Raw genomic sequence first — 57,671 nt, 5'->3', positions numbered from 1 at the left:
ATTCAGCTTATGTGGCGCCGTCGCTATTTTTGAGACGTCATCATTAAACTTCAGCGCTCCCTGTTTCTTGGCCAGTTCCTTGTAGCTCGCCAGCATCTTGGTGGAATCAATTTTTTCCACGCCATCGGTATCCCATTCCAGCTTCAGTACATCGCGGGCTTGCTTGGCTGGCCAATAACCGGTAGCGATAATCGCCACGCCCTCGCCACCGCGGTCTACCGGTACACGCAAGACTGCCTTCACACCCTTGATGGCTTTTGCCGCCGCGTCGTCAATAGTCTTGACCTTGGCACCAAATACTGGTGGTCGCGCCACTACGGCAGTCAGCATGCCGGGCAGGTGGACATCGATACCAAAATCCTGCGTACCTGTGGATTTGGCTTTGGCATCCAGCCGGCCTGTGGGTTTGCCTATCAGGCGGAAGTTTTTTGGATCTTTCAACGTCACTTTTTCTGGTACTGGTAATTTCATGGCAGCATCTGCCAGCTCGCCATAGCCCAGCTTCTTGCCGCCGGGGCCGATGACATGCCCATTCTCAGTACGCAGGCTGGAGGGATCAACTTTCCATTGTTCTGCTGCTGCCTGTACCAGCATGGCACGGGTGCGGGCACCTAGTTCGCGGTACTGGGTATACGAATGGGCGATGGAGTTCGAGCCACCCGTCAGGTGCATGCCAAATGCGGGGTCAACATAGGCTGGGTGGTTACTGCCATTTACGCTTTTGACCTTGGACCAGTCGGCGTCCAGTTCTTCTGCCAGTATCATGGGCAGGCCGGTTTGCACACCTTGGCCAAATTCCAGGCGGTTGATGGTCACAGTGACCGTGCCATCCTTGGCGATCTGTACGAAAGCGCCCGGTTGCTCAGTCGGCTTCAGGCCTGCAGGGGCTTTGGCGGCAGCATCCTGCGCTGATGCCAGCATGGGATAGCACCCCAGGGAAAAACCGCTGGCCGTTGCCATTTTCAAAAAGCTGCGGCGACTGAGGCCAGCAGATGTTGCTTCCGGTGTAGTGGATTGCAAGAGAGTTTGCAAATGAGATTGCAGATGGCGCGGCAGTTCTATCAAACGATCTTCAAAATGCATGTCTATTCTCCTCAGGCCAGAGTGGATGCAGCATCATGGATGGCAGCACGGATGCGCACATAGGTGCCACAGCGGCAGATATTGCCTGCCATGGCACTATCAATATCTGCATCGCTAGGCTTCTTGTTGGTTTTCAGCAATGCTGTCGCACTCATGATCTGCCCACTCTGACAGTAACCGCATTGCGCGACGTCATGCTTGATCCAGGCAGCTTGCACAGCCTTGCCGACCTTGTCTTGGCTCATGGCCTCGATCGTGGTGATTTTTTGGCCTGCGACGGCAGAAATCGGCGTGACGCAAGAGCGTATTGCCTGGCCATTCAAATGCACAGTACAGGCACCACACAATGCCGCACCGCAGCCAAACTTGGTGCCAGTCAGGCCCAGGGAATCACGCAGCGCCCATAGCACGGGCGTGGATGGGTCAGCATCTACCTGGTGTTCTTTGCTATTGATATTCAGTGCAGTCATGGAATAGTTCTCCATCCGGTGAGGTGGTTGCAGGGGCGGAACAGGAAAAAACGGGGAAAACAGGCTGGACAAGTCTGGAAAACAGACTCATCCATATTTGGTTTACTTAACTACTATAGAATATTTTTAGAGTTTGGGTGCAATAGACGAAAAAACCACGGGAAAGCTGTCTTTTCCGTGGCATTTTTGCTGTTCCAGAGTCAGTGGCGTGGCTTTATTCGTATTTGCGGGCGTCGTCTATAACCTTGCCATCATTCGCCAGGCTGCCTGGTGCAACAAACTGCACGTCACCACGCAATTTGGTGACGTCTCGCAGGCTATCGATGATGGCAGCTTGCAACACAGGGTTGACCGCCGCAGTTTCACAATGCAGGCTCATGACATCATTTGCCATTTCACCAGTCACCACCAGCCTGGCCTTGCTGATTTCAGGGTGACGCTTGACGACCTCTGCAACTTGCGAAGGATGGACAAACATACCCTTGACCTTGGTGGTTTGATCCGCCCGCCCCATCCAGCCCTTGATGCGCTGGTTCGTACGGCCACATGGTGAAATGCCCGGCAGTATCGCTGACATGTCACCCGTACCAAAACGTATCAAGGGATAGTCAGGATTAAAGGAAGTGATGACAACTTCGCCAACTTCACCTTCCGCCACCAGGTCACCTGTGCCAGGACGGACGATCTCCAGTATCAAATCTTCATCCAGTATCATGCCGGGATTGATCTGGCCATCGCTCATGCTCTCATAGGCGATATTGCCTATGTCGGCAGACGCATAGATTTGCAATACATGGGCAACACCATGCTCTTGCAGCCATTTGCGCAAGGACGGTGGCAGGGCTTCTGCACCGACGATGGCGCGCTGTACGCTGGAAATATCGGCACCCATGTCCAGCGCTTTTTCCAGGATGATTTTCAAGAAACTCGGTGTGCCTATGTAGGCGTCAGGCCGCAATTCTGCCATGGCCTGTACCTGCATTTCCGTTTGCCCTATACCAGCCGGGATGACTGCGCAACCTATGCGGGCGGCGGCACTTTCCACCATGAATGCGGCAGGTGTGAAATGGTAGGAAAAACAGTTTTGCAGCAGATGACCAGCACGCAGGCCAACTGCATGCATGGGGCGGGCAAAGCGCCACCAGTCCTGGCCGCGTCCCTCGGGGTCAAAGATGGGGCCAGGCGACATGAAGATATGGCCCATTTGGCGCACAGGCGTAGTATTGAGGCCACCAAAGGGCGGCAAGGCTTTTTGCAAATCCTTGAGATCGGATTTGCGTGTCACCGGCAATTGCGCCAGCGCGCTGCGGCTCTTGATGTCATGCGCAGCCACTCCCTGCAATATCCTGCCCCAGCCTTCTGCAGTTTGGGCGTGGGCAATCAATTGCGGCAGCTTGTTCATCAGCGCTTGTTCGCGGCTTTGTGGATTGCGGGTTTCCAGGGCGTCCAGATAGTCACTCATGAGCATGCTCGATAGTGGGTTGATTTGTGTGCATCTCAAAATGATGGATAGCGATGAGTGATGGCTCAAGCCAGCCAGCGTTTGCGCCTTCTATAAAACTTCATATCCTTGAAACTCTTGCGGCCTGCGCCTGAGACACCAAGATAAAATTCCTTGACGTCTTCATTGCTGCTGAGGTCTTTGGCCTCGCCTTCCATGACGACCCTGCCGTTTTCCAGGATGTAGCCAAAGTCTGCATAGCGAAGGGCGACATTGGTATTTTGCTCGGCCAGCAGGAACGATACTTTCTCTTCGATGTTCAAGCTTTTGACGATTTCAAAAATCTCTTCGACTAGTTGTGGTGCGATACCCATCGATGGTTCATCAAGCAATATCATCGATGGCTTTGCCATCAGGGCGCGGCCTATCGCGCACATCTGCTGTTCACCACCCGAGGTGTAGCCAGCTTGCGAATTACGACGCTCACGCAGGCGCGGGAAGTAGTGATAGACCTTTTCCAGCTCTGCCTTGAGTTCACTGCGTGAAAGGCTGCGCGTGTAGGCACCCGTCAATAGATTTTCTTCTACAGTCAGATGTGCAAAACAATGGCGGCCTTCCATGACTTGCGACAGCCCACGTTTGACCAGTTCATTTGGCGTCAGGTGATCAACACGCTGCCCGCGGAAAGTAATATCGCCCTTCGTGATATCGCCGCGCTCGTTTCTCAGTAGCGTCGATATCGCCTTCAGCGTGGTTGATTTGCCCGCGCCATTGGCACCCAGCAAGGCAACGATTTTTCCTTGTGGCACTTGCAGGGAAATACCCTTCAATACCAGGATCACGTGATCGTAGATGACTTCGATATTGTTGACACTGAGATAGGCGATGTCGGTAGTTGCAGCTGTATTTGCTGCCGTTGCCGTTTCTGCCGTGATGCTATGAACGCTCATGATCTTGATCTGCAATGATTTGTACAAAAGGGGCGGAGGCACAGGCTGGCCTCCGCTAATTACTGCTTATCGCTTACTTCAAACAGGCCGGCGTGATTTTTTTCTCAGCCGCATATTTGTTGGAAGATTCTTCCAGCATCGCGCGCGTCAAAGCCTTGTCACCAGTGACCCAGTTAGGCGTGATGGCTTTCCATTTGTCGCCTGTCCATTGTTGCACCTTGACAGCGCCGGAACCTTCATGATCTTCACAAGAAGTTTTCACAGGCGGGAACATGCCCATCGCACCCAGCGTTTTTTGACGAGCTTCATCAACATTCAGGTTTTCAAAGCCCCAGCGGATTTGCTCGGAAGTCATGAGCTTGCCTTTGCCGTATTTCTCCTGCGCTTTCAGGATGGCTTCTGTCCACAAGATTGCAGCAGTCACACCACGCATGTGATAAACAGAACCGATGCGGGATTTGTCGCCCAGATTGCCCTTGCCAGCGGCATACACCTTGCTGCGGATTTCATCAAGCACTGGGTAATTGCCTGGTGTGTTGAAAGTCATCGCGGTATAGCCTTTTGCTGCATCGCCAGCCGGGATCGCATCTTCTTCTGAACCCGCCCACCAGACACCCAGCATTTTTTCACGCGAATAACCATTGCGCTGTGCGGTCTTGATCGCCACCGCATTCATGACACCCCAGCCCCACAGGATCACATAATCAGGGTTGGCCTGGCGGATTTGCAGCCATTGCGATTGCTGTTCATTGCCGGGGTGGGCAACCGGGATCTTGATGAGCTCGAACCCATATTGCTTGGCTTGTGCTTCAAATACCGGGATAGGTTCTTTCCCGAAAGCAGAATCATGGTAAAGATGGACGATCTTCTTGCCCTTGAGCTTGTCCAGGCCGCCGGATTTATCACCCAGGTATTTGGTCATCGCCGCAGCCTGGTTCCAGTAGCTGGTGATCAGTGGGAAGACATAAGGGAAGACCTTGCCATTGGCCGCATCAGAACGGCCATAACCCAGCGTCGTCAAAGGAATCTTGTCTTCAGCGACACGATCGAGAATACCGTAGGCGATACCAGTAGATAATGGCTCTATCAGCGATGCGCCACCCTGGTTTTTCTTCAGGCGTTCATAACACTCTACACCGCGCGAAGCATTGTATTCTGTCTCGCATTCTTCCCAGGAAATCTTGATCCCATTCAAGCCGCCTTTGGCATTCACCAGATTGAAGTAATCGATGGCACCACCGTAAAAGCCTGATCCGCCAGCCGCATAGGGGCCAACGCGATAAGACAGGACGGGAATGAATTGATCATTCGCCTGGGCTGCATTGACGGCGCCCAGGATTGCCGAAGCCATGAGCAGGGATTTAAGCAGTTTCATATTGTCTCCTAGTGGTTTTGGATGGGTATTGCCTGATGCTTTTCTACCTTTTTTGTCAAAGGCGAAGCATCTTTATTATGAACTCTCTTTTACTTTTGATACTAGTCTTGTTATTGCCACTCAATGCGGGAAAGGCCAGAGTCGCAATTTTTCCTTGGTGATTTGCCACAATCTTGCCAGGCCATGTGGTTCAACGATGAGGAAGAATATAATCAAGGCGCCAAATACCATCAGCTCAAGGTTCGATGCCACGTTGGTCGGCAAGGACAGACCATGGGCAATCAGGTTCAGGACGATGGGCAGCAGGATGATGAAAGCCGAACCAAGGAAAGAGCCGAGTATGGAACCAACACCACCTATAATGATCATGAACAGGATGCGGAAAGACAGGTCAAGGTTATAGGCTTCCGGTTCTACCGTACCCAGATAGGCATAGGCATACAGGGCACCGGCAATACCGCAGTAAAACGAGGACACCGCAAAGGCCAGCAACTTGGTGCGCATGAGGCGGAAACCAATGACTTCTGCCGCTACGTCCATGTCACGCACCGCCATCCATGAGCGGCCTACGTTTGATCTCACCATATTCTTGGCCAGCAATGCCATGACGCAAACTACGGTCAGTGTCAGTAAATACTTTTTGACTGGAGTATTGATACTCATACCCATGATCACCATTTCTTGCGCAGTGATGACGCCGGAAGAACTGTAGTTGGTGAACCACTGTATCTTGGTCAGGCACCACACCACGAAAAATTGGGTTGCCAGCGTCGCTGCTGCCAGGTAAAAACCACGTATGCGCAGCGAGGGCAAACCAAAGGCGATGCCCACCATGGCTGCCGACAAACCACCCAGTACAAAGGCCAGCAAGACAGGGATGCCGGGGATGCGCAATACAAAATTGTAGGAAGCAAAAGCACCTACTGCCATGAATGCTGCTGAACCCAGCGACAATTGTCCGGCATATCCAGTCAGGATATTCAAGCCCAGTGCTGCCAGGGAAAATATCAGGAAGGGAATGAAGATGGCTGAAAACGCATAATCGGTTGCCAGCCCCGGTACGGCAACAAATGCCGCGATCAGGACGATGGCAATACCGATACGGTCTTGTCGTATCGGGAATATCTGGTTATCTGCCTGATAGCTTGTTTTAAACTGACCTGCTTCACGGTAGAACATGGTGTTCCTCTACTCTGCTAATTACGTTTGATTATTAGGACTTACGCTAAACCGCCCCAGCTGCGTTGCAGCTCCTGCATTTAGCAAGATTCGGTACTAAAGTACTGTCTTCGTCGCTACGCCTTGCTGGGACAATTTTGCGTAAGTCCTTATTGGGCTGACCTGCGGGATATCAAATCCTGCGTATGATTTTTTCACCAAACAAACCTTCGGGCCTGACCAGCAGGAACAGCAGTGCCAGCACATATGGGAACCAGCCCTCTATGCCACCACCCACCAATGGGCCTATATACACTTCTGCCAGTTTTTCAGATGCACCGATAATCAGGCCTCCAACAATCGCGCCAGGTACAGAAGTGAAACCGCCCAGTATCAATACCGGCAAGGCTTTCAAGGCGACGAAGGTCAGTGCAAACTGCACACCATTACGTGCACCCCAGAGCAGGCCAGCGACCAGGGCGACGAAGCCAGCCACCGCCCAGACTATGCCCCATATCTGTTGCAGCGGAATACCAACAGCCAGCGCCGCCTGATGATCATCTGCTACCGCACGCAAGGCACGGCCTATCTTGGTTTTGGAAAACAGCAGAGCCAGGCCAGTCACCAGCAGTGCACAAATCAAGGCAGCAATTACATCGAATTGCGACACAAGAATATTGAATTTTTCCATCAAATATTCTATGGGTACATCGTCGATAGGCAGTGTCAGTTTGTGTGGTTGCGAACCCCACAGCAACTGCGCCAGACCTTCGATAAAAAAGGTCAGTCCGATGGTGGCCATGAACAAGGTGATCTCAGGCTGGTTAACCAGCGGGCGCAATACTACCCGCTCGATTGCCAGGCCCAGTGCCACCATCACCAGCATGGTCAGCGGTATCGCCAGCCACAGGGACATTTCAAATTTCTCGGTCAGGCCTACGCAGGTCAGGGCTGCAAAAAACACCATCGCACCTTGCGCAAAATTGAAGACACCCGAAGCCTTGTAAATCAGCACGAAACCCAGCGCTACCAGCGCATACATGACACCGGACAACAAGCCACCGATAAACACTTCAAAGAAAAAACTGATATTCATTTCTAGCTCTCAGCTTACGTTAAGCAAACACTTAAGACCTCTCAACACAGAGACACGGAGACACAGAGGAAAAACATGAGAACTTCTCACATTCAATTTTTGATTTTCTCTGTGCTTTTCTCGGTGTCTCTGTGCCTCTGTGGTTAATGGTTTTAAAATTCTCTAATGCGCCACACCAAGGTAAGCATTAATCACTTCCTGATTCGCCAGCACCTCGGCAGGCGTACCGTCACCGATTTTCTTGCCGTAATCAAGCACGACCACGCGGTCAGAAATATCCATGACCACGCCCATATCATGTTCAATCAAAACGATGGTGGTACCCAGCTGGTCATTGACATCGAGGATGAAGCGGCTCATGTCCTGTTTTTCTTCCACGTTCATGCCAGCCATGGGTTCATCCAGCAATAAAATCTCAGGCTCGGCTGCCAGTGCCCGGCCCAGTTCCACGCGCTTTTGCAAGCCATAGGAAAGACGGCCTACCGGTATTTTGCGTATGTGCTGGATTTCCAGGAAGTCGATAATTTCTTCCACCTTTTCACGGTGGGCGATTTCTTCTTTTTGTGCGGGGCCCCAGTACAAGGCTTGCATGAGGAAATTGCTTTTCATTTTCAGGTTGCGACCCGTCATGATGTTGTCGAGTACGCTCATGCCCTTGAACAGGGCGATGTTCTGGAAAGTCCTGGCGATACCGCTTTTTGCCGCCGCATAGGTATTCATGTCCTTGCGGTGCTGGCCACGGTAAGTGATGTCGCCTTGCTGCGGGCGATATACACCATTGATGACATTCAGCATCGAACTCTTACCAGCACCGTTAGGGCCTATGATGGCGCGTATTTCATGTTCTCTGACGTTGAAGGAAATATTCGTCAGGGCTTTGACACCCCCAAAAGCGAGCGAGATGTTTTGCAAGTCCAGGATGACTTCACCGATTTTTCTGTTATCTGCCATTTATATATTCCTTATGCAGCCAGCTTTTGGGCAGAAAATGTTTTGACATCGCTGATATGCAAATCGGCACTGACCTTGCCCTGGCGGCCATCCTCAAACTTGACCAGGGTCTCTATGAATTGCGAACGCTTGTCTGAATACAGGGCTTCTATCAACACGGCATATTTTTCGGCAATGAACTTGCGCCTGACCTTGCGGGTACGCGTCAGCTCATCATCATCGGGATCGAGTTCTTTGTGCAGCACCAGGAAGCGGTGTATCTGTGTACCTGCCATCAAGTCTTCACTGGCAAGGTCTGCATTCACTTTTTCTATGCACGACAGTATCAGTTGATAAGTCTCGGCCTTGGCCGCCAGATCGGTGTAGCCAGAATAAGCAACGCCGCGTCTTTCTGACCAGTTGCCGACAGCCTCCATATCGATATTGATGAAGGCACACACGGTGTCGCGTTCATGGCCAAAGGCCACGGCTTCCTTGATGAAGGGGAAGAACTTGAGTTTGTTTTCTATGTAGTTGGGCGCGAAGATATGCCCCTGGTTCATCTTGCCTACATCGGCTGCCCGGTCGATGATTTTGAGGTGACCATCCTGGTCAAAGATGCCCGCATCACCGGTATGGAAGTAACCTTGCTCATCCATGACTTCTGCCGTTGCATCAGGGCGCTTGTAGTAGCCCGTCAGCATGGCATCTGACCTGACCAGCACTTCCCCATTTGGAGCGAGTTTGACTTCAACGCCAGGTGCCGCTTCGCCTACACTGTCAAACTTGATTTTCCCATCGGGCTGCAGGCAGACATAGGCGCAGGTTTCGGTCGAGCCATATAATTGCTTGAGGTTGACACCGATGGAGCGATAGAAGCGGAACAGGTCCGGGCCGATCGCGGCACCGGCCGTGTAGGCAACACGCACGCGTGACAGACCCAGTACGTTTTTCAGCGGTCCATAAATCAGCAGATTGCCTAGTGCATATTGCAACCTGTCCATGCCGCTGACAGCTTTGCCGTCAAGGATGTCAGAACCAACACGGCGCGCCAGTTCCATGAAATGGGCAAACAGTTTGCGTTTGATGCTGCCCGCATCTTCCATGCGTATCATGACTGTCGTCAGCATGTTTTCAAACACGCGCGGTGGGGCGAAATAATATGTGGGACCAACTTCACGTAAATCCGTCAGGACGGTTTCACTGGATTCTGGGCAATTCACGGTAAACCCAGCGGCCATGGCCTGGGCAAACGAAAATAAATGGTCGCCCACCCATGCCATGGGCAGGTAAGACAGGATATCCTCGTCTGCAGTGAGTTCGTCAAATTCCATGCCGCCCATTGCCGCTGTCATGAAAGAGCGGTGAGACTGGCAAACTCCCTTGGGCTTGCCGGTGGTGCCTGAAGTGTACAGCATGACAGCAGTGTCGTCAGGTTGACCCAGTTCTACTTCTCTCATGAAAAAATCAGGATGGGTCATATCGAAAGCACGGCCCAGTTCCTGCAAGGCGGCATAGGAAGTCAGTTCTGGCTGGTGATAATGGCGCATGCCACGGTCATCATCAAAGGTGATATGTTGTATGCCAGCATACTGCTGTTTGATCTCCAGCAGCTTATCAACCTGTTCCTGATCTTCGACGACGGCAAAGACAATTTCGGCATTTTCCAGCACATAGGCCATGTCGGCAGCCGGTGCGTCCTGATATAAAGGTACAGGTATGCCCCCCAGGCATTGAGCCGCAGCCATGGCCCAGTACAGGCGTGGGCGGTTGTCGCCGATGATGGCCAGATTCATGCCGCGCTTGAAGCCCTGTGCAGCCAGACCACAGGCAAGGGCGCGCACCTCTGCATTGACTTGCTGCCAGTTCCAGGTTTGCCAGATACCCAGGTCTTTTTCACGGAAGGCCGGATGTTGCGGCCGTGTTTTTCCGTGCTGCAATAACAACCTGGGAAAAGTCGAATTCGCTGCTTCTTTTTGATTCATGTCTCCACCAGCCTATTGTTTTAGGGCTTACTTCATGTGAGTGTCCTGATGCGTCCTTACTGCTTGCTTACGATATCCAGGCAGGGGGACTTTTACGGTAGGTATTGTAGTGGCATGCTGAAATGAGTCGCCTTTGAGTGCCTGCAGTCTTCGCTGCAATCGGCAACTCGCTTACAATGTCTCCGTAATTCTTTTTGTTGAAGCGATAGTAGACCCTTCGGGGGCCAGTGGTTGTCATTCGACTGACAATCTGAAAAAATGAAGCAATTATCTGTGGTGCGTTGCACAAATATGACAAAGAAAATCAGCGACCCTAAAGAACGCTTTGCCAAGTCCATGTGGGCCAGCATGCTCGCACCTGAGCACATGCAAAAGCTGGAAGATGAAGTCGTCGAGCGTTTCATTCCCGCAGGCGGTTACGTATGCCGCAAAGGCGATCCAGTGGAACACTGGATGGGCGTTATTGAAGGCTTCCTGAAGATGAGCAGTATCTCGCCCGATGGCAAGACGGTGACCTTCAGTTGCATGCTTGCGGGCGGCTGGTTTGGTGAAGGCTCGCTGCTGAAGACCGAGCCGCGCCGTTATGACGTGGTGGCCCTGCGGGATACCCGTGTCGCCTATATGCCACGTGCTACCTTCACCTACTTGCTGGATAACAGCATCCCGTTTAACCGCTTTCTCCTGCATCAGTTGAACGAGCGACTGGGCTTGTTCATATCCCTGGTTGAGTATGATCGCATGCTGGACCCCGACACCCGTGTCGCCCGTTGTCTGGCAGCCATGTTCAATCCCTATCTGAATCCTGGTAGCAGCATGCAAATTCAGATATCGCAAGAAGAAATAGGTTACATCTCCAGCGTATCGCGCCAACGTGCCAACCAGGCTTTGCAATTGCTGGAAAAGAAAAACCTGCTGAGCGTGGACTACGGCGGCATTACCATCCTTGACCTGGATGGTTTGCGCCGCTTCCCTGAAGAGTGAAGTATGAAGACCCTGAATATCATTGGTGCCGGTAAAGTTGGCAAGGTACTGGCAAAAAACTTCCAGCGCAAGCAGCAGTTTGCCATACAGCATGTGTTGAATCGTACGCCGGCTAGTGCCAGCAATGCTGTGGCCTGGGTTGGAGCAGGGCAGGCAGTGAATGGCATCTCGCAATTGCAGCCCGCCGATGTCACCATGTTGAGCGTCAGTGACGACCAGATTGCCAGCATCTGCCAGCAACTGGCAGATGCTGGCTTACTGAAAGTGGGCAGCGTCATTTTTCATTGTAGTGGTGCCAAGGCATCGACAGAGTTGCGAGCCGCCAGATTGGCAGGCGCAGTTGTTGCCAGTGTCCATCCAGTGCGTAGTTTTGCCAATGTTGATCTGCTGGCTGAGCAATTTGCTGGCACTATTTGCAGCGTGGAGGGTGATGAGGCCGCACTTACATTATTAGTGCCTGCCTTGCAAGCCATAGGAGCAGAAACCGTGATCATCAATGCTGACAATAAACTGCTGTATCACGCCGGTTCTGTATTCGCCAGCAATTATCTGGTGACCCTGATGGAAGTTGCCCTGCGTACTTATCAGGCGGCGGGCATACCTGCAGAGATCGCGCAAAAGATGGCTGCGCCATTGGCAAGGCAGACGCTGGAAAATGTCTTTAACCTGGGAACGCAAGCCGCATTGACAGGGCCGATTGCCCGTGGCGACATGCAGACAGTCGCCTTACAGCAAACCAGGCTCAACGACTGGGATCAGCAGGCAGGGGACTTGTATCAGGCATTTACGCAGCCGACCATAGACCTGGCGGCTCGCCATCACTCAGAAAAATAAACGCTGTTACGGCCATTTTCCTTGGCTTGATACATCGCCAGGTCGGCACGCTCAAATACGCTGGCTTCACTTTCCTTGTCCTTGCATTCAGCAACACCCATGCTGACGGTGATCGACAATCGGGTGCGCGTCAGGTCGGTAGTGCGCGAGAAGTCATTGTTGGCAATGGTATTGCGCAGGTTTTCGGCGATCGAGGTGGCTTTTTCCAGTGTGCAGTTTTTCAACAAGATCAGAAATTCTTCGCCACCCCAGCGGCAAATGATGTCGCTTTCACGCAGTGAACGTTTGGAGATCAGGGCGATTTCCTTGAGCACATGGTCGCCCACCAGATGGCCTTGCTTGTCGTTGACTTTCTTGAAGAAATCGATATCCAGCAAGACGACACACATGGGCTGGCGCGAGCGTTCGCTATCGAGCAGGGCTTGCTGGAAAACGAAATCAAAAGCCTGGCGGTTCAGCAAATTGGTCAGGGTGTCGGTAGAGGCTGATTTTTCAAGGCGCTTTTGATAGCGTCTGACTGTCAGCAATAAAATCGTCAGTATGATCAGGGTAATGCCTGCACTGATGGCGATATTGATGAAGAAGATATTTTGCAAAGGCTTGATCTCTGTCCCCATTTCCTGCTCTACCAGTAGATGCCAGCCCAGTTCAGGGATGAAGCGTGCATTCACGAGTATGGTTTCATTCCCGTTCTTGTATTCGAGGTGCTGGGATTCGCTTTTGCGATTGGCCAGGATTTGCGGCGCCAGACTGCCCAGACCCGGCAAAGTACTCAGGTTGTTGCGTATCTTTTTCATATTATTGCCAGCCAGGGCAATATTACCCTTTTGGTCAACAAAAAAGATATTCCTGTGAAAACGCGTTTGATAACTGTCTATCAGGGTTTTCATGGTGTCCAGCGTCATGCCTATCCCAGTGGCGCCGATGAATTTGCCGGAGTAATCGAGTATGCGGTAGTTGATAAAGATGGTCATGGTGTCGCGGTTGGCCATGTCAGCATCAACATTGGTTTCATACTCGCTTTTGAGACCGCGGACGCGGAAGAACCATTGATCACGTGGTTCCGTATTGCTGATGGTTTTCAGGACGCCATCGGCATGATAATAATTATGGCTTTGGTCTGACACCATGAAGCTGGAAATCGCATTGTTTTTTTGCTTGATTTCCTTCAGGTACTTGATGATCTGGTCTTTGTCCTCTTCGCCATTGATGATCCAGTCACGCAAAAAAGTGTCATGTGCCATTTGCGAAGACACAAAGACCGGGCGCAAAATGTCCTTTTGAATTTCAGAATAAACGTTGTCACCAGTGATGGGCAGGGTTTGCTCGGAGATGCCTTGTTGTATGGCATCACGGGAAACCACAAAAGATGCCACGGTCGTGGAAACAAAACCTGCAATCAGGATCAGGGATAGCCAGACCAGCAGACCGTATTTTTTTAACATTTTTTGCATGAATGATAGACGGAGCATGAGCGTGAGGTTTGCCGCAAGATAATACTATAAACCCATACCAATTCTGGTCAATTTCTAGGCAAACTACTGTGTCTTGCTCAGGTTTTGAGCACAATCAGGCGATATTCACGTAGTTTTATGCGGAGAGCAGTCTTTTGAAGATTTGTTGTTATTTTAATTAACAGACGGGAATAAGAGAATGCCGCTATACGCGGCATTTAAGAGATTAGCTGAAATGAGGTCTTAAGGGCGTGGCGTCAAAGACACATGGATACGCAGGCGTGAGCCAGGGTTATATGGCATGACCGAAGTATAAGTTCGGTTATGGTACTCATATGTCACAGCATAGCCATTGGTACGGCTTTCCCAGCTATCGATATTACGGCACTGACGCACAGGGCGGCTTTCATAGGAGGGCTGGTCATTATAATGATTGCCGTTATTGCCATTGTTTTCAACGCGATCACCAACGATTGCGCCAGTTACAGCACCTACGGCAGCGGCGGCGATACGACCATTGCCGCCACCGACCTGGCTACCCAGCAAACCACCAGCCAGGCCACCTATGATGGCACCGCCATTGCTGCGTTCTGCCTGTTGCTGGCGTGGATAATTGCGCTGGCTGGTTTCATATTCGGTGCGGCACTCCTGGCGTGGCACATTGACCTGCTCAACTTGCGGGGTAACGCTGATGACGCGGGCATAATCATCAAAGTCGGCAGCCTGGGCTGCAGGAACAAGGGCACTTGCAGAAAATGCCAGTAAGGATGCAGCCATGGAGAATTTTGTGAATGTCATTTTTTTACCTCTTTCGATTTGGATCATGTGATCAACATTGCCGTGCCTCTGAGTTTGCCAAAATGGCAAAAATGGGCATCTGGGTTCTGGTAATTGTCTATATATCCTGTGATAGTCTCTTGCTAGTGTGTATATAACGCTTGGGCCTCGAAAATAGAAGACATGAAAATGTAAGTGTCTGTTTCAATGTACTTTTGGTATTGTATTCTTGTACTTTACACCGTTGGCCTCATGTATAGCGCTCGCATGCCCCTCAAATACCCTCTACTGGAGAATTTATGCACTTGCAATGGACATCCTGGTTAACCCTTGCCGTACTCTGCATGTATTTCTGGAATGTAATGGTAGTAGGACGTTTGCGGGTGAAACTTCAGGTCAAGGCTCCGGCCATGGATGGACCTCCAGAATTTTTACGGGCCATGCGGGTGCAGGCAAATACCGTAGAGCAAATGGTCTTCTTTTTTCCAGCGCTATGGTTGTGCGCCATCTGGAGCGGTGATATACCGGCAGCTTTATTGGGGGTAGTATGGTTGCTTGGGCGCATTATGTATGCTTTGGCCTATCTGCAAGATGCCAGTAAGCGCTCCATGGGTTTCCTGGTTTCTACCCTGGCGGCAATAGCCTTGCTGCTGGGCGCAGTGATAGGTTTGAGTGGGGTATTGAAATGAAGTCTAAATCATTGACCAGCCTGGCCAGTCAGGCATTATCGCCATCCATCTATGCTTCTTACATCCTCATGGGCATAGCCCTGTTGATGGTGTTGAAGGCAGGCTTGCTGCTTGCCCTGTTTTCTGGCTTGCTGGTATTTTCCATCATTCATGTGCTGGCACCGGCAATCGCCCTGCGTTTCAGGCATAAGCAACCACGCATGATCGCCGTTGTAATTTTATCAATATTATTGATAACTGGTCTGATATTGAGTGGTTGGGCCATCCATGCCTTTTTGCGTAGCGATGCCGGGAATTTGCATAGTCTGTTACAGAAACTGGCAGACATCATAGAAACTTCACGTCATCAATTACCTGAGTGGGTGAGTACTAACTTGCCGGAGGATGTTGAAGCCCTCAGACTGATGATGACACACTGGCTACGTGAACATGCTGGTGAAGCCAAGCAACTGGTGCCAGAAGCAGGTCATCTGATCGTCCACTTATTGCTGGGCATGATCATAGGCGCCATGATTGCCCTCAGGGATGTCAGTGGCGACAGCAATCACAAGCCCTTTGCTGCCGCCATGCAACACAGGATCAGCAATCTGGGTCAGATTTTTCATAAAATCGTGTTTGCCCAAGTGCAAATATCCTTGATCAATACCGTATTTACTGCAATTTACCTGGCTGCTATCCTGCCTATGGCTGGTATACACTTGCCTTTGATTAAGACCATGATTGCCATTACCTTCCTGGCGGGTTTGATACCGGTAGCGGGCAATATTATTTCCAATACCGTTATCGTGATTGTGGCCTTGTCACAATCTCTGAACGTGGCGATTGCTTCGCTGGTATTCATGATCGTCATCCATAAAGCAGAATATTTCCTGAATGCGCGCATTATTGGTGCGCAAGTGAATGCCAGGGCTTGGGAATTGCTGACTGCTATCCTGGTCATGGAAACCCTGTTTGGCGTTCCTGGTGTGGTTGCGGCCCCGGTGTTTTATGCTTATATCAAGAAAGAGCTGCGTGACCGCGGTCTGGTTTAATGAAGCATCGCAATGAATTTTCTATCCTAAAAAGGCTTAAACATGATTCTGGAGTTAGCAGATATACGCATACACGCAGGCAAACAAGACGAATTTGATGTTGCCATACAGCGTGGGCTTGACGAAGTGATACGCCATGCCAAGGGCTTCCTTGGTTTCAAGGTACAAAAGGGAATTGAGTCGCCAGAGCGCTATCTGCTCATGATTTACTGGGCAACTTTGGAGAACCATACAGTAGACTTTCGTGAGTCTGCAGCATTTGCCGATTGGCGCGCCATCGTCGGCCCCTATTTTGCCAGCGCCCCTGTAGTTGAACATTTTGATCTTTTAGCCAGGTCTGAGTGATTTTTTTGTATAGCCTGGGATAATTCCGACTTGATTACCGGCGTTTCATCCCAAGCTTATCAAGTCATGATTTGCCTGTGGCGCTGAGGTCGGCGTTCAATTTTGGCAACAGCTTGCTCTCCAAAAGGTCATTATGGTTCCGCATCTCGTCACCGCTCTCAACGGCCCCCTGCTCGATCTTGAAAAAAAGATATTAGAAGCGACACCTGCGATCGAACGCTGGTTTCGTCTTGAATGGCAGGAACACACTCCGCCATTTTATTGCTCAGTTGACCTGCGTAATGCCGGTTTCAAGCTGGCTCCTGTCGATACCAATTTATTCCCCGGTGGTTTTAATAACCTGGCATCAGAAATGCTGCCATTGGCGGTACAAGCAGCCATGGCGGCGATAGAAAAGTATTGCCCGGATGCTAAAAATCTCTTGGTCATCCCTGAGAGTCATACCCGCAATGTGTTTTACCTGCAAAACATTGCCCGCATGATGCAGATTTTCCGCCAGACCGGTTTGAATGTGCGCCTGGGTTCGCTGTCAGCGGATATTACTGAACCAACACCTATCGATCTGCCGGATGGCAGTCAGTTGATACTGGAGCCGCTGGAGCGCTCTGCCAATGGTCGCCGCCTGGGCCTGAAAAACTTCGACCCTTGCACTATCTTGCTCAACAATGATTTGTCGGCAGGCATACCTGCGATACTTGAAGAACTCAATGAGCAGACTTTGCTGCCGCCTCTGCATGCAGGCTGGGCTTTACGCCGCAAGAGCAATCATTTCCACGCCTATGATGAAGTGGTCAAGAAATTCGCCAAGATGGTGGATATCGACCCCTGGATGCTGAATCCTTTCTTTATCAAGTGCAAGGATGTAAATTTCCATGACCGCAGCGGTGAAGATACGCTGGTAGCGGCGGTGGACACTGTACTCGCCAAAATACGCAAAAAATACAAGGAATACGGCATCAAGGAAAAACCCTTTGTCATCGTCAAGGCCGATGCAGGGACTTATGGCATGGGCATCATGACCGTGCACGATTCCAGCGAAGTGCGTGACCTTAACCGCAAGCAGCGCAACAAGATGTCGGTCGTCAAGGATGGCATGGAAGTCAGGGATGTCATTGTGCAGGAAGGTGTCTACACCTTTGAGCAAATCAATGAATCCGTGGCTGAGCCTGTGGTGTACATGATAGACCGCTATGTGGTCGGTGGTTTCTACCGCGTGCATGAAGACCGTGGCGTCGATGAAAACCTCAACGCCCCTGGCATGCATTTCGTGCCGCTGGCCTTTGCACAGCAACATGCGGTGCCGGACATGAAGGCAAAACCGGGTACGGCAGCGCCAAATCGTTTTTACATGTATGGTGTAGTTGCGCGTCTGGCATTGCTGGCGGCATCACTGGAGCTGGAAAAAACTGATCCTAATCCTGAGGTTTATTGAACTCCATTGATTTCTATTTAGCTAAGAAGATTGAGCATAACCATGAAAATCGCTTTTCTGACCGATCCACTGTCGCAATTCAAGACGTACAAGGATTCCACTTACGCCATGATGGTCGAGGCAGACAAGCGTGGATATGCCATTTATGCCTTTGGCCCGGAAGACATGGCGCTGGAAAGCGGCAAGGTGATTGCCAATATCTGCCGCATCACCCTGACTGGTGATAGCCAGGACTGGTTCCGGCTGTCAGAGCCAGAGTCATTGCCGTTGAGTGCTTTTGACGCCGTCCTGCAGCGCAAAGATCCGCCATTTGATATGGAATATATCTACGCGACTTATCTGCTGGAACTGGCAGAGCAGCAGGGCGCCAGGGTATTCAATAAACCGGCAGCGATCCGCAATCATAATGAAAAGCTCAGCATTGCCCAGTTCAGCCAGTTCACTGCGCCTACGCTGGTGACGCGGGATGAGCAACGTATCCGCGCTTTCCATAAAGAACATCAGGACATCATCCTCAAGCCCCTGGATGGCATGGGTGGCACAGGTATTTTCCGCATCCGTGACGATGGCATGAACCTGGGTTCTGTCATCGAGACCTTGACCGTCAATGGTAGCCGTACCATTATGGTACAGCGTTATATCCCTGAAATCGTTCATGGTGATAAAAGGATATTGCTGATAGGTGGCAAGGTTGTGCCCTTTGCGCTGGCGCGTATCCCGCAAAATGGTGAAGTCAGAGGCAACCTGGCGGCGGGTGGTCTGGGCGTGGCGCAGGAATTATCGGCCCGCGATCTTGAGATTGCACAGACTTTGGCACCTGAACTTTATCAAAGAGGTCTGTTGCTGGTAGGATTAGACGTTATTGGCGAGAACTTGACAGAAGTCAATGTGACCAGCCCTACCTGTTTCCAGGAAATTACCCAACAAAAAGGCTTCAATGTTGCTGCCATGTTCATTGATGCCCTGGAAGCCGCGATTTCGGCTTAAATAAATGGAAGACGGTGAGCCCTGCGCTGGCCGTCGCTAGAGAGTTATAGAACGATGGTTGGCATACTTTTAATGACGCATGCACCCTTGGGAACTGCCTTTATGCAGGCTGCAGCCCATGTTTTCCGTGGCATGCCCGAACGCTTTGAAGCAATAGATGTCATCGCCGACCAGAATATTGATGAAGTCAACCGCCTCGCACGTGAAGCCGTGCAGCGTCTGGACGATGGTTCCGGTGTGCTGGTGATCACCGATGTCATGGGGGGAACGCCCTCGAATTGCTGCAGGCAACTGGGTGACCCGGACCGCGTGGCGATCATTGCCGGCATCAGCCTGCCCATGTTGTTGCGGGCAATAACTTATCGTAGTGATGTACTTGATGTCGTGGTGGAGATGGCCCTGGCCGGCGGCCAGAATGGTGCGATCAGACTCGACAATCGTGTGCGTTTATCACCAGGTTAACTATGAAAGAAAGTGAAGCATGATCCAACAAGAAATTGAAATCATCAACAAGCTGGGTTTGCATGCACGCGCATCGGCAAAGTTTACGCAAACAGCCAGCAAATTCAAGGCTGAAGTATGGCTGACCCGCAATAGCCGCCGTGTGAATGGCAAGTCCATCATGGGTGTCATGATGCTGGCAGCAGGCAAGGGCAGCAAAGTTTTGCTGGAGACTGATGGTGTTGATGAGCAAGCCTGTTTTGATGCCATCCAGGCGCTGATCAACGACAAGTTTGGCGAAGGGGAATAAGCCCTGACTGGCGATGTCTGGTTTGCGAGGATTTGCAAGACGATTTCATGATCGAAACAAATGGCAACATATTTGTGATTGTTGTTTTGAGTCCTATCGCTTACCGTGTCCTACTTTGATTGAATCGACGAAAATATGTATACAAGCTTGCATATTGTCTTATGCTTGGCGATACATCAGTATAAATAAGACAGGGCGGCATAAACATAGCGCCCGGAGATAAAGTATTTTGGGGGATACAGCATGGCATCTTTTACACTGCAAGGCATCCCCGTTTCACGCGGCATCGCGATCGGACGCGCCCATCTACTGCGTCCCGCAGCGCTGGATGTGCAGCATTATCTGGTAGGACAAGAGCAGGTCGAAGCCGAAGTGCAAAGACTGCAGTTAGCCATCGTTCAGGTACACAAAGAATTGCAAGCCATCTGGTCAGATTTGCCGATTGATGCGCCGACCGAGCTTGGCGCATTTATCGACGTACATGTACTGATCTTGTCCGACCCCATGATCTCAGAGGCACCACTCGATATCATACGCACCCGTCATTACAATGCCGAATGGGCACTGGTCAGCCAGATCGATGAATTGTCCGCTCAGTTCGATGAAATTGAAGATGATTACCTGCGCGAACGCAAGGCTGATATCCAGCAGGTGGCAGAGCGCGTACTCAAAGTCTTGACAGGCACTGCCGGTAGTGCGGTGCGTTCGGACGGTATTGACGAACGCAATGCCAATATGATCGTCGTCGCCAGGGATATTTCACCCGCCGACATGATGCAGTTCCGCGATGTTGCCTTTACCGGTTTTGTGACCGATGAAGGTGGGCAAAATTCCCACACCGCCATCGTTTCGCGCAGCCTGGGCATACCGGCAGTCGTAGGTATGGGCAATGCGTCACGACTTATCGATCAGGACGACTGGCTCATTATCGACAGTGACGCTGGTGTCGTCATTGTTGCCCCTAGCACCCTGGTGCTGGAACAATATCGTGAACGTCAGGCATTACTGGCCAAGGCCAGGAAAAAACTCCACAAGCTCAAAAAGACGCCTGCAATCACGCAAGACGGTGTCGAAATTACCTTGCTGGCAAATATAGAACTGCCACAAGATGCCGCTCACGCGCTGGAAGCAGGTGCCAGCGGGGTAGGCCTGTTCCGTTCAGAATTCCTGTTCATGGAAAGCAGCGGCCAGCAACACAAGTTGCCGACCGAAGAAGAACAGTTTGATGCTTACCGCACTGCAGTGCTGGGCATGAAGGGCAGGCCAGTCACAATACGCACGCTGGATGTGGGTGCAGACAAGCCGCTGGACACGACAGAACACAATATTCTCAATCCGGCACTGGGTTTGCGCGCTATCCGCTATTGCCTGGCAGAGCCACAATTATTCCTGACGCAATTGCGCGCCATCCTGCGTGCTTCGGCTTTTGGCAAGGTCAAGATACTGATACCGATGATGGCCCATGGTTTCGAGATAGACCAGACCCTGGCCATGATAGAACAGGCCAAGAGTGAGCTACGTAAGGAAGGCAAGGACTTTGATGCAGAGATTGCCATCGGCGCCATGATAGAAATCCCGGCGGCAGCCTTGTCATTGCCCATGTTTGTCAAGAAACTCGATTTCCTGTCTGTTGGCACCAATGACCTGATTCAATACACCCTGGCAATCGACAGGGCAGACCATGAAGTTGCCCATTTGTACGATGATTTACACCCCGCTATTTTGCAGCTCTTGCAAATGATCATTACCGCTGGCGACAGGGCAGGCATACCGGTCTCCATCTGCGGCGGCATGGCCGGGGATATCCGGCTGACACGCCTGCTGGCGGGTATGGGTTTCCGTGAATTGTCCATGCCGGCAGCGTTGTTGCCAGAAATTAAACAAGAGATACTGAACACCCGGCTTGATGCCTTGCAGGGCCATGTGAAAAAAATCCTGCGCAGCTATGATTCAACAACGATCAGGGAAACCCTGGCTGCCATGGGGGCGCTGTCGCCAACACTCCATTAAAATGGTGGCTGTTGCGGCACTGGAGTTTGACCTCGGTGCCAGACTTGGTTTATCCTTCACCTATTGCGCCGATTTGAGAATCAGCTTGCGGGCGCGGTTCGGAAAACATCCCGAATGATAAATACGGCTAAAGCGAGCTTGAATGCAGCTTTCCACTTCCCACATTCAGCCCACCTTTTAGCCTTCCTGAGTTTTTTGATAATGGGTTAAGTCCCTATGGAAGAGTGTATGTCATCCTCACCTGGATCAGTTGGCATCGTGACGCCACAAGCGTTTCAATTCGATGAGCCCTTGGCCTTGCAAAACGGTACCTCGATTGCAGGCTACACCCTGATGGTGGAAACCTATGGTAGCCTGAATGCAGACAAGTCCAATGCAGTCCTGATTTGCCATGCCCTCAATGCCTCTCACCATGTGGCTGGCGTGTATGCTGACCAGCCCAAGAATCTGGGCTGGTGGGACAATATGGTCGGGCCGGGCAAACCCGTCGATACCAATCTATTTTTTGTCATCGGCGTGAATAACCTGGGTTCCTGTTTTGGCTCCACAGGCCCCATGCATACCAACCCCGCGACTGGCAAACCGTATGGTGCTGACTTCCCGGTAGTGACAGTGGAAGACTGGGTCAATGCGCAAGCCAGGCTGGCAGACCGTCTTGGCATACAACAATTTGCGGCAGTCATGGGGGGCTCACTTGGTGGCATGCAGGCGCTGGCCTGGAGCATTTTGTATCCGGATCGCTTGCGTCATTGTGTGGTAGTGGCCTCTACTCCCAAATTGTCAGCACAAAATATTGCCTTCAATGATGTGGCGCGCCAGGCGATTTTGACGGATCCCGATTTTCATGGCGGTGATTTTTATGCCCACGGCGTAGTACCGCGCCGTGGCTTGCGGGTAGCGCGCATGATAGGCCACATCACCTATTTGTCTGACGATGATATGGCAGAAAAATTTGGCCGTGATCTGAAAGGCGGCGACTATCAGTTTGGTTATGGCGTGGATTTTGAAATTGAATCCTACCTGCGCTATCAGGGGGATAAATTCTCGGATTATTTCGATGCGAATACTTATTTGCTGATCACCAAGGCCCTCGATTATTTTGACCCAGCCCGCCATACTGGCGGCGATCTCTCCAAAGCACTGGCGCACACCAGGGCCAAGTTTTTGCTCGCTTCTTTCACGACTGACTGGCGCTTTTCACCTGAGCGCAGCCGCGAAATTGTCAAGGCCCTGGTCAGCAATAAAAGGACAGTCAGTTACGCAGAAATCGATGCACCGCATGGCCATGATGCCTTCTTGCTGGATGACTCGCGTTACCTGAATCTGATTGCAGCCTATTACCGGCGTATAGATGCAGAATTGCAGGCCGAATTGTTGGGAGCAGCAGCATGAATTTTGCCGAATTAAAAGTTTTGCGACCAGACCTTGCTTTCATCGCCCATTGGATCAAGCCGCAAGCACAAGTGCTGGATGTCGGCTGTGGTGATGGCGTCATGCTTGATTATCTACAAAGCGACAAGCAATGTAGTGGATACGGCATAGAAATCGCCGACGACAAGGTACTCGCCTGCGCCACACGTGGCGTGAATGTCATACAGCAGGATATGGAAAACGGGCTGGGCATGTTTGAAGATAATGCCTTTGATACCGTCATGTGCCTGTCCTCATTGCAGATGATGAAGCATGTCGAACCCTTGTTGCGTGACATCGCCAGGGTAGGGCAGGAGGCGATAGTTTCTTTCCCCAATTTTGGTTACTGGCCTCACCGTACTGCCTTGTTGCGCGGCAAGATGCCAGTCTCAAAATCCCTGCCCTATGAATGGTATGACACACCTAACGTACGCTGTGCGACGATTTATGATTTCTCCGACCTGGCCAATGAAGTGGGTCTGAATGTGCTTGAATGCGTCGCTCTGCATGAAGGCAAGCCAGTGACCTGGTTACCCAATTTACGTGGCAGCCTGGCAGTTTTCCGCTTGCGAAAAAAATAGGCTGCCATTCGTTCAGGTGTTTAGTGTTGAGCAGGGCAGGAAGTTTGCGCGCCTAAGTTTGTGGGAGCAGGATTTCCTGGCGTTGTCGTTCGATTTTTTTCCTAGTGCAATAGACGGTTCTTCCCAAAGCCGTTCACAATGAGAAAGATAAAGATGCCTATCTCTCCTAGGCCAATTCGCTTTGAAAAGAAATGGGTGAAAGTGACTTTCATGGCATTCAAGCTGATATTTGCCTGAACCATAGCCGCAAAAATAAATTGTATGCTGGTAAATCATGCGCAGCGCTGCTACGCCGCGCAGGAAATCGATGCACTGAAAGCGCCTGGTTGAGGGCTGATTGGGGAGTGGATTCGTGGAGCTTGTTTTCATATTTGCAATATGTATCTTGCCCCCAGCCACTCGTTGCCAGAGCGTGAATAGGATAAGTAGAGGTATATGAATTTACTTTCCAGAAATATTTAAATATTTACAATAGCTGCAGAAATACTTGCGTGAGTGATCGAAAGAAACCTGGAAACGGGATGACAAGGCCAGCCTTAAATTTTTAAATGAGGCTGGGTCTTTAAAAAAATGTCGATGGCTCCCATTTGCGCTTATCATTCTGCGTATCTTCTTGTCCTGCATTAGCCATGAAACTGAGCCACACCGCACTTGTATTTACCAGCCTGTTTGCACTGGGCGCGCCTGCTTACGCACAAAACAATGCGCAACAGGAAGGTGTCAAGGTAGGTGACATGTCCATCATGCGCAAATTGGCACCAACTGGCGCGCTCGAAGGCCAGGCCGCTACGCAATATGCACAGACCATGCGGGCAGCAGAACAAAAAAATGCCCTGGGCCCAGCCAATCATCCTCAAGTCATACGCCTGCGCGCAATCGCTGACAAATTGATCCCGCATGCCCTGAAATGGAACGAGCGTGCAAGGCAGTGGAAATGGGAAGTTAACCTGATAGGCTCCAAACAAGTGAATGCCTACTGCATGCCCGGTGGCAAGATCGCTTTTTACTCCGGTATCCTTGATACCCTGAAACTCACCGATGATGAAGTAGCCATGATCATGGGCCATGAAATTGCCCATGCACTGCGTGAGCATGGTGCAGAACGTGCCGGTAAGGCTGTCGCTGCCAATATAGGTGTCAAACTGGTGGAATTGTGGGCAGGTGCAAAAGGCTATGATCCCAATCTGGCCGGTGGCCTGGCTGGTGGTGCTGCCAAATTTGGCATGCTGGCATTTTCCCGTTCAGATGAAACCGAAGCAGACATCGTTGGCCTCGACATTGCCGCCAGAGCTGGCTATGACCCACGCGCCGGTGTCGCCCTGTGGCAGAAAATGGGTATGCTGAACAAAAGCGCCCCTCCACAATGGCTGTCCACACACCCCGCAGGCACTACCCGCATCGCAGAAATTCGCAACCACTTCCCTGAAGTGATGCCACTCTACGCCCAAGCAAAAGGCGTCAGCTTGAGCGCACTTCCGCCATACCAAACCAATGTCAACGGGATTGCTCCCATTGTATATTCGGCAAAATAAGCTAATTTCAATTCAAAAATAGTATGTTTTTGGCAATTTGTCGCGCAATTGTGACAGAATATTGTAGTGAAAACCACTTTGTCATCATCCTTTAATAATTGGATGGGACACTCTGCAAGTTCAAAATTTTATGTGTTAGACTATTTTCACATATCAAAATATCTGATCGACAGACATTTGCCCCGGCAAATTGCTCAAGGTTAAAGATGTCACTAGGAGATAGACGCACTGTAAAAAGGTCCGTCTGTTTTTTGTTTAGAAATAGCAATCGATTGCGTCATTTGAAATAGTATGTTTCCAAAGAAAGCAATCGTTTGCGCAGGCAAATAGTGATAAACGCTATTTCTAATGTGACATGTCATCGCAGGTGTTTGTTGTGGAATTACAACCAGTTACAAAAAAATGCCAAAAATATTGGCAAAAAAGATGCTGTGAAGGACATGTCATCACGCAGTTGCGGTGGCTTGAGATGATAAACGGGGTTTTGCACTAATTTTTATTTCCATTTGTAAAATGATTCGGGAGCTTCAATGAAACAATTAAATAAATCGTCTGCATTTCCATCGCGTTTGTCGATGGTTGCTGTGGCATGTCAACTGGCATGCCTGAGTATGTCTACTGCCTATGCACAACAGGCAGAATCCACTGAGCCTACAGATGCAAACCGCGTCACCATCACTGGCAAAAAAGTCGGTATGGGTTTGATGGTGCAAGAAAATGCACCAAAAGCACGTAGTACCATCACAGCTGAAGAATTGGCCAAGCAGCGTCCTACAGGCAATGCTTATGAAGCGCTGGAATTAATGCCTGCAGTGAATAGTTTCAATCACGATGCAACGGGTTTGTTCGGTGGTGGCTTGACACTGCGCGGTTTTAATAGTGACCAGATCGGTGCCACGATCAATGGCGTGCCTGTGAATGATTCCGGTAATTTTGCTGTCTATCCGCAAGAATTCGTTGATCAGGAAAATACCTGTACTCAATTTGTGACTCAAGGGTCAACGGACGTAGACTCTCCGCAAATTGGTGCTACCGGTGGTAACTTTGGTATTACTACTTGCGATCCAGCAAAAGAAAAGCGAGTTCGCGTTGCACAGACTATCGGTGGTCTGAATATGTCCAAGACCTACGTTCGTTATGATACAGGTCTTTGGTCTGACGGACGTTCCCGCTTTTTCATTTCCGCATCGCACGCACAAGCCGACAAATGGAAGGGCGAAGGCGGCGCAGACCGTAATCACGTAGATATCGGGTTCCGTACCGATTTCGATAAATTTAATTCGATCAACGGTACTATTCTGTACAACCGTGCGATCAATCAAAATATCAGTTCCTTCAATTTGGCAGACCTGGCCAAGTTTGGCTATAACTATGACTACGCTACCAAATTTGTTGGTCATGTGAAGCCAACCAAGGGCAAGGCTGACAGTGATGTCAATTCCGCATTTGGTGATGCTTATTATCAGTTGACCAAAAATCCTTTTGAAAACGTCATCGCCTCTGCGACAGGCAAGTTCAGATTGGGTGAAAATACCGACATCAAGGTCACACCCTATTACTGGTATGGCTATGGCACTGGCGGTAATCAGCAAAAATTGCAAGCAGAAAATGCTTTCCTTGATCGCGCATCTGGCAGAAACATTGCCGGCGTAGATTTGAACGGTGATGGCGATACGCTGGACCGTGTGATCGTTGCAAACAGCAGTGTTACCAGAACAAACCGTCCTGGTGTGACTGCGCAGGTGATTCATAACATCGACAATCACCAGTTGTTGGCTGGTTTCTGGTACGAACGCGCTTCACATGAGCAGTTTGGTACGATGGTAAAAGTTGATGACAATGGTAATGCCAACGATATCTGGTTGAAAGAAGGCCGTATTACACGTCCAGATGGAACGCCTTATCAATCTCGTGACCAAAAAACAATTAGTACTGGTTATCAATTCTTTGCGCAAGACACCATTAGTCTGATGAACGACAAGTTGTCTATCAATATTGGTATACGTGCACCAACCATGAAGCGTGATTTCACAAGCTACGCCAGTGAAGCTGCACCAGTCGGTTACAACCTGCAAAAAACGTATTCAGAAATATTGCCGCAATTGGGAGCTCGCTACCAAATAGATAACAATAACCAAGTGTTTGCAAGTTTGGCCAAGAATATGAAGGCTCCGCCAAATTTCGTGTACGAAAGATTGCAATTGGTAAATGGCAAGCCTGTATTACCAGTGGATGTCAAAGCTGAAACTGCATTTAATCTGGATATTGGTTATCGTCATCAAAGCGATAAACTGACAGCGCAAGCAACAGTCTATTATGTGGACTTCCGTGATCGCCAGGCAACAGCCTATGATCCGGTTACCAACACAAATAGCCTTAGCAACGTAGGTAATGTAAAAACCAAAGGTTTTGAAGTAGAGCTGGGCAATACACCAGTTAATGGTTGGTCATTCTATGGTTCCGCTGGTTATGCCAAGAGTGAAATCAAAGATAATCTGGTTTTCAACAAAACCACCATTCTGCCAACAGCAGGAAAAAGTATTCCTGGTACGCCAGAATGGAAACTGGGTTTGAGTGCACAATATGAAACAGGTGCATGGTATGCGCGATTGAAAGCGAAATATACCAGCTCACAGCAAGCGACTTTGGTGAATGATGAAGAAGTGCCGGCTTATACGTTGATTGGTCTGGATGCTGGCTATCAATTTGCAAACACTAGCTGGTTCAAAAAACCTACATTGCGTTTTAGCATAAGCAATATTTTCAATGAAAAATATCGCAACTCTAATTCTCAATCGAAAGTGAATGCAGCAGCAGGTGTCTTCTATTACATGGGTGCGCCACGTTTGGCGTCGATGACTTTGCAAGCGGACTTTTAAGACTCTCGCAAATTTATTGATGTGAAATTGTCAAAAAAATAGCAGTAGTATTCTGGGCCTGCAACAGTGAATTTGTTGCAGGCCTATTTACTTCACGAATGAACAAATGTATGCATACGCCAAAAACTCTAGCAGTAATTGTTTCGACGTTCTTATTGGTTTCTTGTGCCTCACAGCAGGTACAAAACAAAACCAATACCACTGAAATCACTATCTTCAGTATTAATGATTTCCATGGCAACTTGCAGGCAGATCAACCTGTGCCGTATGTCGCGACAAAAGTGGATGGTGCTGACCCTTCCAAGCGTGTCACTGTCCCGGCGGGTGGCTATGCGTATTTGACGACCAAGCTTAAAGAGCGTCGCACGGCTGTTGGTGCCAGCATCTTGGTTGGTGCCGGTGATTTGATAGGCGCATCACCCATGGGTTCTGCCTTGATGAAGGATGAGCCTGTCATCGAAGCCTTGAATCGCCTGGATCTGTCGGCGACGGCTGTTGGCAACCACGAGTTTGATAATGGTACGGCAGACCTGATGCGTAAAATCAAAGGTGAGTGCCCCACGACTGGCTGCACCTATGCGGATTTCAAGGGGGCAAAATTCTCTTACCTCGGCGCGAATATCCATGAAGTCGGCAGCAACAAACCGTGGCTGACGCCGTATGTGATACGCCAGGTGGGTGATGTCAAGATAGGTTTTATTGGTGCCGTGACTGCTGATGTACCTAATCTGGTTGCTGGGGATGCGGTCAAGCATTTGCGCTTTGAAGATGAAGCGACTGCCATCAATCGTTACGTGCCTGAATTGCAAAAACAGGGTGTTGCCGCGATCGTGGTGTTGATACATGAGGGCGCCATCTACAAAGGGGCGGAAACTGATCCCAGCTATCGTTGCGAAGGTTTGCAGGGGCCTATCATCGACATCACAAAAAAACTCGACAAGGCTGTCAGCCTCATCGTTTCCGGTCATTCACACCAAGGTTATACCTGCAAGATAGATGGCAAACTGGTTGTGCAGGGACGTAGTTATGGTTCCTTCCTGACAGAATCAACCCTGACGATAGACCGCAAGACCAATCAGGTAGTCAACACCGCCGCTGTCAATCATTTGATAGACCAGCATGCATTGCAGGCCGACCCAGCAGCCAAGCAACTGGTGGATCAGGTCGCCGCGCAAACCGCAGGCTTGCGCCAGCGCCCTATCGTCAACCTGAGCGCTCCCTTGTCACGCAATAGCGAAGCGGGTGTGTTTGATAGCGCCCTCGGTAACATCATCGCTGATTCGCAACTGCATCATGGACAGCATGCCGGCGGTGCCGACGTTGCTTTCATGAATGCAGGTGGCATACGCAGTGACCTGCCATCCGGCAAGGCCAGCGGCCCGGTAGCGGTTTCTTATGGTGACCTGTATGCGGTGCAACCCTTTGGCAATAATCTGGTGCGCGTCAAACTGACCGGTGCCAACATCCTGACTTTGCTGCAACAGCAGTGGCTGGGCCGTGAAGTGAATGAACCCAAGAAACTGTTCGTCTCCCACACACTCAGCTATAGCTATGACCCGCATGCCGCGATCAACGAGCGGGTTAAGGATGTGAAAATCAAGGGCAAGCCGCTGGACTTGAACCAGCAATACAACGTGATCGTGAACAGCTTTATTGCCGATGGTGGTGATGGTTTTGCGGTTTTGAAGCAAGCTAAAGACAAGGAGCTGATAGGCCGTGACCTGGAAGCTTTTGAGTCGTATGTGCGCGAGCAGGGTAGCAAATTGACGGAAGTCAAACGTGACCGTGTGAAGCGTTTGCCAGACTGATCTGGACATGAAAAAAGCCCGTCAATCGTACTGACGGGCTTTTTTAATTCAGGGAAAAAAGTACTAAAGACACTACAGCCTATTTGTATTCGATGATCAGCGGTGCGTGATCAGAGAAACGTGCTTCCTTGTAGATCGCAGCAGTATGCGCCAGTTTGCCTATGCCGCTGGTGGCGACGTGGTAGTCGATACGCCAACCCACATTGTTCGCCCAGGCCTGGCCGCGGTTACTCCACCAGGTATAGGCTTCGCCCGTGGTTTCCGGGTGCAGGTGGCGGTATACATCCAGCCAGCCCTGTTCATCAAACAGGCGCGTCATCCAGGCGCGTTCTTCAGGCAAGAAACCGGAATTCTTTTGATTGCTCTTCCAGTTTTTCAAATCGATTTCTTTGTGTGCGATATTCCAGTCGCCGCAGATGATGATTTCCCTGCCTTCGGCAATCAACTGTTGCAGATGGGGGTAAAACATTTCCATGAAACGGAACTTGGCTTCCTGCCGTTCAGGCGAGGATGAGCCTGAAGGGCAGTACAGGGAAATCACGGTTAACTTGCCAAAATCACAGCGCACATAGCGGCCTTCGGCGTCGAATTCCGGGCAACCAAAACCTATTTTGACGGCATCCGGTTCTATCTTGCTATACACGCCTACGCCGGAGTAGCCTTTCTTCTCGGCATAGTGAAAATGACCATGATATTTGTGCGGATTCAGGAAATCCGGTGTCATGTCTGCCTCCTGGGCTTTCAACTCTTGCACGCAGACGACATCAGGGTTTTCCTTTTGCATCCATTCAAAAAAGCCTTTTTTGGCGGCAGAACGTATGCCATTCAGATTCGCGGAGATGATTTTTGTCATGATTTTTTTGCGGAAAGAGTCAAAAACTCCTACCAGCATAGCAGATATACAAAAGCTTGATTAAGTTTGCCGGGGCTGGCAAGGCGCTTGGTTTATACTTGCGTTCTTTTTAGATCTCATCCCTATTGATGGAGTGAGTTCTAGTGTCTGAATCATTTTCTTGATACATCATGAACGAAAAGCAATTGCGTGCAGAACTTGATGCTGTGTACTCCAGTAGCTCCTGGAAGATGACTGCGCCTTTCAGGTATGTAACAAGAACAATATCTTCCCTGAAAAATACCAGATTCAGCCTGCGCAGCTTGCCGGGGCGAATGGTGCGCCGGGTGGTGGCGATTCCTGCCATCAAGAATCTGGCACTAAGAATATTGAAATATTTCCCAGGTATAGAGCGCAGGGTGAGAAAGGGTTTGCAACCCCGCCTGGCTCCCCAGGTGGTTTCTGCTGGCAAACAGGCTTATACGCAGTCCAGGAGAGCCACAGATGCGCGCCTCTCCGCAAAAGCACAAATCATATTCGACAAGCTCCAGACAGAAATAATTCGCCAGCAATAAACAGGTTACCAGATGCGTATTCTCATTGATTTACAAGCTTGCCAGTCAACTGGCAGTCGTCATCGCGGCATAGGCAGATATTCGCTGGCCCTGGCGCAGGCGATGGCAAGCAATGCTGGCAACCATGAAGTGCACTTGCTATTGAATAGCCTGTTTGCCGATAGCCTGGAGCCAGTCAGGCAAGCCTTCGGCCATTTGATCGCACCACAGCACATTCATTACTGGAAAAGCCCAGGGCCAGTCAGCGAACTCGATCACCGCAACCGCTGGCGTACCCGTGCCGGTGAACTGGTGCGTGAGCAGGCACTGGCAGAATGGCGGCCCGATATTGTCCACGTCAGCAGCCTGTTTGAAGGCCTGACCGATGATGCACTGAGCAGCGTGGGATTGAATGGCGAGTATCAGCCAACTGCCGTGACGTTGTATGATTTGATCCCTCTCATCAATGCCAAGCCTTATCTTGAAAACGAACAGGTCAAGGCATGGTATCTGAGAAAAATTCAGGCACTCAAGCGTGCCGATTTGTTGCTGGCCATTTCGGCATCCTCAAGGCGCGAGGGCCTGGAATGTCTGCACTTGCCACCTGAACGCATCGTGAATATTTCCTCGGCAGTCGATGACAGATTTTATGTGCAAGACCCTGATCCTGTGGTCTTACAGGAAATCAAAAATCGCTTTGGTTTGCAACGTCCCTACGTGATGTATACCGGGGGTATCGACTTGCGAAAAAATGTCGAAGCATTGATACGCTCTTTCGCCAAACTGCCAGGCGATGTACGTAAAAATTATCAACTGGCGATTGTTTGCAGTGTGCAGGATGCTGATCGCGTGCGCTTGCAAAAACTGGCGGCGGATGCTGGCCTGGCCAGCAATGACGTGATCCTGACCGGCTATGTCGCTGATGAAGATTTGCCATTGCTGTATCACGCTTGCACATTGTTTGTCTTCCCGTCCTGGCATGAGGGTTTTGGCTTACCTGCGCTGGAAGCCATGTCTTGCGGCGCGCCGGTGATTGCTTCCAATACAAGCAGTCTGCCTGAAGTGATAGGTCGTGAAGATGCCTTGTTCAATCCTTACGATGAGCAAGCCATTACCGGAAAGATGCTAAGCGCTCTGACAGACGAAAACTATTTGCAGAGTTTGCGTGAACATGGAGTGCAGCAGGCGAAGAAATTCTCCTGGGATGCATCGGCAAAAACTGCCATCAGCGCATTCGAGGCGCAGCATGAATATCAGTGCAGCAAGCAGGCGGTGTTCGTCAGCCAGTTGCAAGACCAGATCAAGCCGCGCCTGGCGTATTTCTCGCCTTTGCCACCTGAGCGTTCTGGCATCGCTGATTTCAGCGCCGAACTCTTGCCTGAACTGGCTGTGTATTACGACATAGAATTGATCGTCGACCAGCAAGAAATTGGTGACCCCTGGCTGGCGGCCAATTTTCCTGTGCGCTCATGGCAATGGTTTGAACAGCATGCAGACCGCTATCAGCGCGTCTTGTATAACCTCGGCAATTCCACTTACCACACCTATATGCTGGATATGCTGGCGCGCTATCCCGGCATCGTGGTCTTGCACGATTTCTTCCTCAGCGGTTTGCTGGCGCATCTGGACATGACGGCGGAACGTCCGCAAATTTGGGCGCAGGCACTGTATGAATCGCATGGTCTGCAAGCTTTGCTGGAAACCAAAAATACCGAAGACCTGAGCCAGATTATCTGGAAGTATCCTTGTAATTATCAGATGCTGGACGCGGCCCAGGCTGTCATCGTGCATTCTGAATTTTCCATGAAGCTGGCAAGACAATGGTATGGAGAAAATGCGACGCAGAACTGGACCCGTATCCCCCATATGCGTAAGCTGCCTTACCAGTCAGAACGCAGCGCAGCACGCCAGCGTCTGGGCCTGGGTGACGATGATTTTCTGATGTGTTCCTTTGGCCTCATGGGCCCCACCAAGCTGAATCATCTGGTGCTGGAAGCCTGGCTGCAATCAGCGATGGCAAAAGATAGTCATTGTCATCTGGTCTTTGTCGGCAAAAATGATGGCGGCAAATACGGCATGCAACTGCTGCAGGATATCAAGGACCGTGGCCTGGCTGATCGCATTACCATTACTGGTTTTGCCGATCCTGAATTGTTCCAGACCTATTTGCATGCTGCCGATGCAGGCGTGCAATTACGCGGCCTCTCGCGTGGCGAATCTTCATATACCGTGCTTGATTGCATGGCCTATGGCATACCAACGATCATCAATGGCAATGGCGCCATGGCAGAATTGCCAGCCGATGCCCTGGTCAAGCTGGCTGATGAGGTAGATGTTGCCACCCTGCTGACCAGCATGGTGGAACTCAGGTCTAATCCTCTACTAAGAAAAGAGCTGGGTGCCAGGGCTGTTGAGTATATGCATGAGTATCACGTGGCGCACAAGGTAGGGCGGCAGTATTTTGATTTTGTCGAGCTGGCGCATAGAAATGCACCTGCCAGCCGCTTTGAGCGAAGCTTGAACCGGATTGCCACGCTGGATGGCCCGGTGGCTGAGGCGGACTTGATGTCACTGGCCAGGAATATGGTGTCCAACCAGGCCAAGCCTGCTTGCGCCCGCGCCCTGTTTGATATTGATGCCCTGAAAGCTGCTTTGCCGGAGCAGGCATTGACGCTGATGCTGAAGCAGTTGATTATGACTACACCGACATACTGGCGTTGTGAGCTGCTGAAGTCAGACAATAAGTCAGTGCTACGCTACGCCAATGAACTTGCCTGTCAATTGCTGGAGTTGCCATCTTTATCAAATCCTGACGAAGCGATTGATTTGCATCCTGCTGATGTGTATATCAAGGTGCTGGCTGCATCTGAGACACAGTCCAGCGGAACAGACAAAGGCAATTCCGCGGTCGGGCAGTTGATGCTTGAAATGGGGATACCGGTACTGGAAATTAGTCTTGATCCTGCGCGTATCAAGGCGCTTGCTACCGGCAGTATGAATATTGATGAATTGGCAAGGGGCTGGTGGCAGACAATTCTCACACAATAGGCATTTTATAGCATGTTATGCTTGGTTAAGCATGGCGCGTCATTATTTCATAATTAATGTTAAGGCAAGTATATGTCAAGTAATCTGAGGCAGGAATTTATACATTTTGCAGTTGATGCCGGTGTGCTGAAATTTGGCAGCTTTGTCACCAAGGCAGGACGCACTTCCCCCTATTTTTTTAATGCTGGTCTGTTCAATGACGGTGCCAATCTAGGTCGCATTGCCGACTTTTATGCACAAACCCTGATTGATTCCGGCATTGAGTTTGATATGCTGTTTGGCCCGGCTTACAAGGGTATTACCCTGGCGTCGGCCACTGCGGTGGCGCTGGCCCGCAAGGGGCGCAATGTGCCTTTTGCCTATAACCGCAAGGAAGCCAAGGACCATGGCGAAGGCGGCAGCATTGTTGGTGCCAAATTGGCTGGCAAGGTCGTCATCATTGACGATGTAATCTCGGCTGGTACTTCTGTGCGTGAGTCAGTAGAAATGATACGGGCAGCAGGTGCCACACCTTGTGCGGTATTGATTGCACTGGACCGCATGGAGCGTTCTGGCAAGGACGATGCCCTGTCTGCACATTCTGCTGCTCAAGAGGTAGGCCTGGCCTATGACATGCCGGTGGCGGCAATTGCCAATCTAAATGATTTATTTGATTACCTGTCAATAGCAGAGGCAGGCGAACAATTGTCTCAATATAAAGATGCTGTTGAGCAATATCGTCAGCGCTATGGGGCGGTATAGCCTGGAATAGGGCACAAATGGCAATACCCTGAATGGTATTGCCCAGCTCTGTACAGGGAGAACTGATACTGAGGCACTGAGGTGGAGGTAAGCTATTGTAAAAAACCTATCTTTTACAAGCGCTTTCATTATTTTTCCGCAGTGCGGCGAGCACTCATTGTATACTGTTCAACTGTAGACAGATTGTGACCGCTGTCACAGATAAATTCGAACTGGCGGTCCAATATCTGGTTAAAAGAAGAATTTTGAATGTTCGCCGTGGCGAAGAGGTTTTCTTGAATGAGTAAAAAAGCGTTAATCACTGGTATTACTGGTCAGGACGGAGCCTATCTGGCTCAATTGCTATTGGAAAAAGGCTATACCGTCTACGGCACTTATCGCCGTACCAGTTCAGTCAATTTTTGGCGCATAGAAGAGTTGGGTATAGATACTCACCCGGCATTGCACCTCGTCGAATATGATCTAACCGACTTGTCGGCCAGCATACGCCTGTTGCAAACGACTGGTGTGACTGAAGTATACAATCTGGCAGCACAAAGTTTTGTTGGCGTATCGTTTGAACAGCCACTGACGACAACAGAAATTACTGGTATCGGTGCACTGAATTTGCTCGAAGCGATACGTATCGTGAATACGGAAATTCGTTTTTATCAGGCATCGACGTCAGAAATGTTTGGCAAAGTGCAAGCTGTGCCACAGATAGAGTCGACCCCATTTTATCCGCGCAGCCCGTATGGCGTGGCCAAATTGTATGCCCACTGGATGACGATCAATTATCGTGAATCCTATGGCATCTTTGGCTGTAGCGGCATCTTGTTCAATCATGAATCGCCATTGCGTGGCCGTGAATTCGTGACGCGCAAAATAACTGACTCCGTCGCCAAGATCAAGCTCGGCAAACTCGATGTGCTGGAACTTGGCAATATGGATGCCAAGCGCGACTGGGGCTTTGCCAAGGAATATGTAGAGGGCATGTGGCGTATGCTGCAAGCCGACAAACCAGATACTTTTGTATTGGCGACCAACCGCACAGAAACCGTACGTGACTTTGTCACCATGGCTTTCAAGGCTGCCGACATACAATTGCAATGGTCGGGCGAAGGTGAGAATGAGACTGCGACCTGCGCAAAAACCGGCAAATTGCTGGTACGCGTGAATCCTAAATTCTATCGTCCTGCGGAAGTTGAGCTGTTGATCGGTGATCCGGCAAAGGCAAAAAATGTGCTGGGATGGGAACCAAAGACAACGCTGGAAGAACTGTGCCAGATGATGGTCGATGCCGATTTGCGCCGTAATGAGAATGGCGCATCGTTCTGAAATGTCGACTACTCCACGTGCCCTGATAACAGGTATTAAAGGTTTTACAGGGCGTTATCTGGCGCAGGAATTGAGCAGGGCCGGATACCAGGTGTTCGGCACTACGCATGGCACGGAAACCCAAAACCAGGGGCACTATGCAGTAGACCTGTGCGACAAACAAGCTTTACGCGTGGCGATTCAAGAGATACAACCAGATGTCGTCGCGCACCTGGCTGCCATCTCCTCGGTCGTGCATGGTGATGTTGATGAAATTTATCGCGTGAATATCGTCGGAACGCGCAATTTGCTGGAAGCACTGGCAGCGCTGGACAAGAAACCACGCGCCGTGCTGGTAGCAAGCAGTGCCAATATTTATGGCAATTCCGCGTCTGAAGTGCTGGCCGAGAGCGAACCAGCCATGCCTGCCAACGACTATGCCGTCAGCAAACTGGCGATGGAACATGTGGCGCGCTTGTGGATGGATAAACTGCCCATCATCGTGACACGGCCTTTTAATTACACTGGGGTTGGTCAGACTGAAAATTTCCTGCTGCCGAAAATCATCAATCACTACCGTCGTCAGGCCAGCGAAATCGAACTGGGCAATCTTGATGTGGCCAGGGATTTTTCTGATGTCCGCAATGTCGCCGTGGCGTATGCCCGTTTGCTGGAAAAAGCACCTGCTGGCGAAACATTCAATATCTGCTCCGGCGCGGCTTACAGCTTGCGTGAAGTCATGCAAATGGCCAGTGAACTGGCTGGCTATGAAATCAAGGTCCGCGTCAACCCGGCCTTTGTGCGAGCCAATGATGTGCATAAACTCATGGGTAATGGCCACCGATTGCAGGCGTGCATAGGCGACCTGCCGCAAATCGCCTTGCGCGACACACTGGCGTGGATGCTGCGACATGAGGCCACTGCATGAACATTGTGCTGTCAATAGAAGCGATCAACCAGCCGCTGGCTGGTATAGGTCGCTATGCCTGGGAGCTGGCGACACGCTTGCCAGCACAGGCAAATATTGACTCGGTACGATATCTGTCAGATGGATTCTGGCGCACTTTGCCAGATTATGATTTGTCTGGTTCGCGTGATTATTCCGCCCTAAGCCTCAAGTCTTTTGAACCTGTGCGTTTCAGTTACAAGGCAAAGCTACGCCAGCAACTGGGTCGCATGCGTTTTTTTTCGCAATGGTATGGCAAGCTCATGCCCGTGTTGGCAGGAAAACGCCTGAACAGTTTGTCAAACGCGATTTTTCATAGCCCCAATTATTTTGTCCCCAAAAGCAATTTGCCCAGCCTGGTGACCTTGCATGATCTTTCCATTTATCGTTATCCGCAGTGGCATCCCAAGACCAGGATAGAACGTGCCCTGGCTTCCATTCCGCAATCAGTAGAGCGTGCCAATCTGGTCTTGACCGATTCGCTGGCAACGCGCCTGGAAGTCATGGAGCATTTCAAGCTGGGGCCGGAAAAGGTAGTTGCCATTCCCCTTGGTGTGGATGACTTGTTTCATCCTTACAGCGCCGAAGAAACCGCACCGGTCTTGCAGCAAATCGGCTTGCAGCCAAACGGCTATAGCTTTTTTGTCTCTACCATAGAACCGCGCAAGAATCTTGGCAATTTACTGGCGGCTTACCGTGCCTTGCCTGTGGAGATACGCCAGCGCTGGCCGCTGGTGCTGGCTGGTGGCGCCGGCTGGCAAAGCGATGATATCCATGATGAGATTGCCAAAGGGCAGAGCGAGGGCTGGCTGAAATATCTGGGCTTTATTGATCAGCACTGGCTTCCGCTTTTGTATGCTGGTTGCCGTTTGTTTACTTACCCATCCTGGTATGAAGGCTTTGGCCTGCCGATTGCCGAGGCCATGGCCAGCGGCGTTCCGGTGTTGACATCCAATTGCTCGTCCATGCCTGAAGTGGCAGGCGGTGCCGCCATGCTGGTTGAGCCAGGCGATGTGGACAGCATCCGTGAGGGTTTGCAAAAGGCGCTGCAAGATGAAGACTGGCGGGCCACTGCCATTGCGCGTGGTTTGCAAAGAGCAGCAGAGTTGAGCTGGGAAGCCTGTGTGCATAACACAGTCGCCGCTTATCGCATGGTTCAGACCGGATAAGGGCGCGTACAGTGAAAGTCCTGCATTTCTACCGCACTTATTACCCCGACACCTTTGGTGGCGTTGAGCAAGTCATCCGTCAGATGGCGGTGGGTACGACACGTCTGGGTGTGGAAAATGAAGTGTTGACGCTGACCCGTGATACCGACCGCCCGCTGATAGAATTTGAAGGGCACAAGGTACACCGGGCGCATTTGAATTTTGAAATTGCTTCTACCGGCTTTTCCTGGTCAGCACTTTCACGCTTGGTCGAGCTGGCCAAACAGGCAGATGTGGTGCATTACCATTTCCCCTGGCCATTCATGGACATCGCCCATTTCCTTGGACGCGTCAAGACACCCAGCGTGGTGACTTACCATTCGGATATCGTCAGGCAAAAATATCTGTTGAAACTGTATGCACCGCTCAAGCATCAGTTTTTGCGCGACGTTAACCGCATCGTTGCCACCTCCCCCAATTACCTGGCGACCAGCCCTACACTGGGTTTATACAAGGACAAGACCGAGGTCATTACCTATGGTCTGGACAATAGTATTTATCCTGTTCCTTCAGCAGAGTTGCTGGACAAGTGGCGTCAGAAAGTGGGAGAAAATTTCTTCCTGTTCGTCGGCATGCTGCGTTATTACAAGGGTTTGCATATCCTGCTGGAAGCTGCCGCTGGCACCAATATCCCTATCGTCATCGTGGGTGATGGGCCGGAAGAAATCGAATTGAAACGCCAGGCAGAAAAGCTGCAATTGAAGAATGTCCATTTTCTCGGTGCCTTGCCAGAGCCGGACAAGGTCGCCTTGCTGACTTTGTGTTTTGCACTGGCTTTCCCTTCGCATCTGCGTTCCGAGGCATTTGGTATTTCCTTGCTGGAAGGTGCCATGTATGGCAAGCCCATGATATCGAGTGAAATAGGCACAGGGACGACGTATATCAATGTTGCGGGCCAGACGGGCCTTGTCGTGCCACCGAGTGATCCGGCTGCCTTCAGGCAGGCTATGGAGTACCTGCTGGCACATCCACAAGAAGCGGCTGAGATGGGCAAGAATGCCCGCCAGCGTTACCTGGATTTATTCACTGCCGAAAAAATGGCTGGCCACTATGCCCGCCTGTATCAGGAAGTGATCGACGAAGATCAGCGAAAACATCAGCGCAAATAGGTCTGCGCTTGTCCATCTCTTCGGGTTGTTTTAGCCTGCCTGCAATTTCCTGATTTCAAATTCACCCCTTAGCCAGTTGCTGCCGATGAACTCGGGGTGATCTACATTGATGACATCAAACACCAGCAGGTTATCTGACCACTCATAGTTTTCTTCGAGATGGGTCTGTGCCTTGGTCAGGGCGGTCGTGACAGAGTAAGAGCCAGGACCAAATGGACATTCGAAGGGCAAGATAAACTCGATGACGTCGCCCTTGCGCAATCCATTTTGCACTTGTTTGGTATACCAGGTATTGCTACCCCAGATGATGCTGCCCTGTTTGTCACGCAGCATCAGCCCCAGCACCAGTTCAGGAATATCTTCACGCAGCAGCACTTCTGCCACCAGCTTGATTTTTTGGCCCACATGCGCTGCCGCCAGCACCTGATCGCTGGCCTGGTCGCGCAAGCTCAGCTTGCTCACAGTTGCCATGCCAGTGCCAGAGCGGGTCTGTAACCAACCCTGTTCATTACGGTGCTGTTCTATGCGGAATTTTTCGTTTTCCTTGCGGGCTATCATGGCATTATAAAAATCCACGACCTCGTCAGGCGCGCCTTGCTTGAGCACGCTGCCCTTGTCGATCAGGATGACATGGTCACACAGGCTGCGCACTTCTCCCATGCCATGGGTGACCAGGATGATGGAAGTACCTTGTTCCTTGAACTGGCGTATGCGGTCAAAGCTGCGGTGCTGGAAGTAGCTGTCGCCAACAGACAGGATTTCATCAACGATGAGCACATCGGGGCGCACGGCAGTGGCAACCGCAAAGGCTAGGCGCGCCTGCATGCCGCTGGAATACACCCGCAAGGGCTGGTCAAAAAACGCACCAATTTCGGCAAAACTTTCGATGCCTGGCATGAGCTGATCGAGCTGCTCGCCACTCAAGCCCATCAGGCCGCCCGCCATGTAGGCATTTTGCCTGCCCGAGAATTCTGGGTTGAAACCCAATCCCAGTTCCAGCATGGCGCTGACGCGGCCAACAACAGAAATATGACCGGTGGTAGGCCTGACTGTGCCCGTGATCATTTTTAGCAAGGTGCTTTTTCCTGCGCCATTCTGACCTATGATGGCGACCGCCTGACCAGCTGGCACATTGAAACTGATGTCACGGTTTGCCCAATATTCATAGGCTGGTTTTACTGGTAATCCTGCCCAGTACATCAGACGTGACAACAAGCCGCTGAACTTGGTGTAGCACTTCCCGACACCGTTCACGCTTAAGACAATTTGACTCATAATGCATCCACCAGGTCTGCGCTGGCACGCCGGAAAATCCAGAAAGAGAATAAGAACAAGCCTGATGAAATCAGGGTGGGGATAAGCAAGTCAGCCAGAGCCGGGAATTGCCCGTACAACAGCGCATTCTGGTAAATCTTGACCATAGGCGTCATGGGATTCAACTTGAGTACCGCGATGAAACGCGGGGGCATATTGTCCATCAGGTAAACCACAGGGGTGAACCAGAACCAGAGTTGCAAGACTATGCCCATGACCTGGCCAACATCCCTGGAAAATACATTCAGCAAGCCAAGTATGATGCCCAGGCCAAATGCCAGCAAGACAATCAGCAACATGCCGAATGGCAGGGCCAGCCAGGCGATGGTTGGCATATGACCAAAGAACAGGAAAACCACGGCAATCGCTGCCAGCAACAGCAAGTGATTGATGAGTGCGCTGCCGCCGACAATCAGGGGCAGGCACAATCTCGGGAAAGAAATCTTTTTCAGGGTATTTGAATAATCAATAAACACGGTAGTGCAGCGGTTCATGATTTCAGCAAACAGGCCCCAGGCCGACATGCCCGCCATCAGGTAAATCGCGTAGGCAGACTTGTTTTCTATATTCGGTATTTTGGTGACCAATACCTCAGACAAGACGATGGCGAAGATCGTGGCTTGTGCCAGGGGATTCAAAATCATCCATAAGGCACCCAGTTTGCTGCGGGCAAAACGGCCAGAGAACTCGGCCTTGATGGACGATACAATAAAATGGCGGTAATGCCAAAGTGAAATGAGTACAGCTTTCAAAACTTGCTTTCTTTGCGGCGATCAGCCTGCGACACGACCATAGATATCATCAAAACGGACGATGTCGTCTTCGCCGAGATAGGCGCCGGATTGTACTTCGATTAATTCCAGATCAGTCTGCCCCGGGTTTTCCAGCCTGTGCTTGACGCCCAGCGGGATGTAGGTGGATTGGTTTGCCACCAGGGTCATCACCTCTTCACCGCGGGTGACCAATGCAGTGCCACTTACCACGATCCAGTGCTCGGCCCGATGATTGTGCATTTGCATGGACAGGCGGCCACCCGGCTTGACGACAATGCGCTTGACCTGGAAATGTTCACCACTATCAACCGAGTCGTAGTGTCCCCAAGGGCGGTAGACTTTGCGATGGTTATCGGTCTGAGTATAGTTTTCATCTTTCAGGCGGGTCACGACACGCTTGATGTTTTGGGTATTGGCCTTGTTGGTGACCAGCACGGCGTCTGGTGTCTCAACAACGATCACATCTTCCAGCCCCAGGCAGGCAACCAGACGGCTGTCAGAGATGACGAGACAATTGCGCGAATCTTCCAGCAAGACGTCGCCATGGACGGTATTGCCGTTGGCATCTTTCTCTGAGACTTGCCAGACCGCATCCCAGGCACCAACGTCCGACCAGCCAGCGTTGAAAGGGACAACATAGCCAGTGATATTCAAATCCTTGTCACGGGCCAGTTTTTCCATGACCGCATAATCTATCGAATCGGACGGACATGACAGGAATGCTTCCTTGTCAACTCGGACGAAATCGCAGTCTATGCTGGCTTTGTCCATGGCTTGCTGACAGGCCGCGAACATGGCAGGGTGGAAATGCGCTATGGCTTTTAACCAGGTGCTGGCACGCATCATGAAAATACCGCTATTCCACAGGTGGCGTCCGCCATCAAGGTATTGCTGGGCTACTTCAAGTACCGGTTTTTCGACAAAGGCTTGCAATTCGAGCACTGCAGCGCCTGGCAAGGCTTCACCTGTCTGTATGTAGCCGTAACCAGTTTCTGGCCTGTCGGGGACTATGCCAAAGGTGACCATGGCCCCTTCTACGGCCTGTTGCAGGCCCTGCTGTATGGCCAGATGGAAGCCCTGCTTGTCATTGATCACATGATCTGCTGGCATGACCAGCAACACGGCATCTTCGGCGTTGCTGACGGCAGACAGGGCCGCCAGTGTCAGGGCAGGGGCAGTATTTCGGCCGGTGGGCTCCAGCAGCAAGTTGCAATCGGTAAAACCAGCGACGCGCAATTGTTCTGCTGTGATGAAACGGTATTCTTCATTACAGACCACGATCATTTTCTGGGCAACGCCTATGCTTCCTGAAAAATCGCGTACACGTGTCGCAGTCGCCTGCAGCATGGTTTCTTCACCTATCAGGGCAAGCAATTGTTTCGGGTGTTTTTCACGCGATAGCGGCCACAACCGGGTTCCGGAACCCCCGGAGAGAATGACGGGCTGTAATAACATGGATAACTTTCTTCTTTTTGCCCTCAGGGCAGATTTTATAAAATATAAATAGAATTGTAATATCTAATCAGGAAACTCTGACAGGAGCGGCTTCAGTGTAGACAAGGACTGAATAGGCTACACTAGAAAACCTGGCTGGCTGGACCCCTGACGCATCTGGCCGCATCTGGCACCTATAAATTCACATGATGGCGCGGGAACGGAGTTTCATGGAAACGAGCTGGCTACATAAATTCGTCGCAGTTTACATCATCATTTATACTTCAAACCCTTTTAGCGGTCTAAAAACTGATAATTTGCCGCCAATTATGAATAAAACTACCGAATTATATGGCGATAAAAAATAAATCCCAGTCCGAAGCACAGCAACTGGCTGACAAGGCCAGCCTGATACAGCGCAGCAGGCGGAATGCCGTCCCGCAGAAATTAGTTCCCGAACAAGAGAATTTGCCAGCGGATAATGCAATTGAAACAATATCACTCCAGGAAACCATGCCAGAGAAGCACAATGCTGAGGAAAATAATGGTCTGGCCGTACCAGTAAACAGCAGTCAGCCAGCAACGCCAGTCGGTCTAAGGCAAAAAATCCGCCGCATCCCTGGCCTGGGTTATGCCCTGGCCTGGTGTAATGCCTTGCTGCGCTTGCCGCGCACCCGGTTTCAAACGGAAGTGGATATTGCCAAACTGCAAAGTCAGATTGATGAATTGAACCGGCAACTGGTCAGCCAGGTTCATCATCATCAAGAGCTGAAACAACGTTTCGCCCAATTTGAGTCGCTGAAACTACAGCAACGCATGGACCAGTTCGATGCGCTGGATGTAGGTAACCGCCTGATGCAGTTTGACCGCTTGCACATTGCACGTCAGTTGCGCTCAGTGAATTTGATGATGCGTGCGGGTCTGCAAACTGCCAGTGTGCAGAATACTGGTGCAGTACCAGCAATCGCAGTAGAAGTAAAAGACGTGAATAGCAGTGAGATGTCTGACCTGACACCAGTCAGAAAAGTAGCGGCAGCAGAATTGTCAGCATCTGATTTTGATCAGGACCAGTTTTATCTGGAATTTGAAGCTTTATTCCGCGGTTCGCGTGAAGATATCAAGCAGCGTTTGCAAGTGTATTTACCTTATCTGTCGCATATCAGCAGTCAGCCCAAAGAAGAACGCAAAATGGTCATCGACGTAGGTTGTGGCCGCGGTGAATGGCTGGACTTGCTGGATGAACAAGGCATACCTGCCATGGGTGTGGACATGAATATCTCCATGGTAAATGCTTGCCTGGACCAGGGTTTCCTGGTGTGCCACGCCGATGCGATTGCCTATCTGCGTGAGCAGCCTGCTGGCAGCATAGGTGCAGTGACAGGCTTCCAGATCATAGAGCATTTACCGTTTGAACAATTGATCGCCTTGTTTGATGCCGCTCACCATGCGCTATGCCCTGGTGGCGTGATTATTTTTGAAACCCCGAATCCGGAAAATCTCAAAGTAGGGTCTTGTAACTTCTATTTCGATCCTACCCATTTGCATCCTATCGTCCCGCAAGTGGCAGAGTTCATGGCAAGGCAGCGCGGTTTTTCTCATGCAGAGATTTTGCGCCTGCATCCTTATCCTGATGATCATATGCTGGCTGGTGGCAGTGAGGTCGAAGCACTGCTCAACAAGGAATTATTCGGTCCTCAGGATTACGCAGTCATAGGTCGTAAATAAGATGCAGATACATCAATTCAGTCCCTCCTGCGGCAAGGGTGATGGCGTCAGTAATGGCATGTTTTTTACCCGCGGCCTGCTGCGGGAAATGGGATACACATCGCATATTTATTGCGATCTGGTGCAAGACGAAGTGCGTGATGAAGTGCTGTCCATCAGCGAATTGCAACTCTCCAGTGAGGATATCTTGCTGGTACATCACAGCCTGGGTTACGAAAATTCAGCCTGGTTGAAAGATATCAAGGCACGCAAGGTACTGGTCTATCACAATATTACCCCACCACAGTTTTTGCCTGACAATGGCTTGCCTGAACTGAGTATTCTGGGGCGTCAGCAATTGGGCTTATGGGCTCAGGATTTCCAGGCGGCCATAGGTGATTCGGAATTGAATAGTTCTGAACTGCGCGCCGCCAATTATGCGAATGTCGTGACTATTCCCTTGCTGGTGGATGTGACGCGCTGGCAGCAGCATGCGTATAACACCAGCCTGATGAACAGTTTGCGCGGCGCGCATAATATATTATTTGTCGGGCGTTTATGTGAGCATAAACATCAGTTGCAACTGCTGGAGATGTTCAATGAAGTGCGACATTTCTCCAGCCAGCCGGTACGGCTAATACTCGCGGGGGGCGTGACCAGCCTGCCGTATCAGGAAGAAGTGCGCGCACGCATCACGACCATGCAACTCGATGGGCAAGTGCTGATGACAGGCAAAATTTCTGAAGAGGATTTGCTGGCCCTGTACCGTAGTGCCGATGCCTATGTCAGCCTGAGTGAGCACGAAGGTTTTGGCATGCCGCTGATAGAAGCCATGCTGCATGATGTCCCTGTGATTGCGCGTGCCACTGCAGGCGTGACCGACACCATGGGTAAAGCCGGTATTTTGCTGGATGCCAATGTCGGTCCGGCACAGTGTGCTGCCCATGTGCAGATGGTATTGACTGAACCTGCCTTGCGTCGCAGCCTCATCACCGGGCAGCGAGAAAATATCCAGCGTTTTTCACGTGTACAAATCAAGGAAAATCTGCAGGCATTCTTGCAGACGCTGGGCGTGCCCATGCCGTCCGGGCAGGTAAATGCCATTGAGCAGTCTCCGTCATTGTGGCAGATCGAAGGCCCCTTTGATTCCAGCTATAGCCTGGCAATCGTGAACCGTGAATTGGCGCGCGCACTGTCATCGCAACAAGAGTCATCTGATATGCAACTGGGTTTGCGTAGTCGCGAGGGGCATGGCGATTTTCCCGCGTCTACAGAATTTTTGGCAGCAAATCCCGATATCGCGGCCATGCAAGATATCAGCAAAAACAGCTTCGTCATGCCTGATGTGGCTTTGCGCAATTGTTACCCACCAACGCTGGATGATATGCAGGCCAGGGTCAGGGTAGTCAATTCTTATGGCTGGGAAGAAACTGGTTTTCCGCAGGAATTTGTTAATGAATTCAATCGTAAGCTGGACCTGGTACTGGTGGTCTCGCGTTTTGTCGGCAAGGTCTTACGTGACAATGGTGTGCGGGTGCCGATAGCAGCAGTTGGCAATGGCGTTGATCATCTGCTGAGAATGACTGCTGCACCTGTTCCGTCGGAATTATTGGATGGCTTGAAATCCTATCGCTTTCTACATGTTTCTTCCTGTTTTCCGCGCAAGGGGCCGGATGCCTTGCTAGTAGCATATGGGCAGGCATTCAGGGATAGCAATGATGTCAGCCTGGTCATCAAGACTTTCCCCAATCCGCATAATGAGGTGGCTGAACAGCTCGCAGCCTTGCAGGCTGCAGACCCGCATTTCCCCCATGTGCAAGTCATCATGGACGATTACAGCCAAGCACAAATGCGCGGTTTGTACGAGGTATGCCATGCCGTTGTCGCACCAAGCCGTGGTGAAGGTTTTGGCTTGCCAGTGGCCGAAGCCATGCTGCTCAAATTGCCGGTGATTGCCACGGCCTGGAGCGGGCAAATGGATTTCTGTAATGAGAGCAGAGTATGGTTATGTGACTACCATTTCGCCAAATCGACTTCGCATTTCAGTGCCGTGCATTCAGCCTGGGCTGACCCTGATGTTGATCATTTGAGCGACCTGATGAAGGAAGTATATGCCAGCCCGGCTGATGTGATCGCAGCCAAAACAACGGCGGCGCACGCGTATATTTCGGCAAATTATGCCTGGTCTGCTGTCGCTACCAGATCGCGGCAAGCCATTGCTGCGCTTGAGCAGCAGCCCCTACTGCGCAAGGAGCCACGCATAGGCTGGATCAGCACCTGGAATGCGCGTTGTGGTGTGGCTTCCTATTCAGCTTTTTTGACGGCTGGTATCCCTGCTGACAGGATAGTTTATCTGAGCAGTCACGTCCCAGAGAGAACCGCGCGTGATGCAGATAATGTCATCCGTGCCTGGGACTCCAGCATGGATGAGGACCTGGAATATGTCCACCTGGCCATACAGGAACAGCAGCTGGATGCCATTGTCATTCAATATAACTTCGGTTTCTTTTCACTGACTGCATTGGCCGATCTGATTTGTCGCGTGAAAGATGCCGGTAAAGCTGTGTATGTTTTCTTTCACTCCACAGCAGATGTGCAGCGTGATGAAGGCTTGATTTCTCTCAAGGCGATCGCCAGCCAGTTGCGACTGGCTGACCGCTTGTACGTGCATGGTATTGATGACATGAACCGGCTCAAGGGATATGGCGTGCATGAAAACCTGCTGTTTTTCCCACAGGGTTTGATGCCTACCCTGGATGATGCTGTTGCCAGAGTCGATGCCCGTCACTTGCAAGGGAAAACCGTGATCGCCACCTATGGTTTCCTGCTGCCGCACAAGGGTATCCAGGCATTGATCAAGGCTTTTGCTCTATTGCGCGAGCAGGAGGGCGGTGAGCAATATCATTTATTGCTGGTGACTTCGCTTTACCCTGTGGGTTTGTCGGAAGGCGAATATCATTTGTGCCGCCGTCTCATGTATGAATCGAACCTGGATGCACATGTGACTTTCCTAGCTGATTACCTGACGGATGAAGTCAGCCAGTCCTGGTTGCAGCAAGCTGATTTGATTGTCTATCCATATCAAAAGACCCAGGAGTCGTCCAGCGCTGCCGTGCGCATGGGTCTGGCATCTGGTCGCCCGGTGGCAGTCACGCCACTGTCAATTTTTGATGATGTGAAAGATGCGGTACATGTCTTGCCAGGCACGGGGCCAGCAGAAATCGCCGAAGGTATTGCAGCAATCTTGAGCGACCCGCAAAAGATGAAGGCGAAGGCATTACAGGCGAAAACCTGGACTGCGACCAGACAATGGCCAGCCCTGTCTCGACGATTATTGAATACGATAGACGGTATCGCGAATGCGTTGGATATTGAAATTGGTCGCTTGTAGAAAATAAGCAGACTCAAAGAAAACGGCGGATCTCATTCCGCCGTTTTTTATTGTTTGTCACAAGCAGTTTTTTCGCGGGCTTGCAGCAGGGCGATCAGTTTTGCTGTGTGTTTTTCTCTGGCCCAGTCTTGCAGGTGGTGGTCGGTATCGAAAAACCAGCTTTCTTCGTACATGAAATCCCTCGGTTTTCCCAGATATTCCAGACCTAGTTTGTTGATACGCGCTGGCAAGCCGGTATAAAAAATCTGGTCTTCCACATCGCTATCGTATTTTGCATGGTGCAGTAATACGGTGGGCATGGCGATGACGCAGATGTTATTGGCTTTGGCCCATTGCGCATAGTTTTCCATTAGCTTCCAGCCACCAGTTTCTGTCGCAGCCCTGTGGCCGTAGTCCCAGGCTTTGGCGACTTTTAGCGCGGCTATATCACCTGCGCTGCGCTCTGCGGGACTGGAGTGGGTCTGGTCGCCGCGAGCATCCAAATGATGAGCGCCATAGGTGCCACTGGTCACCGGACTATCTGGAAGATGGCGCAATCCATGCAGCCAGCGTTCTGGCCCCAGCCCGGCGGCATACTGCAATTGCTGCAAGCGTGTCAGGCTGCGCCAGTAATCAAGGTCCCTTGCCATGACATAGTCGATGACTTGTGAATTAGCTTTGCCAGCATCAAGATAGAGCGCATATTCCATGGGCATGAGTATGATGTCACCGGGACGGGCGACGCGGCGCGATACATCCAGTATATAAGGCAAGCCCAGACCCGCATTCACAGCAAGATTAATGACCGGCTTTTGCCAGAAATTTTCCAGCATGCCGGAATCTATGCCAAACATGGCATTCGAACCCGCGACGACCAGTACACGCGGTGTGTTGACTGCTTGTGCGGCGTGAACCTTGTGCTGATAAGCATCGTAGACCCAGCGTGAACTGGCTGTAGCTGCACCGAGCTGGTATTTGATGCCGACTACCCACAGTATGCTGAGTATCAGGAAACTGCCAGTCATGGTGAGCAAGAATTTTTTCATGTTCTCGCTCGCTCAGAAATTAAAATACAAAAATTCTGTGGCTGGCCTGACGGCCATCCATTTCAACGCGAACCACAGGCATACGCCGGCGATAATGCCGAGTGCCATCTGCCTTCGTTCACTGAGCTGGCTGACTGCGACATTCGGGCTGGGGTCGTATTTCAATAGCTGCGTCGTATTCGGCAAAAACCAGACGATGGCCATGCCTATACTTATCCACAGCCAGCCTGCATCTACTGAGGTACTCAGCAGGGCTTCTGCCACGTGAGCGATATTTTGCCAGGGCAGGGTAGGCAGACGCGTGCCTGAGTCTGGCTGCAGCAGGGCTGCATACATATGACCTGCACTAGCCATATCCGGTGCCCTGAACAATACCCAGGCAAAAGCGACCAGGATAAAGGTCACTACGATGCTGAGGGCTGCGGGTAGTTTATTCCATACTGCACGCAATGTAGCGTTGCCTTGTAAAACATAGTGCCAGAAATGATTGAGCAGCAACATGCTGCCATGCAGGGCTCCCCACAAAAAGAAGTTCCAGCCTGCGCCATGCCATATGCCCGCCAATAACATCGTCAGCCAGAGATTGCGGTAGCGTTTGAACTGCCCGTGGCGATTGCCACCCAAAGGAATATACAAGTAGTCGCGCAAAAAACTCGACAATGTCATGTGCCAGCGTCGCCAGAAATCGATGATGGAAGTTGCTTTGTAAGGCGAGAAGAAATTGACTGGCAGCTTAAAACCAAACATCAATGCCAGGCCTATGGCCATGTCCGAATAGGCTGAAAAATCAAAATACAATTGCAGGCTGTAGGCCAGCATGGCTTGCCAGGCCGCTTCGCCACCAGGTGTGGTGTGTCTGGCCAACTCAAATACCGGGCTGGCATAGCGTGCCATGCTGTCTGCCAGTATGGCTTTTTTGAACAAGCCCAATGCCAGAAATGCAGCACCCGTAATCAGCGCTTCCTGTTGCCCGAAAAGTGGATTTTCATCTACCCTGGTTTGTGCAATCAGGGGCTTGTGGTGGACGATGGGGCCAGCGATCAGTTGCGGGAAAAAGGAGACAAAAAACAGATAGTCGAGGGCATTGTGTCGGTGGACATCACCACGCCTGCAATCTACCAGATAAGCGATTTTCTGGAAGGTCACAAAGGAAATGGCCAGCGGCAAAACCACAGGGTCTATGGGGGGAGCGGCATGAAAAACGGCAAACAAATTTGCCAGCAGGAAGTAAGTGTATTTGAAGCCACAGAGCACCAGTAAATTGAAACCTATGCCAGCTTTCATCCAGCGGCTGGCCAGGTTATCGTTTTGCTGTTGCCTCGCCTGTAGTATGCGACCACCCAGCCAGAAATTGGTACTGATGGAGCCTAAAAGCACGGCTAGATAGCGCACATCCCAGACTGCATAAAAGATCAGGGAGGCCAGTACCAGCCAGCCCAGTGCCAGTCTTAGTCCGCCTGTTTTTTTACACAGCCACCACACTGCCAGGGTAATGGGCAGGAAAAGAAACAGGAATTCAAAAGAATTAAATAACATCGTGAGCTAGTAAGCTGGTGAATTGGCTAGTGCAGTATCAGGCCTTGCCCTGATTCAGCTTGCGCCCAGTGCCAGTTTTTGCAGTTCGTCGGGTTTGCGTATAATGAGGCGGTGCAAGTCTTTCTCGACTATGCCCTGTTGCGCAAGATGCAAGAGCGCTCGGGTAACAGTTTCCCGGCTGGTGTTGATCATCATGGCGATGTCCTGATGAGTAGGCAGGTTCTCTATGACTTCCAGATTGCCTGGCATGGTTTTTTTAAACAGGGCAATGAAAGCATAGATGCGCCGGGATGTATTACTGATGCTCAGCAAGGCACGGAATTCTGAATCGCGCTGAATTTTTTCTGCCAGATGGCGCAACATCATATTGGCCATGGCAGGCGAATGGGAAAAAAGATGCATGGCTGTGGCACTTGGTAAAAAGCCGACCAGTACATTACTCAAAGCGACCACCGAGGCAGAGCGTGGCGTGCCATTGATGATGGCTATTTCACCAAAGAAGTCACCCTCCTTGAGCATGCGCAAACCAATCGCACGGCCGTCTTCAGTTACATCAACAACTTGCAATTGCCCTGACAACAAGAACAGCAGGCTGTCGCCGATACCGCCCTTTTGCAATACCACATCGCGCTTGTTGAAGTGACGCACGCGCATGTCGGCCTTGACCTTGTTCATGTCTTCATCGCTGAGGCCCATCAACAGGGGGATATTGCGCAAGTTGACCGTGATCTGGTTAACTTTAACCTGTACTTTGGTTTGAATCGGAATATTTAATTGCAGTTGTCCAGGCGTGAGTGGTGGAGACTCCGCGCTCGGTGCCTTGTTGTGGATCACAGCAACTTCATTATTTGATACCGTCATTGGTCAATCCAATTTTGAAGACTGGCCTTTGCGCTTCTGTGCGCAGCAACTGGTCATTCGTTCTCAATATATTCTGTGTCAGCGTTAATGACAGATGGTGACAGCGGGTCATCAATTCAAATTGCGGGCATATTCATCGCTCGTCAACTTGTGTTCAGATTTTGCTTATTCTACCGGGCTCTCATTTTCCTCATGTTGTTTGCTGTAATTCATGCTGCATGAGTATGCATGGAATAAAAGAGGACGGCAGGAACTTGAACCATGCTCTCTATCCCTGACTTAGAAATTTTGCCATTGCCAGCTTAACTGCAGGGTTTTGCTATTGTATTGAAGGATGGATATATTTTCCTTGTTATTTGTGGCGCGAAACTCCAGTTGCAGGGCCTGGTTGTTTGTCACATACCAGTTCATGGCAGCTTTTAAGGTCTGTATACGCTGTCGTCTTGCCACATCAATCAGGTTGGGTGAGTAAATTCCCTCACTTTGCCAAAGTTGCTGGCTCCAGCCCAATTCCAGTTCACTGCGCTGGGATAGCTGGCGTCTCAGTGTCAAATTACCATAATAGCCGTCTCTATGACCACCCAGGCGATTTGCATGGGCGCGGTCTGCCAGATAGGCGACACCAGCTTGTAGCTGGAATTTCTCAGCTTCATAGTTTGCCAGGCCACGCAATTCCCATGTGTGACCATCAAAATTGCGCAAAGTCGGGTACTGCACATTGGTGTAAGCTGCTATGGTACTGAAACGCCATGGGCTGGCTTGCCTGGTGGGCAGCATCAGGCGCAATTGCGCTACTTCCTGTTTCTGATACAGCGTGCCGCCCAAAGTCAGGATGCTGGCCATGGCCGTGCCTTTGACGCTGTAGTCACGCCATTTCCAGGGGTGTTCCAGGCCCGCAGCCAGCGCCAGCGTGTTATACGAGGTCATGGCATCATAGCTGCGCGCACGCACTTGTGCGAAGCCCAGGGTCCCCTCTTTCGCCAATTCAGTAGAGATATTCGCTGATATAGTCGCAAAACGATCAGCCTTAGGCTGATATTCTGGCAATAGCACCAGTTCCTTTTGTTCTGTACCACTGCCGAAGATGAAGGTGGGGTTACTGGCCCCCTGATTGACATTGGTGTCATAGCCTACTTCCAGGCTGAGCGACATATGCTTTTTGCGTGAGCGCACCTTGCACTCCTTGGGCTGCAAGATATCCAGTTTCTGCACTTGATCTTCGGACAGCGGCAAGCTTTGCTTCATTTTCAAAAACAAACGGTCCGCCTCGGCCTTGTTGCCGAGTTCACATTGCAACATAGCCAATTCCAGCCACGCGCCTGCATGCTGGGGAATTTTTTCTATCAAATTGCTCAGTATGGCCTTGGCTTCATCATGGCGCTTTTCGCTGATGGCCTTCAGGGCGCCTAAATACAGGCTGTCACTGTCAGCCTCTTCCAGGGTCGTTCCGGCATAGACATTGCCGAATGAGGTCAGCAATAGCATCAGAGGCAAAAAACGCAGATACCTGCCTTTTCTCCTCATAGCATTACCTCGACTGTGTAAATCGTAGTTGGTTTTTCCTTGCCCTTGAGTAAACGCTCGCCTAATGGCTGGAAGACATGCCTGGTCGAGCTCTCCACGGTTCCTTTGCCGATGATGATGTCATGCGGGAAGTGGCGCGCAGCGTCTTCCAGGCGTGAGGCGGTATTCACACTATCTCCGACAGCAGTGTAGATACTGCGGAATGAGCTGCCAAAGTCTCCTGCAATGGCAATGCCGCTTTCTATTCCTATCCTGACTCTAATCTTCTTTCTCCCTTGTTGCTCGTATAGCTGACTTAATTTCCTGACATTTCTTACTATTTCTATGGCCGCATCCAGCGCCAGGTCAGCGTGGTTTTCTACTGGCAAGGGGGCACCCCAGAATGCCACCAGACCATCACCTGTATATTTGTCCAGAGTGCCGCCTTTTTCCAGCACGGGTGCAGTCAGGCACTCCAAAAACTCCCTTGTCAGGTTGGCTGCTTCTTCCATGGACAAGTTTTCAACCTGACTGGTATATCCCTCCATATCAGCAATTAGTGTCGTTACATGCAACTGACGCGGTGCCAGCGGATCTTTCAAGTCACTGCGCAGCAATTCCTGCACGACTGCCTTGGCGACATATTGTTGCAGGGTTCCCAGCAGCCTGCGTGATTTGCGCTGTGCCGTTTGCCAGCCAAATGGTACGGCAACAGCCAGTAAAAAAAAGTTCGTTACCAGGGGGCTGACAGGTGAAAACCACATATCGTGATCAACGACTAGGTAAGCCAGTACCATCCAGACTGCCGAGGCCACTCCCAGCATCAATGTATTCGCCAGCGCTGAGAACCGTGGAAACATAAATACTGCAATACCTGCAGTCAGGGCGCTGAAGAGCAGGGCAATCCAGCGCCCGGGCCATTTAACATAGTGCTGGCCCTCTTCTTCATCCAGCATGGTCGTCAAGGCTTGCGCATGCACCAGAAAACCACTGGTTGAAGACAGCAAGGGCGTTGGCACACGATCCGCCAGACTCAAGGACGACGAACCGATAATAATATACTTGCCATGCAAGGATTCCAGCGGTGTAGTGCCCTGCAAAACGCTGAGCGCAGGCACCACTTCATATGATGCCAGGGTCCGGCTGTAATCCACCCGTGCGAAGCCATTTTCATCAACATCGGAAAACCGGCTATTGCTGCCAAATACCTTATCTGTCTTTCTTCCTGAGCAGCATTGCAACAAGACACGTGACAAGGCATCGTAAACTTTGTTGTCAAAGCGTGTCTGAACAGGAATCCGGCGTAAAGTTCCGTCCTGGTCAGGTACAAAACCAATATTGCCTATATACCTGGCATCACCCAACCCGGCGTGATTGGCAATAAAACCTGTGGCCTGCGCCATGTGAGCCAGATCTGTCTGGCTAAAAGTGGCGGCAGGCACGCCACCTATCAGTTGGCCGTTGCGGGCAGGTGTGGTTTTATTTTTGTGAAAATCAAAGGCCTGTGCCAGCACCACCGGACCATGGGCGGCCAGCACGGCCAGGCGCTGGTCGCCAACGGTATCTTGCTGCTTCTCAAAATAGATATCGAGCGCAACGCCACGAACATTGAAGTCGGCGATCAGTTTCTCTATCAGATCAGCGATACGCTCTCTGGGCCAGGGGGTAGCACCAAGCACGGATATACTATGATCATCAATATCAATCAGAGCCAGCCGTTCTTCCGGCAAGTCTTTAGCACGTAGTTGTGCATAATGGTCACGCAGCCAGTTATCACCAGTAAACAGACGCTGGCTTTCAGGCAGCCATTGATTGACTGCGCACAAACTGACTGCCAGTGCGGCAATGACCGACCACAAATAAGTTTTTGCCGGGGTGCGCAAAAAAATCCCGAAAGCGTGCCTCATGTTTGCGAGAGAGTGTCCGTTGAATTGTTCAATGTGCAATGAGGCAAATGGGAATAGATTTCGATCAAAATAATTTCGGCTGCATCATAAGCTGAAATCAAAAAAAATGTTGGGTTTTATGCATCGCATCTTGAGCTAAATGCATATCCGCAAGAAATTATCAAAATTATCTGTAGCTTGCTAAAGTTCGTATTTATTTGCTTGATTAAGGCTGGTTTGGCTCCAGCAGTTCAGGCTATCTATAATAAACCTACTGTTTTCAATGGCTTAGCAAAAAAATGGTATAGTAACTGGAAATCGTAAATTGTGACCGTCATCACAATATTTTTTATTTATCAGTGGATAATGGTAAATGTAAAAATTAGGTTTAACTGGGGCAATGTGTACTCAGTGGGAAGTATTTTGCTGTTTCTTTCAGCAAGCAAGGATGAAATATGAAGACTCGAACAGATAATTTGTCAGGAAACTTTCTCAGGTGGATATTGCTATCCCTGATGGCTGTTCCCGTATTCGCATTTGCAGAAGATGCTGCAAAGGTAACGGCGATCTGGGGTAAGGTTCAGATCAATGGCAAACCTGCAACTGTGGATAGTCAGATTTCAGAAAATACCAGCATCAAAACCGGGGCAGATGGTTATATCTATCTGAAAACCCTGGACGATGGAATGCTCATCGTGCGCCCGAATAGCGAAGCGCGCATAGTTAGCTACCATGTGGATAAAAAAGATCCCTCGAATACGCGCATCAAGCTTGAACTGGTTTCTGGCGTGGCACGTAGTGTTTCAGGCAATGCCGTCAAGCTGGCAAGGCAGAATTTCCGCTTTAACACGCCAGTTGCCGCCATCGGTGTAAGGGGCACAGACTTCATCGTATCCACGACGGCGGACGTGACAAGGGTCGTGGTATTGGAAGGTGGTGTCGTTGTCAGTGGCTTTGATGGAGCGTGTTCTCCACAGGGCGGCGGCCCTTGCGAAGGTATCAGTGCAACAGAATTGTTTGCTCGCCAGCAAGGATTGTTGCTGCAAATTAATAAAGGACAGAGCAAACCACAACTCTTGCAATCTGCACCGGGCATCTTGCCTGACTCTTTGGCACCTCCAAGATCTGATGAGCCAGGTAGCAAGACTCTGGGAGCCAGCAATAATACCAATGTGTCAGCCGCAATCGACCCCAATCTTGATCCAAACAAGGCTGGTGGAGTTCAGCAGACACTGGTAAATAACAAGCCTTCAACTGGCACGGGCAACCCGGGTGGACAAGTCGCACTGGCAAACACCATCATCTGGGGTCGCTATTTTGAACTGTTTGGCCAAAAGGCAGAAATTGATCTCAAAAAACAGGACGAGAGCCAAAATGCCAATCTCGGGACCAATAAATATTTTGCTATATATCGTGCCAAAGATGCAGAGTGGCAGGTGCCGACTACCGGTAGTCTGGGGTTTGCATTGAAAGACAGTCAGGCACTTGTTGTCGATAATGTCAAGAGCCTTGAGTCAGCAGCAAAACTGGAAAATGGCAAATTGCAACTGGATTTTGCCAGCGCAACTTTTACGACGGGATTTGATGTAGTTTCCGGTAATGAAAAATTTGCCTTGCGGGGTGAGGGTAGCGTCACCAGTGGCGGTGTTTTGTATGGTGTCAACCAACAGATGCCATCAGCAAATATGTCAGTACAAGGCGTAGTGACTGCAGAAAAAGGCGGGACTGCATCTTATGTCTTCCAGTCCAAGCTGGATGAAGACGGCAAGCGCATGGTTTACGGTGTCACCTATTGGAGCAAACGATGACAGAGTGATTGCCTACTGTATTTTTATGGCAATTATTTATGCTTGGGTTTTGTATCAGCTTGTAAAAAGTAATATCTTGCTGGATAGAAAAATGGGGGGGCTTCTTCGGAAGCCCCCCTTTTTTTTATGTTTGCCGTATTTGCATTGCCATGGTGATTTTCAGACCTGCAGGGGGGGGCTTAATAGAGGAAATGAATTGGAAGATAAATACTGTATTGATGCTTTGCTACCTATATAAATGATGTTGTTCCCATCGAAGCTGATAAATTATTTAGTAATTTGGTGTAACGAAATATTCATTTTGGTTTACTTCCGGGGAAGTCGTATAATTGTAGGTTGGCAAAGTCACATCTAGACTTTTCATTTGAAAGCTGTTTCTGCAGAGCTAATGAAAAATCTGGAATAGCAAAGCCAAATGTTGTTGAATCTTGCTTTTTTTTGAAAATGTGATTTCGGTCACATCTTCGATTGGGTGCTTCTGCGATTATCTGCTTGCCGTAACGCGAGTAGGTGCCTAAAAAGCAAGCTTCGCACTTTTTAAATCATAAATCAGGAGTTCTAAATGGCCAATACAGCAGCAGATATCCAAAAGCTTTACATCGCTTACTTCAATCGCCCAGCAGACCCAAGTGGCCTGGCATACTGGATGGCGCAAAGCTTCACACTGAACCAAATCGCTGACAGCTTCTCCAAGCAAGCAGAATATGCAACAG

45 protein-coding genes (1 of these 45 running past the window's edge) are annotated in these 57,671 nt (G+C 50.6%); 25 read left to right on the top strand and 20 right to left on the bottom strand.

Annotation, left to right across the window (positions count from 1 at the left end; genetic code table 11):
• The 9 genes from H8L47_RS22665 to H8L47_RS22625 all read right to left on the bottom strand — a co-directional run.
• Nucleotides 1–1,083, bottom strand: the start of a protein-coding gene (locus H8L47_RS22665; RefSeq protein ID WP_186955883.1) for a xanthine dehydrogenase family protein molybdopterin-binding subunit. The gene continues 1,176 nt to the left of window position 1, outside the view; only the first 1,083 of its 2,259 coding nucleotides appear in the window; the start codon lies at nucleotides 1,081–1,083; its stop codon lies off the left edge, out of view.
• A gap of 11 nt (nucleotides 1,084–1,094) precedes the next feature.
• Nucleotides 1,095–1,553 carry a (2Fe-2S)-binding protein gene (locus tag H8L47_RS22660; RefSeq protein WP_186955882.1) on the bottom strand — a complete coding sequence of 153 codons (459 nt, stop codon included), beginning with the start codon at nucleotides 1,551–1,553 and terminating at the stop codon, nucleotides 1,095–1,097.
• 214 nt (nucleotides 1,554–1,767) lie between these two features.
• A complete protein-coding gene (locus H8L47_RS22655) occupies nucleotides 1,768–3,015 on the bottom strand; it encodes a phenylacetate--CoA ligase family protein (RefSeq protein ID WP_186955881.1) in 1,248 nt (415 codons plus the stop codon).
• Between the two features lie 65 nt (nucleotides 3,016–3,080).
• Nucleotides 3,081–3,944 (bottom strand): ABC transporter ATP-binding protein, encoded by an 864-nt coding sequence (locus H8L47_RS22650; RefSeq protein WP_186955880.1) that lies wholly within the window; start codon nucleotides 3,942–3,944, stop codon nucleotides 3,081–3,083.
• 73 nt (nucleotides 3,945–4,017) lie between these two features.
• Nucleotides 4,018–5,319 carry an ABC transporter substrate-binding protein gene (locus H8L47_RS22645; RefSeq protein ID WP_186955879.1) on the bottom strand — a complete coding sequence of 434 codons (1,302 nt, stop codon included), beginning with the start codon at nucleotides 5,317–5,319 and terminating at the stop codon, nucleotides 4,018–4,020.
• Between the two features lie 120 nt (nucleotides 5,320–5,439).
• Nucleotides 5,440–6,498 (bottom strand): branched-chain amino acid ABC transporter permease, encoded by a 1,059-nt coding sequence (locus H8L47_RS22640; RefSeq protein WP_186955878.1) that lies wholly within the window; start codon nucleotides 6,496–6,498, stop codon nucleotides 5,440–5,442.
• Nucleotides 6,499–6,670: 172 nt separating this feature from the next.
• The gene (locus H8L47_RS22635; protein ID WP_186955977.1) at nucleotides 6,671–7,567 is read right to left on the bottom strand and encodes a branched-chain amino acid ABC transporter permease; all 897 of its coding nucleotides are present in this window, start codon (nucleotides 7,565–7,567) and stop codon (nucleotides 6,671–6,673) included.
• A 168-nt stretch (nucleotides 7,568–7,735) separates the two neighbouring features.
• Nucleotides 7,736–8,524, bottom strand: a complete 789-nt coding sequence (locus H8L47_RS22630; RefSeq protein WP_186955877.1) for an ABC transporter ATP-binding protein — start codon at nucleotides 8,522–8,524, stop codon at nucleotides 7,736–7,738.
• 11 nt (nucleotides 8,525–8,535) lie between these two features.
• Nucleotides 8,536–10,488 carry an AMP-dependent synthetase/ligase gene (locus tag H8L47_RS22625; protein ID WP_186955876.1) on the bottom strand — a complete coding sequence of 651 codons (1,953 nt, stop codon included), beginning with the start codon at nucleotides 10,486–10,488 and terminating at the stop codon, nucleotides 8,536–8,538.
• A 291-nt stretch (nucleotides 10,489–10,779) separates the two neighbouring features.
• On the opposite strand from H8L47_RS22625, the gene H8L47_RS22620 reads away from it, so the two are divergent.
• Together H8L47_RS22620 and H8L47_RS22615 are read left to right on the top strand one after the other, a co-directional pair.
• Nucleotides 10,780–11,469 (top strand): Crp/Fnr family transcriptional regulator, encoded by a 690-nt coding sequence (locus H8L47_RS22620; protein WP_230413874.1) that lies wholly within the window; start codon nucleotides 10,780–10,782, stop codon nucleotides 11,467–11,469.
• 3 nt (nucleotides 11,470–11,472) lie between these two features.
• Complete coding sequence (locus H8L47_RS22615) at nucleotides 11,473–12,303, top strand: Rossmann-like and DUF2520 domain-containing protein (RefSeq protein ID WP_186955874.1); 831 nt, start codon at nucleotides 11,473–11,475, stop codon at nucleotides 12,301–12,303.
• Here the strand turns inward: H8L47_RS22615 and H8L47_RS22610 are convergent.
• Both H8L47_RS22610 and H8L47_RS22605 read right to left on the bottom strand, forming a co-directional pair.
• On the bottom strand, nucleotides 12,288–13,748 hold the full coding sequence (locus tag H8L47_RS22610) for a sensor domain-containing diguanylate cyclase (RefSeq protein WP_230413873.1): 1,461 nt from the start codon (nucleotides 13,746–13,748) through the stop codon (nucleotides 12,288–12,290). The two genes, H8L47_RS22615 and H8L47_RS22610, sit on opposite strands and share 16 nt — an antisense overlap.
• A gap of 252 nt (nucleotides 13,749–14,000) precedes the next feature.
• On the bottom strand, nucleotides 14,001–14,555 hold the full coding sequence (locus H8L47_RS22605) for a glycine zipper 2TM domain-containing protein (RefSeq protein WP_186955872.1): 555 nt from the start codon (nucleotides 14,553–14,555) through the stop codon (nucleotides 14,001–14,003).
• Between the two features lie 278 nt (nucleotides 14,556–14,833).
• On the opposite strand from H8L47_RS22605, the gene H8L47_RS22600 reads away from it, so the two are divergent.
• The 13 genes from H8L47_RS22600 to H8L47_RS22540 all read left to right on the top strand — a co-directional run bounded on the left by H8L47_RS22600 (nucleotide 14,834) and on the right by H8L47_RS22540 (nucleotide 29,989).
• Nucleotides 14,834–15,223, top strand: coding sequence for an MAPEG family protein (locus H8L47_RS22600; protein ID WP_186955871.1), 390 nt, complete (start codon nucleotides 14,834–14,836; stop codon nucleotides 15,221–15,223).
• Nucleotides 15,220–16,254, top strand: coding sequence for an AI-2E family transporter (locus H8L47_RS22595; protein WP_186955870.1), 1,035 nt, complete (start codon nucleotides 15,220–15,222; stop codon nucleotides 16,252–16,254). The genes H8L47_RS22600 and H8L47_RS22595 overlap by 4 nt, the downstream gene beginning before the upstream one ends.
• Before the next feature lie 42 nt (nucleotides 16,255–16,296).
• Nucleotides 16,297–16,599, top strand: a complete 303-nt coding sequence (locus tag H8L47_RS22590; protein WP_186955869.1) for an antibiotic biosynthesis monooxygenase family protein — start codon at nucleotides 16,297–16,299, stop codon at nucleotides 16,597–16,599.
• A gap of 133 nt (nucleotides 16,600–16,732) precedes the next feature.
• A complete protein-coding gene (gshA, locus tag H8L47_RS22585; RefSeq protein WP_186955868.1) occupies nucleotides 16,733–18,031 on the top strand; it encodes a glutamate--cysteine ligase in 1,299 nt (432 codons plus the stop codon).
• A 42-nt stretch (nucleotides 18,032–18,073) separates the two neighbouring features.
• Nucleotides 18,074–19,018: a glutathione synthase gene (gshB, locus tag H8L47_RS22580; RefSeq protein WP_186955867.1), complete on the top strand. Its 945-nt coding sequence runs from the start codon at nucleotides 18,074–18,076 to the stop codon at nucleotides 19,016–19,018.
• A 54-nt stretch (nucleotides 19,019–19,072) separates the two neighbouring features.
• The gene (locus H8L47_RS22575) at nucleotides 19,073–19,480 is read left to right on the top strand and encodes a PTS sugar transporter subunit IIA (protein WP_186955866.1); all 408 of its coding nucleotides are present in this window, start codon (nucleotides 19,073–19,075) and stop codon (nucleotides 19,478–19,480) included.
• Between the two features lie 19 nt (nucleotides 19,481–19,499).
• Nucleotides 19,500–19,769: an HPr family phosphocarrier protein gene (locus H8L47_RS22570; RefSeq protein WP_186955865.1), complete on the top strand. Its 270-nt coding sequence runs from the start codon at nucleotides 19,500–19,502 to the stop codon at nucleotides 19,767–19,769.
• Nucleotides 19,770–20,012: 243 nt separating this feature from the next.
• Nucleotides 20,013–21,779 (top strand): phosphoenolpyruvate--protein phosphotransferase, encoded by a 1,767-nt coding sequence (gene ptsP, locus H8L47_RS22565; protein WP_186955864.1) that lies wholly within the window; start codon nucleotides 20,013–20,015, stop codon nucleotides 21,777–21,779.
• 228 nt (nucleotides 21,780–22,007) lie between these two features.
• On the top strand, nucleotides 22,008–23,171 hold the full coding sequence (metX, locus tag H8L47_RS22560; RefSeq protein WP_230413872.1) for a homoserine O-succinyltransferase MetX: 1,164 nt from the start codon (nucleotides 22,008–22,010) through the stop codon (nucleotides 23,169–23,171).
• Nucleotides 23,168–23,770 carry a methionine biosynthesis protein MetW gene (gene metW / locus H8L47_RS22555; RefSeq protein WP_186955862.1) on the top strand — a complete coding sequence of 201 codons (603 nt, stop codon included), beginning with the start codon at nucleotides 23,168–23,170 and terminating at the stop codon, nucleotides 23,768–23,770. The genes metX and metW overlap by 4 nt, the downstream gene beginning before the upstream one ends.
• 629 nt (nucleotides 23,771–24,399) lie before the next feature.
• Nucleotides 24,400–25,302: a M48 family metallopeptidase gene (locus tag H8L47_RS22550; RefSeq protein ID WP_186955861.1), complete on the top strand. Its 903-nt coding sequence runs from the start codon at nucleotides 24,400–24,402 to the stop codon at nucleotides 25,300–25,302.
• 530 nt (nucleotides 25,303–25,832) lie between these two features.
• Nucleotides 25,833–28,181, top strand: a complete 2,349-nt coding sequence (locus H8L47_RS22545) for a TonB-dependent receptor (RefSeq protein WP_186955860.1) — start codon at nucleotides 25,833–25,835, stop codon at nucleotides 28,179–28,181.
• Between the two features lie 110 nt (nucleotides 28,182–28,291).
• Entirely contained in the window at nucleotides 28,292–29,989 is a 1,698-nt protein-coding gene (locus H8L47_RS22540; RefSeq protein ID WP_186955859.1) for a bifunctional metallophosphatase/5'-nucleotidase, read from the top strand.
• Between the two features lie 79 nt (nucleotides 29,990–30,068).
• Here H8L47_RS22540 and H8L47_RS22535 read toward each other — a convergent pair whose 3' ends face one another.
• Nucleotides 30,069–30,842: an exodeoxyribonuclease III gene (locus H8L47_RS22535; RefSeq protein WP_186955858.1), complete on the bottom strand. Its 774-nt coding sequence runs from the start codon at nucleotides 30,840–30,842 to the stop codon at nucleotides 30,069–30,071.
• Between the two features lie 170 nt (nucleotides 30,843–31,012).
• On the opposite strand from H8L47_RS22535, the gene H8L47_RS22530 reads away from it, so the two are divergent.
• The 7 genes from H8L47_RS22530 to H8L47_RS22500 all read left to right on the top strand — a co-directional run bounded on the left by H8L47_RS22530 (nucleotide 31,013) and on the right by H8L47_RS22500 (nucleotide 39,723).
• The gene (locus H8L47_RS22530) at nucleotides 31,013–31,396 is read left to right on the top strand and encodes a hypothetical protein (RefSeq protein WP_186955857.1); all 384 of its coding nucleotides are present in this window, start codon (nucleotides 31,013–31,015) and stop codon (nucleotides 31,394–31,396) included.
• 12 nt (nucleotides 31,397–31,408) lie between these two features.
• Entirely contained in the window at nucleotides 31,409–34,423 is a 3,015-nt protein-coding gene (locus H8L47_RS22525; RefSeq protein WP_186955856.1) for a glycosyltransferase, read from the top strand.
• A gap of 72 nt (nucleotides 34,424–34,495) precedes the next feature.
• Nucleotides 34,496–35,164, top strand: a complete 669-nt coding sequence (pyrE, locus tag H8L47_RS22520) for an orotate phosphoribosyltransferase (RefSeq protein ID WP_186955855.1) — start codon at nucleotides 34,496–34,498, stop codon at nucleotides 35,162–35,164.
• Nucleotides 35,165–35,443: 279 nt separating this feature from the next.
• Nucleotides 35,444–36,481 carry a GDP-mannose 4,6-dehydratase gene (gene gmd / locus H8L47_RS22515; RefSeq protein WP_186955854.1) on the top strand — a complete coding sequence of 346 codons (1,038 nt, stop codon included), beginning with the start codon at nucleotides 35,444–35,446 and terminating at the stop codon, nucleotides 36,479–36,481.
• Nucleotide 36,482: 1 nt separating this feature from the next.
• Complete coding sequence (locus H8L47_RS22510) at nucleotides 36,483–37,388, top strand: GDP-mannose 4,6-dehydratase (protein ID WP_408057737.1); 906 nt, start codon at nucleotides 36,483–36,485, stop codon at nucleotides 37,386–37,388.
• Nucleotides 37,385–38,575 carry a glycosyltransferase family 4 protein gene (locus H8L47_RS22505; protein WP_186955852.1) on the top strand — a complete coding sequence of 397 codons (1,191 nt, stop codon included), beginning with the start codon at nucleotides 37,385–37,387 and terminating at the stop codon, nucleotides 38,573–38,575. The genes H8L47_RS22510 and H8L47_RS22505 overlap by 4 nt, the downstream gene beginning before the upstream one ends.
• Nucleotides 38,576–38,586: 11 nt before the next feature.
• Entirely contained in the window at nucleotides 38,587–39,723 is a 1,137-nt protein-coding gene (locus H8L47_RS22500) for a glycosyltransferase family 4 protein (protein ID WP_186955851.1), read from the top strand.
• A 30-nt stretch (nucleotides 39,724–39,753) separates the two neighbouring features.
• Here H8L47_RS22500 and H8L47_RS22495 read toward each other — a convergent pair whose 3' ends face one another.
• The 3 genes from H8L47_RS22495 to H8L47_RS22485 are packed head-to-tail and all read right to left on the bottom strand — an operon-like array spanning nucleotide 39,754 to nucleotide 43,265.
• Nucleotides 39,754–40,998 carry an ABC transporter ATP-binding protein gene (locus H8L47_RS22495; protein WP_186955850.1) on the bottom strand — a complete coding sequence of 415 codons (1,245 nt, stop codon included), beginning with the start codon at nucleotides 40,996–40,998 and terminating at the stop codon, nucleotides 39,754–39,756.
• Entirely contained in the window at nucleotides 40,995–41,789 is a 795-nt protein-coding gene (locus H8L47_RS22490) for an ABC transporter permease (RefSeq protein WP_186955849.1), read from the bottom strand. Before H8L47_RS22490 ends, H8L47_RS22495 begins: the two co-directional genes overlap by 4 nt.
• 21 nt (nucleotides 41,790–41,810) lie before the next feature.
• Nucleotides 41,811–43,265, bottom strand: coding sequence for a mannose-1-phosphate guanylyltransferase/mannose-6-phosphate isomerase (locus H8L47_RS22485; protein ID WP_186955848.1), 1,455 nt, complete (start codon nucleotides 43,263–43,265; stop codon nucleotides 41,811–41,813).
• A gap of 330 nt (nucleotides 43,266–43,595) precedes the next feature.
• Here H8L47_RS22485 and H8L47_RS22480 point away from each other — a divergent pair, with 330 nt between their 5' ends.
• Nucleotides 43,596–44,969 carry a class I SAM-dependent methyltransferase gene (locus H8L47_RS22480; protein ID WP_186955847.1) on the top strand — a complete coding sequence of 458 codons (1,374 nt, stop codon included), beginning with the start codon at nucleotides 43,596–43,598 and terminating at the stop codon, nucleotides 44,967–44,969.
• 1 nt (nucleotide 44,970) lies between these two features.
• Nucleotides 44,971–48,339: a glycosyltransferase family 4 protein gene (locus H8L47_RS22475; protein WP_186955846.1), complete on the top strand. Its 3,369-nt coding sequence runs from the start codon at nucleotides 44,971–44,973 to the stop codon at nucleotides 48,337–48,339.
• A 47-nt stretch (nucleotides 48,340–48,386) separates the two neighbouring features.
• Here H8L47_RS22475 and H8L47_RS22470 read toward each other — a convergent pair whose 3' ends face one another.
• From H8L47_RS22470 to H8L47_RS22450, 5 genes are all read right to left on the bottom strand, one after another.
• Complete coding sequence (locus H8L47_RS22470; protein ID WP_186955845.1) at nucleotides 48,387–49,364, bottom strand: hypothetical protein; 978 nt, start codon at nucleotides 49,362–49,364, stop codon at nucleotides 48,387–48,389.
• 12 nt (nucleotides 49,365–49,376) lie between these two features.
• Entirely contained in the window at nucleotides 49,377–50,900 is a 1,524-nt protein-coding gene (locus H8L47_RS22465) for an MBOAT family O-acyltransferase (protein ID WP_186955844.1), read from the bottom strand.
• 54 nt (nucleotides 50,901–50,954) lie between these two features.
• The gene (locus H8L47_RS22460) at nucleotides 50,955–51,761 is read right to left on the bottom strand and encodes a Crp/Fnr family transcriptional regulator (protein WP_186955843.1); all 807 of its coding nucleotides are present in this window, start codon (nucleotides 51,759–51,761) and stop codon (nucleotides 50,955–50,957) included.
• 279 nt (nucleotides 51,762–52,040) lie between these two features.
• A complete protein-coding gene (locus H8L47_RS22455; RefSeq protein WP_222616651.1) occupies nucleotides 52,041–53,246 on the bottom strand; it encodes a tetratricopeptide repeat protein in 1,206 nt (401 codons plus the stop codon).
• Nucleotides 53,247–53,281: 35 nt separating this feature from the next.
• The gene (locus tag H8L47_RS22450; protein WP_186955841.1) at nucleotides 53,282–55,171 is read right to left on the bottom strand and encodes a CHASE2 domain-containing protein; all 1,890 of its coding nucleotides are present in this window, start codon (nucleotides 55,169–55,171) and stop codon (nucleotides 53,282–53,284) included.
• A gap of 434 nt (nucleotides 55,172–55,605) precedes the next feature.
• Here H8L47_RS22450 and H8L47_RS22445 point away from each other — a divergent pair, with 434 nt between their 5' ends.
• Entirely contained in the window at nucleotides 55,606–56,958 is a 1,353-nt protein-coding gene (locus tag H8L47_RS22445; protein WP_186955840.1) for a FecR family protein, read from the top strand.
• The last annotated feature ends 713 nt before the right edge of the window (nucleotides 56,959–57,671 follow it).

It is taken from the genome of Undibacterium umbellatum, assembly GCF_014284125.1.
GTDB lineage: Bacteria > Pseudomonadota > Gammaproteobacteria > Burkholderiales > Burkholderiaceae_D > Undibacterium > Undibacterium umbellatum.
This window is presented reverse-complemented; position numbering and strand designations above follow the sequence as displayed.

What these genes read in the sequence shown, in the direction of transcription:
- H8L47_RS22660 (WP_186955882.1), bottom strand. Translation starts at nt 1,553, where the DNA reads ATGACTGCACTGAATATCAATAGCAAAGAACACCAGGTAGATGCTGAC.
- H8L47_RS22655 (WP_186955881.1), bottom strand. Translation starts at nt 3,015, where the DNA reads ATGAGTGACTATCTGGACGCCCTGGAAACCCGCAATCCACAAAGCCGC.
- H8L47_RS22650 (WP_186955880.1), bottom strand. Translation starts at nt 3,944, where the DNA reads ATGAGCGTTCATAGCATCACGGCAGAAACGGCAACGGCAGCAAATACA.
- H8L47_RS22645 (WP_186955879.1), bottom strand. Translation starts at nt 5,319, where the DNA reads ATGAAACTGCTTAAATCCCTGCTCATGGCTTCGGCAATCCTGGGCGCC.
- H8L47_RS22640 (WP_186955878.1), bottom strand. Translation starts at nt 6,498, where the DNA reads ATGTTCTACCGTGAAGCAGGTCAGTTTAAAACAAGCTATCAGGCAGAT.
- H8L47_RS22630 (WP_186955877.1), bottom strand. Translation starts at nt 8,524, where the DNA reads ATGGCAGATAACAGAAAAATCGGTGAAGTCATCCTGGACTTGCAAAAC.
- H8L47_RS22625 (WP_186955876.1), bottom strand. Translation starts at nt 10,488, where the DNA reads ATGAATCAAAAAGAAGCAGCGAATTCGACTTTTCCCAGGTTGTTATTG.
- H8L47_RS22620 (WP_230413874.1), top strand. Translation starts at nt 10,780, where the DNA reads ATGACAAAGAAAATCAGCGACCCTAAAGAACGCTTTGCCAAGTCCATG.
- H8L47_RS22615 (WP_186955874.1), top strand. Translation starts at nt 11,473, where the DNA reads ATGAAGACCCTGAATATCATTGGTGCCGGTAAAGTTGGCAAGGTACTG.
- H8L47_RS22610 (WP_230413873.1), bottom strand. Translation starts at nt 13,748, where the DNA reads ATGTTAAAAAAATACGGTCTGCTGGTCTGGCTATCCCTGATCCTGATT.
- H8L47_RS22605 (WP_186955872.1), bottom strand. Translation starts at nt 14,555, where the DNA reads ATGACATTCACAAAATTCTCCATGGCTGCATCCTTACTGGCATTTTCT.
- H8L47_RS22600 (WP_186955871.1), top strand. Translation starts at nt 14,834, where the DNA reads ATGCACTTGCAATGGACATCCTGGTTAACCCTTGCCGTACTCTGCATG.
- H8L47_RS22595 (WP_186955870.1), top strand. Translation starts at nt 15,220, where the DNA reads ATGAAGTCTAAATCATTGACCAGCCTGGCCAGTCAGGCATTATCGCCA.
- H8L47_RS22590 (WP_186955869.1), top strand. Translation starts at nt 16,297, where the DNA reads ATGATTCTGGAGTTAGCAGATATACGCATACACGCAGGCAAACAAGAC.
- gshA (WP_186955868.1), top strand. Translation starts at nt 16,733, where the DNA reads ATGGTTCCGCATCTCGTCACCGCTCTCAACGGCCCCCTGCTCGATCTT.
- gshB (WP_186955867.1), top strand. Translation starts at nt 18,074, where the DNA reads ATGAAAATCGCTTTTCTGACCGATCCACTGTCGCAATTCAAGACGTAC.
- H8L47_RS22575 (WP_186955866.1), top strand. Translation starts at nt 19,073, where the DNA reads ATGGTTGGCATACTTTTAATGACGCATGCACCCTTGGGAACTGCCTTT.
- H8L47_RS22570 (WP_186955865.1), top strand. Translation starts at nt 19,500, where the DNA reads ATGATCCAACAAGAAATTGAAATCATCAACAAGCTGGGTTTGCATGCA.
- ptsP (WP_186955864.1), top strand. Translation starts at nt 20,013, where the DNA reads ATGGCATCTTTTACACTGCAAGGCATCCCCGTTTCACGCGGCATCGCG.
- metX (WP_230413872.1), top strand. Translation starts at nt 22,008, where the DNA reads ATGTCATCCTCACCTGGATCAGTTGGCATCGTGACGCCACAAGCGTTT.
- metW (WP_186955862.1), top strand. Translation starts at nt 23,168, where the DNA reads ATGAATTTTGCCGAATTAAAAGTTTTGCGACCAGACCTTGCTTTCATC.
- H8L47_RS22550 (WP_186955861.1), top strand. Translation starts at nt 24,400, where the DNA reads ATGAAACTGAGCCACACCGCACTTGTATTTACCAGCCTGTTTGCACTG.
- H8L47_RS22545 (WP_186955860.1), top strand. Translation starts at nt 25,833, where the DNA reads ATGAAACAATTAAATAAATCGTCTGCATTTCCATCGCGTTTGTCGATG.
- H8L47_RS22540 (WP_186955859.1), top strand. Translation starts at nt 28,292, where the DNA reads ATGCATACGCCAAAAACTCTAGCAGTAATTGTTTCGACGTTCTTATTG.
- H8L47_RS22535 (WP_186955858.1), bottom strand. Translation starts at nt 30,842, where the DNA reads ATGACAAAAATCATCTCCGCGAATCTGAATGGCATACGTTCTGCCGCC.
- H8L47_RS22530 (WP_186955857.1), top strand. Translation starts at nt 31,013, where the DNA reads ATGAACGAAAAGCAATTGCGTGCAGAACTTGATGCTGTGTACTCCAGT.
- H8L47_RS22525 (WP_186955856.1), top strand. Translation starts at nt 31,409, where the DNA reads ATGCGTATTCTCATTGATTTACAAGCTTGCCAGTCAACTGGCAGTCGT.
- pyrE (WP_186955855.1), top strand. Translation starts at nt 34,496, where the DNA reads ATGTCAAGTAATCTGAGGCAGGAATTTATACATTTTGCAGTTGATGCC.
- gmd (WP_186955854.1), top strand. Translation starts at nt 35,444, where the DNA reads ATGAGTAAAAAAGCGTTAATCACTGGTATTACTGGTCAGGACGGAGCC.
- H8L47_RS22510 (WP_408057737.1), top strand. Translation starts at nt 36,483, where the DNA reads ATGTCGACTACTCCACGTGCCCTGATAACAGGTATTAAAGGTTTTACA.
- H8L47_RS22505 (WP_186955852.1), top strand. Translation starts at nt 37,385, where the DNA reads ATGAACATTGTGCTGTCAATAGAAGCGATCAACCAGCCGCTGGCTGGT.
- H8L47_RS22495 (WP_186955850.1), bottom strand. Translation starts at nt 40,998, where the DNA reads ATGAGTCAAATTGTCTTAAGCGTGAACGGTGTCGGGAAGTGCTACACC.
- H8L47_RS22485 (WP_186955848.1), bottom strand. Translation starts at nt 43,265, where the DNA reads ATGTTATTACAGCCCGTCATTCTCTCCGGGGGTTCCGGAACCCGGTTG.
- H8L47_RS22480 (WP_186955847.1), top strand. Translation starts at nt 43,596, where the DNA reads ATGGCGATAAAAAATAAATCCCAGTCCGAAGCACAGCAACTGGCTGAC.
- H8L47_RS22475 (WP_186955846.1), top strand. Translation starts at nt 44,971, where the DNA reads ATGCAGATACATCAATTCAGTCCCTCCTGCGGCAAGGGTGATGGCGTC.
- H8L47_RS22470 (WP_186955845.1), bottom strand. Translation starts at nt 49,364, where the DNA reads ATGAAAAAATTCTTGCTCACCATGACTGGCAGTTTCCTGATACTCAGC.
- H8L47_RS22465 (WP_186955844.1), bottom strand. Translation starts at nt 50,900, where the DNA reads ATGTTATTTAATTCTTTTGAATTCCTGTTTCTTTTCCTGCCCATTACC.
- H8L47_RS22460 (WP_186955843.1), bottom strand. Translation starts at nt 51,761, where the DNA reads ATGACGGTATCAAATAATGAAGTTGCTGTGATCCACAACAAGGCACCG.
- H8L47_RS22455 (WP_222616651.1), bottom strand. Translation starts at nt 53,246, where the DNA reads ATGCTATTGCTGACCTCATTCGGCAATGTCTATGCCGGAACGACCCTG.
- H8L47_RS22450 (WP_186955841.1), bottom strand. Translation starts at nt 55,171, where the DNA reads ATGAGGCACGCTTTCGGGATTTTTTTGCGCACCCCGGCAAAAACTTAT.
- H8L47_RS22445 (WP_186955840.1), top strand. Translation starts at nt 55,606, where the DNA reads ATGAAGACTCGAACAGATAATTTGTCAGGAAACTTTCTCAGGTGGATA.